Annotated in this window: 60 protein-coding genes and 1 tRNA gene (2 of these 61 cut by a window edge); 15 read left to right on the top strand and 46 right to left on the bottom strand. The window is 44.5% G+C overall.

Going from position 1 to position 57,671, the window contains the following annotated elements; genetic code table 11:
* The 7 genes from CLFS41_RS14140 to CLFS41_RS14110 form a co-directional block, all read right to left on the bottom strand.
* Positions 1-82, bottom strand: partial view of a histidine phosphatase family protein gene (locus tag CLFS41_RS14140; protein ID WP_007870782.1) — the beginning only. It extends 560 nt beyond the left edge of the window; 82 of the gene's 642 nt are visible here — the first part of the coding sequence; it begins with the start codon at positions 80-82; its stop codon lies off the left edge, out of view.
* A gap of 15 nt (positions 83-97) precedes the next feature.
* A complete protein-coding gene (locus tag CLFS41_RS14135; RefSeq protein WP_007870780.1) occupies positions 98-1,462 on the bottom strand; it encodes a PFL family protein in 1,365 nt (454 codons plus the stop codon).
* A gap of 78 nt (positions 1,463-1,540) precedes the next feature.
* The gene (locus tag CLFS41_RS14130) at positions 1,541-1,813 is read right to left on the bottom strand and encodes an ACT domain-containing protein (RefSeq protein WP_007870777.1); all 273 of its coding nucleotides are present in this window, start codon (positions 1,811-1,813) and stop codon (positions 1,541-1,543) included.
* 165 nt (positions 1,814-1,978) lie between these two features.
* Positions 1,979-2,776 carry an MBL fold metallo-hydrolase gene (locus tag CLFS41_RS14125; protein WP_007870776.1) on the bottom strand — a complete coding sequence of 266 codons (798 nt, stop codon included), beginning with the start codon at positions 2,774-2,776 and terminating at the stop codon, positions 1,979-1,981.
* A gap of 18 nt (positions 2,777-2,794) precedes the next feature.
* Positions 2,795-3,400, bottom strand: a complete 606-nt coding sequence (gene coaE, locus CLFS41_RS14120; RefSeq protein WP_330393545.1) for a dephospho-CoA kinase — start codon at positions 3,398-3,400, stop codon at positions 2,795-2,797.
* Positions 3,401-3,422: 22 nt separating this feature from the next.
* Positions 3,423-6,209 carry a DNA polymerase I gene (gene polA, locus CLFS41_RS14115; protein WP_045092611.1) on the bottom strand — a complete coding sequence of 929 codons (2,787 nt, stop codon included), beginning with the start codon at positions 6,207-6,209 and terminating at the stop codon, positions 3,423-3,425.
* A gap of 115 nt (positions 6,210-6,324) precedes the next feature.
* Positions 6,325-6,678: a zf-HC2 domain-containing protein gene (locus tag CLFS41_RS14110; protein WP_007870773.1), complete on the bottom strand. Its 354-nt coding sequence runs from the start codon at positions 6,676-6,678 to the stop codon at positions 6,325-6,327.
* Between the two features lie 131 nt (positions 6,679-6,809).
* Between CLFS41_RS14110 and CLFS41_RS14105 the strand changes: the two genes are divergently transcribed.
* From CLFS41_RS14105 to CLFS41_RS14095, 3 genes are all read left to right on the top strand, one after another.
* Positions 6,810-6,892 (top strand) — tRNA-Leu (locus tag CLFS41_RS14105).
* Between the two features lie 301 nt (positions 6,893-7,193).
* Positions 7,194-7,622: a J domain-containing protein gene (locus CLFS41_RS14100; protein ID WP_195416415.1), complete on the top strand. Its 429-nt coding sequence runs from the start codon at positions 7,194-7,196 to the stop codon at positions 7,620-7,622.
* A 69-nt stretch (positions 7,623-7,691) separates the two neighbouring features.
* A complete protein-coding gene (locus CLFS41_RS14095; protein ID WP_045092609.1) occupies positions 7,692-7,976 on the top strand; it encodes a hypothetical protein in 285 nt (94 codons plus the stop codon).
* 361 nt (positions 7,977-8,337) lie between these two features.
* Here the strand turns inward: CLFS41_RS14095 and CLFS41_RS30090 are convergent, their stop codons facing one another.
* From CLFS41_RS30090 to CLFS41_RS14050, 10 genes are all read right to left on the bottom strand, one after another.
* Positions 8,338-8,487 carry a hypothetical protein gene (locus tag CLFS41_RS30090; RefSeq protein WP_161797491.1) on the bottom strand — a complete coding sequence of 50 codons (150 nt, stop codon included), beginning with the start codon at positions 8,485-8,487 and terminating at the stop codon, positions 8,338-8,340.
* A 37-nt stretch (positions 8,488-8,524) separates the two neighbouring features.
* Entirely contained in the window at positions 8,525-9,535 is a 1,011-nt protein-coding gene (locus CLFS41_RS14090; RefSeq protein ID WP_045092608.1) for a Gfo/Idh/MocA family oxidoreductase, read from the bottom strand.
* A complete protein-coding gene (locus CLFS41_RS14085) occupies positions 9,519-12,119 on the bottom strand; it encodes an alpha-L-rhamnosidase (RefSeq protein WP_045092607.1) in 2,601 nt (866 codons plus the stop codon). The genes CLFS41_RS14090 and CLFS41_RS14085 overlap by 17 nt, the downstream gene beginning before the upstream one ends.
* A gap of 21 nt (positions 12,120-12,140) precedes the next feature.
* Positions 12,141-12,605 carry a heme-degrading domain-containing protein gene (locus tag CLFS41_RS14080; RefSeq protein ID WP_045092606.1) on the bottom strand — a complete coding sequence of 155 codons (465 nt, stop codon included), beginning with the start codon at positions 12,603-12,605 and terminating at the stop codon, positions 12,141-12,143.
* Positions 12,606-12,612: 7 nt separating this feature from the next.
* Positions 12,613-14,229: a glycoside hydrolase family 43 protein gene (locus CLFS41_RS14075; RefSeq protein ID WP_045092605.1), complete on the bottom strand. Its 1,617-nt coding sequence runs from the start codon at positions 14,227-14,229 to the stop codon at positions 12,613-12,615.
* A gap of 15 nt (positions 14,230-14,244) precedes the next feature.
* A complete protein-coding gene (locus CLFS41_RS14070; protein WP_330610899.1) occupies positions 14,245-15,099 on the bottom strand; it encodes a carbohydrate ABC transporter permease in 855 nt (284 codons plus the stop codon).
* A 12-nt stretch (positions 15,100-15,111) separates the two neighbouring features.
* The gene (locus CLFS41_RS14065; RefSeq protein ID WP_045092603.1) at positions 15,112-15,996 is read right to left on the bottom strand and encodes a sugar ABC transporter permease; all 885 of its coding nucleotides are present in this window, start codon (positions 15,994-15,996) and stop codon (positions 15,112-15,114) included.
* Between the two features lie 75 nt (positions 15,997-16,071).
* A complete protein-coding gene (locus CLFS41_RS14060) occupies positions 16,072-17,397 on the bottom strand; it encodes an extracellular solute-binding protein (protein ID WP_045092602.1) in 1,326 nt (441 codons plus the stop codon).
* Between the two features lie 40 nt (positions 17,398-17,437).
* Positions 17,438-17,851: a VOC family protein gene (locus tag CLFS41_RS14055; protein ID WP_045092601.1), complete on the bottom strand. Its 414-nt coding sequence runs from the start codon at positions 17,849-17,851 to the stop codon at positions 17,438-17,440.
* A 27-nt stretch (positions 17,852-17,878) separates the two neighbouring features.
* Positions 17,879-19,009 carry a Gfo/Idh/MocA family oxidoreductase gene (locus CLFS41_RS14050; RefSeq protein WP_045092600.1) on the bottom strand — a complete coding sequence of 377 codons (1,131 nt, stop codon included), beginning with the start codon at positions 19,007-19,009 and terminating at the stop codon, positions 17,879-17,881.
* 311 nt (positions 19,010-19,320) lie between these two features.
* On the opposite strand from CLFS41_RS14050, the gene CLFS41_RS14045 reads away from it, so the two are divergent.
* The 3 genes from CLFS41_RS14045 to CLFS41_RS31170 are packed head-to-tail and all read left to right on the top strand — an operon-like array spanning position 19,321 to position 23,014.
* Positions 19,321-21,072 (top strand): histidine kinase, encoded by a 1,752-nt coding sequence (locus tag CLFS41_RS14045; protein WP_045092599.1) that lies wholly within the window; start codon positions 19,321-19,323, stop codon positions 21,070-21,072.
* Positions 21,069-22,664, top strand: a complete 1,596-nt coding sequence (locus tag CLFS41_RS14040) for a response regulator (protein ID WP_045092598.1) — start codon at positions 21,069-21,071, stop codon at positions 22,662-22,664. The genes CLFS41_RS14045 and CLFS41_RS14040 overlap by 4 nt, the downstream gene beginning before the upstream one ends.
* A gap of 38 nt (positions 22,665-22,702) precedes the next feature.
* Positions 22,703-23,014: a hypothetical protein gene (locus CLFS41_RS31170; RefSeq protein ID WP_330610895.1), complete on the top strand. Its 312-nt coding sequence runs from the start codon at positions 22,703-22,705 to the stop codon at positions 23,012-23,014.
* A gap of 258 nt (positions 23,015-23,272) precedes the next feature.
* Here the strand turns inward: CLFS41_RS31170 and CLFS41_RS28995 are convergent, their stop codons facing one another.
* From CLFS41_RS28995 to CLFS41_RS13965, 13 genes are all read right to left on the bottom strand, one after another.
* On the bottom strand, positions 23,273-24,343 hold the full coding sequence (locus tag CLFS41_RS28995; RefSeq protein ID WP_152649043.1) for a hypothetical protein: 1,071 nt from the start codon (positions 24,341-24,343) through the stop codon (positions 23,273-23,275).
* Positions 24,344-24,982: 639 nt separating this feature from the next.
* A complete protein-coding gene (locus CLFS41_RS14025) occupies positions 24,983-25,282 on the bottom strand; it encodes an HU family DNA-binding protein (RefSeq protein WP_045092596.1) in 300 nt (99 codons plus the stop codon).
* Positions 25,282-25,608 (bottom strand): hypothetical protein, encoded by a 327-nt coding sequence (locus CLFS41_RS14020; protein ID WP_045092595.1) that lies wholly within the window; start codon positions 25,606-25,608, stop codon positions 25,282-25,284. The genes CLFS41_RS14025 and CLFS41_RS14020 overlap by 1 nt, the downstream gene beginning before the upstream one ends.
* Positions 25,609-25,627: 19 nt before the next feature.
* Positions 25,628-26,065 (bottom strand): hypothetical protein, encoded by a 438-nt coding sequence (locus tag CLFS41_RS14015; protein WP_045092594.1) that lies wholly within the window; start codon positions 26,063-26,065, stop codon positions 25,628-25,630.
* Complete coding sequence (locus CLFS41_RS14010) at positions 26,046-26,279, bottom strand: cold shock domain-containing protein (RefSeq protein ID WP_007868302.1); 234 nt, start codon at positions 26,277-26,279, stop codon at positions 26,046-26,048. Before CLFS41_RS14010 ends, CLFS41_RS14015 begins: the two co-directional genes overlap by 20 nt.
* 1,297 nt (positions 26,280-27,576) lie before the next feature.
* Entirely contained in the window at positions 27,577-28,263 is a 687-nt protein-coding gene (locus tag CLFS41_RS14005; RefSeq protein ID WP_045092593.1) for a response regulator transcription factor, read from the bottom strand.
* Positions 28,260-29,540 carry a sensor histidine kinase gene (locus CLFS41_RS14000; RefSeq protein ID WP_161797490.1) on the bottom strand — a complete coding sequence of 427 codons (1,281 nt, stop codon included), beginning with the start codon at positions 29,538-29,540 and terminating at the stop codon, positions 28,260-28,262. Before CLFS41_RS14000 ends, CLFS41_RS14005 begins: the two co-directional genes overlap by 4 nt.
* Before the next feature lie 619 nt (positions 29,541-30,159).
* On the bottom strand, positions 30,160-31,620 hold the full coding sequence (locus tag CLFS41_RS13995) for an FAD-dependent oxidoreductase (protein ID WP_147329418.1): 1,461 nt from the start codon (positions 31,618-31,620) through the stop codon (positions 30,160-30,162).
* Between the two features lie 26 nt (positions 31,621-31,646).
* Positions 31,647-32,495, bottom strand: a complete 849-nt coding sequence (locus tag CLFS41_RS13990) for a carbohydrate ABC transporter permease (protein WP_052665727.1) — start codon at positions 32,493-32,495, stop codon at positions 31,647-31,649.
* A gap of 68 nt (positions 32,496-32,563) precedes the next feature.
* On the bottom strand, positions 32,564-33,502 hold the full coding sequence (locus tag CLFS41_RS13985; protein WP_242856845.1) for a sugar ABC transporter permease: 939 nt from the start codon (positions 33,500-33,502) through the stop codon (positions 32,564-32,566).
* A gap of 118 nt (positions 33,503-33,620) precedes the next feature.
* Entirely contained in the window at positions 33,621-35,066 is a 1,446-nt protein-coding gene (locus CLFS41_RS13980; RefSeq protein WP_045092589.1) for an extracellular solute-binding protein, read from the bottom strand.
* A gap of 518 nt (positions 35,067-35,584) precedes the next feature.
* The gene (locus tag CLFS41_RS13975; protein WP_045092588.1) at positions 35,585-35,830 is read right to left on the bottom strand and encodes a hypothetical protein; all 246 of its coding nucleotides are present in this window, start codon (positions 35,828-35,830) and stop codon (positions 35,585-35,587) included.
* Positions 35,831-36,546: 716 nt separating this feature from the next.
* Positions 36,547-36,930 carry a hypothetical protein gene (locus CLFS41_RS13965; RefSeq protein ID WP_082082585.1) on the bottom strand — a complete coding sequence of 128 codons (384 nt, stop codon included), beginning with the start codon at positions 36,928-36,930 and terminating at the stop codon, positions 36,547-36,549.
* 651 nt (positions 36,931-37,581) lie between these two features.
* Here CLFS41_RS13965 and CLFS41_RS13960 point away from each other — a divergent pair.
* Positions 37,582-37,752 (top strand): ribbon-helix-helix protein, CopG family, encoded by a 171-nt coding sequence (locus CLFS41_RS13960; protein WP_045092586.1) that lies wholly within the window; start codon positions 37,582-37,584, stop codon positions 37,750-37,752.
* 144 nt (positions 37,753-37,896) lie between these two features.
* Here the strand turns inward: CLFS41_RS13960 and CLFS41_RS13955 are convergent, their stop codons facing one another.
* Positions 37,897-38,433: a chromate transporter gene (locus CLFS41_RS13955; RefSeq protein WP_007857856.1), complete on the bottom strand. Its 537-nt coding sequence runs from the start codon at positions 38,431-38,433 to the stop codon at positions 37,897-37,899.
* A complete protein-coding gene (locus CLFS41_RS13950; RefSeq protein WP_007857858.1) occupies positions 38,430-39,077 on the bottom strand; it encodes a chromate transporter in 648 nt (215 codons plus the stop codon). Before CLFS41_RS13950 ends, CLFS41_RS13955 begins: the two co-directional genes overlap by 4 nt.
* Positions 39,078-39,680: 603 nt before the next feature.
* On the opposite strand from CLFS41_RS13950, the gene CLFS41_RS30260 reads away from it, so the two are divergent.
* Positions 39,681-39,830, top strand: coding sequence for a DUF6019 family protein (locus CLFS41_RS30260; RefSeq protein WP_007857864.1), 150 nt, complete (start codon positions 39,681-39,683; stop codon positions 39,828-39,830).
* Positions 39,831-39,973: 143 nt separating this feature from the next.
* Here the strand turns inward: CLFS41_RS30260 and CLFS41_RS30085 are convergent, their stop codons facing one another.
* Positions 39,974-40,165 carry a hypothetical protein gene (locus CLFS41_RS30085; protein ID WP_045092585.1) on the bottom strand — a complete coding sequence of 64 codons (192 nt, stop codon included), beginning with the start codon at positions 40,163-40,165 and terminating at the stop codon, positions 39,974-39,976.
* Positions 40,166-40,356: 191 nt separating this feature from the next.
* On the opposite strand from CLFS41_RS30085, the gene CLFS41_RS13940 reads away from it, so the two are divergent.
* From CLFS41_RS13940 to CLFS41_RS13930, 3 genes are all read left to right on the top strand, one after another.
* Entirely contained in the window at positions 40,357-40,914 is a 558-nt protein-coding gene (locus CLFS41_RS13940) for a helix-turn-helix domain-containing protein (protein WP_045092584.1), read from the top strand.
* A 124-nt stretch (positions 40,915-41,038) separates the two neighbouring features.
* Positions 41,039-41,668 (top strand): CatA-like O-acetyltransferase, encoded by a 630-nt coding sequence (locus tag CLFS41_RS13935; protein WP_045092583.1) that lies wholly within the window; start codon positions 41,039-41,041, stop codon positions 41,666-41,668.
* A gap of 119 nt (positions 41,669-41,787) precedes the next feature.
* Entirely contained in the window at positions 41,788-41,979 is a 192-nt protein-coding gene (locus tag CLFS41_RS13930) for a hypothetical protein (protein ID WP_007857873.1), read from the top strand.
* Between the two features lie 432 nt (positions 41,980-42,411).
* On the opposite strand, the gene CLFS41_RS13925 is transcribed toward CLFS41_RS13930, so the two are convergent.
* From CLFS41_RS13925 to CLFS41_RS13905, 5 genes are all read right to left on the bottom strand, one after another.
* On the bottom strand, positions 42,412-43,041 hold the full coding sequence (locus tag CLFS41_RS13925; RefSeq protein ID WP_045092582.1) for a DUF3267 domain-containing protein: 630 nt from the start codon (positions 43,039-43,041) through the stop codon (positions 42,412-42,414).
* A 30-nt stretch (positions 43,042-43,071) separates the two neighbouring features.
* The gene (locus CLFS41_RS13920) at positions 43,072-43,590 is read right to left on the bottom strand and encodes a hypothetical protein (RefSeq protein ID WP_007857878.1); all 519 of its coding nucleotides are present in this window, start codon (positions 43,588-43,590) and stop codon (positions 43,072-43,074) included.
* A 131-nt stretch (positions 43,591-43,721) separates the two neighbouring features.
* A complete protein-coding gene (locus CLFS41_RS13915; protein WP_045092581.1) occupies positions 43,722-44,258 on the bottom strand; it encodes an O-acetyl-ADP-ribose deacetylase in 537 nt (178 codons plus the stop codon).
* 112 nt (positions 44,259-44,370) lie between these two features.
* A complete protein-coding gene (locus tag CLFS41_RS13910; RefSeq protein WP_330363632.1) occupies positions 44,371-45,003 on the bottom strand; it encodes a cell wall hydrolase in 633 nt (210 codons plus the stop codon).
* A 271-nt stretch (positions 45,004-45,274) separates the two neighbouring features.
* Complete coding sequence (locus tag CLFS41_RS13905; RefSeq protein ID WP_007857883.1) at positions 45,275-45,601, bottom strand: hypothetical protein; 327 nt, start codon at positions 45,599-45,601, stop codon at positions 45,275-45,277.
* A gap of 221 nt (positions 45,602-45,822) precedes the next feature.
* Between CLFS41_RS13905 and CLFS41_RS13900 the strand changes: the two genes are divergently transcribed.
* Positions 45,823-46,173, top strand: coding sequence for a hypothetical protein (locus tag CLFS41_RS13900; protein ID WP_045092580.1), 351 nt, complete (start codon positions 45,823-45,825; stop codon positions 46,171-46,173).
* A 151-nt stretch (positions 46,174-46,324) separates the two neighbouring features.
* On the opposite strand, the gene CLFS41_RS30435 is transcribed toward CLFS41_RS13900, so the two are convergent.
* Positions 46,325-46,495 (bottom strand): hypothetical protein, encoded by a 171-nt coding sequence (locus tag CLFS41_RS30435; protein WP_007857895.1) that lies wholly within the window; start codon positions 46,493-46,495, stop codon positions 46,325-46,327.
* Positions 46,496-46,774: 279 nt separating this feature from the next.
* Positions 46,775-47,017: a hypothetical protein gene (locus CLFS41_RS13895; protein WP_007857897.1), complete on the bottom strand. Its 243-nt coding sequence runs from the start codon at positions 47,015-47,017 to the stop codon at positions 46,775-46,777.
* A gap of 161 nt (positions 47,018-47,178) precedes the next feature.
* Between CLFS41_RS13895 and CLFS41_RS13890 the strand changes: the two genes are divergently transcribed.
* The 3 genes from CLFS41_RS13890 to upp all read left to right on the top strand — a co-directional run bounded on the left by CLFS41_RS13890 (position 47,179) and on the right by upp (position 49,676).
* Positions 47,179-47,817 (top strand): membrane protein, encoded by a 639-nt coding sequence (locus CLFS41_RS13890; RefSeq protein WP_045092579.1) that lies wholly within the window; start codon positions 47,179-47,181, stop codon positions 47,815-47,817.
* A gap of 151 nt (positions 47,818-47,968) precedes the next feature.
* Complete coding sequence (locus CLFS41_RS13885; protein ID WP_227883911.1) at positions 47,969-48,793, top strand: hypothetical protein; 825 nt, start codon at positions 47,969-47,971, stop codon at positions 48,791-48,793.
* A 253-nt stretch (positions 48,794-49,046) separates the two neighbouring features.
* Entirely contained in the window at positions 49,047-49,676 is a 630-nt protein-coding gene (upp, locus tag CLFS41_RS13880) for a uracil phosphoribosyltransferase (RefSeq protein WP_007857906.1), read from the top strand.
* 103 nt (positions 49,677-49,779) lie between these two features.
* Here the strand turns inward: upp and CLFS41_RS13875 are convergent, their stop codons facing one another.
* The 6 genes from CLFS41_RS13875 to CLFS41_RS13850 form a co-directional block, all read right to left on the bottom strand.
* Complete coding sequence (locus tag CLFS41_RS13875) at positions 49,780-50,517, bottom strand: UDP-N-acetylglucosamine pyrophosphorylase (protein WP_045092578.1); 738 nt, start codon at positions 50,515-50,517, stop codon at positions 49,780-49,782.
* Positions 50,514-52,631 carry a DNA topoisomerase gene (locus tag CLFS41_RS13870; RefSeq protein ID WP_045092577.1) on the bottom strand — a complete coding sequence of 706 codons (2,118 nt, stop codon included), beginning with the start codon at positions 52,629-52,631 and terminating at the stop codon, positions 50,514-50,516. The genes CLFS41_RS13875 and CLFS41_RS13870 overlap by 4 nt, the downstream gene beginning before the upstream one ends.
* Positions 52,632-52,799: 168 nt before the next feature.
* The gene (locus CLFS41_RS13865) at positions 52,800-53,858 is read right to left on the bottom strand and encodes an aldose epimerase family protein (RefSeq protein ID WP_045092576.1); all 1,059 of its coding nucleotides are present in this window, start codon (positions 53,856-53,858) and stop codon (positions 52,800-52,802) included.
* 125 nt (positions 53,859-53,983) lie between these two features.
* Complete coding sequence (asd, locus tag CLFS41_RS13860) at positions 53,984-55,069, bottom strand: aspartate-semialdehyde dehydrogenase (RefSeq protein WP_045092575.1); 1,086 nt, start codon at positions 55,067-55,069, stop codon at positions 53,984-53,986.
* Positions 55,070-55,288: 219 nt separating this feature from the next.
* On the bottom strand, positions 55,289-57,523 hold the full coding sequence (locus CLFS41_RS13855; RefSeq protein ID WP_045092574.1) for a DNA topoisomerase (ATP-hydrolyzing): 2,235 nt from the start codon (positions 57,521-57,523) through the stop codon (positions 55,289-55,291).
* Between the two features lie 26 nt (positions 57,524-57,549).
* Positions 57,550-57,671 carry the end of a DNA gyrase subunit B gene (locus CLFS41_RS13850; protein WP_045092573.1) on the bottom strand. It continues 1,798 nt past the right edge of the window, so the window shows 122 of its 1,920 coding nt (coding positions 1,799-1,920); the start codon falls outside the window, past its right edge — the gene reads right to left on this strand; its stop codon occupies positions 57,550-57,552.

The raw sequence follows: 57,671 nt of genomic DNA, 5'->3' as shown, positions 1-57,671 counted from the left end.
TGTAACCTTCTTCACTTAAATCAACATCCACATTGCACAGCTTGCTGCACTGCCGTCCATGCCGGATCAAATAAAGCTTCATATGGATTCCCCCTGATCAGTTCTTAAAGCTGTGGATGGGGGCCGGAATCCTTCCTCCCCTGGTAACGAACTTCTCACAGGAAAACGTGTTGACCGGGATAATCGGCGCATAGCCTAAAAGCCCGCCAAACTCAGCTGTATCTCCCACCTTCTTGCCGATCACCGGGATCAGGCGCACTGCGGTGGTCTTCTGGTTGATCATGCCGATGGCCGCCTCATCCGCTATGATACCTGCAATGGTGGTGGATGGAGTGTCACCCGGTATGGCGATCATATCCAGTCCCACAGAGCATACGCAGGTCATGGCTTCCAATTTTTCAAGGGTAAGGGCGCCCAGACTTACGGCATCGATCATTCCCTGGTCCTCGCTGACAGGAATGAATGCGCCGCTTAAGCCGCCCACGTAGGAGGAGGCCATTACGCCGCCCTTTTTTACCTGGTCATTGAGCATGGCAAGGGCTGCCGTGGTTCCCGGCGCCCCTACGCGCTCCAGACCGATCTCTTCCAGGATTTCAGCCACGCTGTCGCCCACAGATGGTGTGGGAGCCAGGGAAAGGTCAATAATGCCAAATGGGATCCCCATACGCCTGGAGGCTTCCTGGGCCACCAGCTGTCCCACACGCGTGATCTTAAATGCAGTCTTCTTGATCGTCTCGCACAGGACCTCGAAATTCTCTCCTCTGGCCTTTTCAAGAGCCACCTTCACAACTCCCGGGCCGCTGACCCCTACGTTAATGATGGCATCCGCCTCTGTGACGCCATGGAATGCCCCTGCCATAAAGGGGTTGTCATCCGGCGCATTACAGAATACCACCAGCTTTGCACAGCCCAGGGAATCATTGTCCCTGGTGGCCTCTGCCGTCTCCTTCACGATCCTGCCCATAAGCTCCACTGCATCCATGTTAAGCCCTGTCTTGGTGGAACCCACATTGATGGAGCTGCAGATGCGCTCGGTCTCGGCAAGCGCCTGTGGAATGGAAAGGATCAGGTTTCGCTCCGCTGTGGTCATGCCCTTGCTTACAAGGGCGGAATAACCGCCGATAAAGTTTACCCCCACTTCTTTGGCAGCCTTGTCCAGAGTTCTTGCAATGGTGACAAAATCCTCCGGGCATTTACAGGCCGCCCCTCCCACCAGTGAGATCGGAGTGACGGAAATACGTTTATTAACAATGGGGATACCAAAATCACGTTCAATATCCCGGCCCGTGGCCACCAGATCCTTTGCCAGGGTGGTGATCTTGCGGTAAATGTTCTCATTTACCCGATCCAGATTGCTGTCCACGCAGTCCAGAAGGCTGATGCCCAGAGTAATGGTACGCACGTCCAGTTTCTCGTGCTCGATCATATTGTTGGTTTCATTTACTTCATATATATTAATCATGTCCTGTTGACCCTTTCTTATGAATGACTCAGCGCTGTCCTGTGAGCGCCGGATTGCAGGCTTGCGTCTGAACCTGAATCAGATCCTGTGCATCTTTGTAAAAATGTCTTCCCTCTGGATCTTAACCTTAACGCCGATTTCCTCACCTGCGCGTTCCAGCTCCTCTGATACCAGTCCAAAGGACTTGGTCATGGCGCCCACATCCACGATCATCATCATGTTAAAGTAACCCTGCACGATGGTCTGGGAAATGTCAAGAATGTTAATCTGATTGTCTGCCAGATAGGTACATACTTTTGCGATGATCCCTACTGTGTCTTTTCCTACTACAGTGATAATTGCTTTGTTCATTTTCATTCTCCTCATACCATTTTTTCCCTGTAATCCATAGGGGATATATTTATCTTTTGACATTGTAGCATATGTTTTTAAAATTGTCTGCCTGGTTTTCAGATTTTTTTGTTCGCTGCCACGGCCCGTCAATTAAAAAGGGAAGGCAGGCGCCTTCCCTTTTACTTACAAGTACACGATCTCGCTCATATGATCCCTGCCCGCCACCGAGATGGAAAAATCGGAAGCACCATACGGGCAGTCTCCCTCGTCAATCTCCAGACGGACCGTCTCATATGCCAGTTCCTCATAGTTGTTCTCCTTGCTCAGATGTCCCAAAAAGACCTTTTTCAGCTTATCGTGGAGAACGCAGTTCAACAGCCTGCCCGCATTTTCGTTGGACAGATGGCCATGGTCCCCTAAGATCCTTCGTTTCAGGTAATAGGGATAGGGGCCTGTCTCCAACATGCGGACATCATGGTTGGATTCCAGTAAAAGGGCGTCCAGTCCCTGGAGGTTATCGATTATGTACTGGTCAAAATGCCCCATATCCGTGGCAACCGCCACCGATTTGTCACCGCAGTTCACTCTGTATGCAACGGGATTAGCCGCATCATGGTCGATTTTAAAGGGCCTCACATTCAGGTCCCCCAGTGTAAAATCCACATCAGGGCAGATGGGAGTAAGCAGATCCCTGTCAAACTCTCCCAGACTTCCGGATGAGGCGATCTCGTCCAATGTCTCCCTTGTACCGTATACCGGCACGTGGTATTTCCTGGATAGTACTCCCAGCCCTTTAATGTGGTCCGAATGCTCATGGGTAATCAGGATTCCATTCACATCATTCCCGCTAAGGCCAATCTCATTGAGCCCCTGCTGGATCCGCTTATTGCTGATCCCTGCATCCACCAGGATATGTGTGTCATCGGAACCTATATAGATGCAGTTCCCGCTGCTTCCGCTTGCAATGCTTACCATTCTCATGTTTTTACAATCCTTTGCCTAAAATATATGTTCTAAGAGCGCCTGAATCTGTGCTCTGGTCTCTTCCAGCGTTCCGTTATTGTCTATGACAGCATCGGAAAATGCGCGGAATGTTTCCTCCGACACCTGATTTTCCATAATAGCCAGGGTTTTCTCCACCGTATAACCCCGGTTCTCCCCAAGGCGCTTGATACGGTTCTCCCTTGATGTATAAACATACCACATTTCACTGCACTTGTCACGAAATTCTTTTGAGGGAATGGCGGCCTCTATGACCACCCGGTCCTCCTTTGCAGCCATGGCTTCCTCCATGGCTGCTTTCCACACCAGAGGGTGTGTCCGTTCGTCCACACCCCTTCGTTTCTCCGGATCATGGAAAATGATCTCCGCCATGGCGGCCCGGTCCAGGCTTTTGTCCTCCAAAAGCACAGAAGGTCCCAGATACCCCACCACTGCCAGGTAACTCTCCATTCCAGGCTGCATCAGGTCTTTGGCCACCTGATCCGCCTGGATCACATGGAATCCGTAATCTTCTTTTAGGATGGCAAGGATCCTGCTCTTGCCTGAACCCACTCCGCCGGTTATGCCCAGCATGAATTTGCCTGCCCTACATTGATCCGTCACCCTGCCCTCCGCATTCTTCTCACTATTTTGCATCAAACCAGGAATCCCCCACTTCCGCTTCCACTTCCAGTGAAACCTTCAGACTGGCGGCGTGTTTCATCTTATCCACCAGCAGTTCCCTGACAATCTCCACCTCATCCCTGGCAGTCTCGATCAGCAGTTCATCATGGATCTGGAGCACGATCCTGGACTTTAAGTTTCTGGAACGGAGTTCCCGGTCCACTGCGATCATGGCAATTTTCATAATGTCCGCCGCCGATCCCTGGATGGGGGAATTCATGGCCACGCGCTCACCGAACTGGCGCTGCATGAAGTTGGCGGACTTAAGCTCGGGAATAGGGCGTATTCTTCCATAGAGTGTGGTCACATATCCCTGTTCCTTTCCCTGGTTTACAAGGTTATCCAAAAACACCTTTACTCCCGGATAGGTCTCAAAATACTTGTCAATATACTCCACCGCTTCCTTCCTGGAAATGCTCAGGTCCTCACTGAGCCCAAATGCACTGATGCCATAAACAATACCGAAATTAACCGCCTTGGCATTGCGCCTCTGCAGCGGCGTCACCTCTGCCAGGGGCACATGGAACACCTCGGAGGCCGTGATGGCATGGATATCCTGTGCGGAACGGTATGCCTCAATGAGACGTTCATCCCCGGACATGTGGGCCAGGATACGCAGCTCAATCTGGGAATAATCCGCATCCACGAACACATATCCTTCCTTGGGAACAAATACCTTGCGTATCTCACGTCCCAGGGCCATACGGATAGGGATATTCTGGAGGTTAGGCTCCGTGCTGCTGATCCTTCCCGTGGCCGTGATGGTCTGGTTAAATTTCCCATGGATTCTGCCATCCTCACCTATATAGGCAGCCAGCCCTTGGGCATAGGTGGAATTCAGCTTTGTAAGCTGGCGGTAATCCAATATCTTCTGCACCACGGGATAATCCGGGGCCAGCTTATCCAGCACATCCGCCGCCGTGGAATAGCCTGTCTTGGTCTTTTTTCCGCCGGGAAGCTGCATATCCCCAAACAGGATCTCGCCCAGCTGTTTTGGTGAATTGATATTAAACTCCTTGCCCGTATCCTTGTAGATCTCCTGCTCCAGTTCATCGATCTGCACCTTCAGGCGGTTCCCATATTCCGTAAGGTTCTCCCGTTCTACCTTAACCCCTTCCTTTTCCATGTGGTAAAGACTGTAGATCAAGGGCATCTCAATATCCTTAAAAAGATCATACATGCCCGTTGCTTCCAGCTGCTGCTTTAAGGGACCGGCCGCCTTCCATGCCACATATCCCATGTAGCAGGCACAGGTTACCGCCTTGGCATCCTCATCCCAAAGCGCATCGCCTAAATCCGCCTTGGCCAGCAGATCCGCCCTGGAGGGCACGGTAAGCCCCAGATAATCTCTGGCCAGGTCATCATAGGCATAGGTGTCCTTTAGCGGATTCAGCAGATAACCTGCCACTCCGCTGTCATAAACAGGTTCCGTGTCCTCTATCTCCAGATAGGGAAGCATTTCCTTCAGGTTCAGGACCCATGTGCCCTCTGCTTTGTCCTCTGCTTTGTCCGCTCTTTTATCTGCTGCTTTGCCTGCTCTTTTAGTGCACAGCACCCGCGCCCGTCTGACCAGGAAGTCTCCTGACAGTTTTTCACCTGCAGCCATGCAGTAGATCTCATCTTCCCCAAAACACAGAGCCAGGCCGGTTACCGGATTAAGCCCGGATTTCGCTTTCTTTCCCGCCTTCACCTCGCCGTTCTCATCAAAACTAAAGGCCATCTGCTCTGCCGCCTCCGCTGCCGCGGTGTTCCTGCCGGTTATGAGCTGCAGACCTGCCACCTGGCATTTATCAGCCCTGGCAAATACCTTTTCCGCCTCCTTCTCATCCTTGATCAGGAAAAAATGTTTCTCCAGGCTGGATTCAGAGGAATCCTCCACAGCCGATGCGTCAAACCGCGTGAGCAGGGACTTGAACTCCAGCCGCTTCATATACTGGTATGCCTCCGGGGTATACAGGTTTCCGATCTTTGCATCCTCGTACCGGAACTCCACCGGACAGTCAAGGCAAATGGTGGCCAGTTTCTTACTCATCTGGGCCATATCGTAGTGCTCCCCCAGCGCTTTCTGTGCCCTGGGCGGTTTGATCTCATCCAGATGGGAATAACAATTCTCAATACTTCCGTAAGCAGCGATCAGGCTGGTGGCCGTCTTTTCACCGATGGATGGGACACCGGGTATATTATCAGAGGCATCCCCCATCAAAGCCTTTACATCAATAAACTCCACAGGGGTGACCTGGTATTCCCTCTTTACGTCTTCCGGATAATAATCCTTGATCTCGGTGCCCGCCCTGCTGGTCTTGGGAATGCGGATCTTAATATGCTCGTCCGCCAGCTGTAACAAGTCCCTGTCACCGGATACCACGGACACATTGATTCCCCGTGCCTGGCTTTTCTTTGCAACCGTTCCCAGGATATCATCCGCCTCAAAACCAGGCAGGGTCATGATCGGCACTCCCATGGCCGTAAGCACATCCTTCATGACCTGTACCTGCTGGCGGAGCTCCTCGGGCATGGGTTTTCTTGTGCCCTTGTAATCATCATACATCTCATGGCGGAAGGTGGGCTCCTTTAAATCAAAGGCCACCGCAAGATGATCCGCTTTTTCTTCCTCCAGGATCTTAAACATGATATTTAAAAAACCGTACACTGCGTTGGTATGAAGACCCTCAGAATTCGTCAGGTCCGGTACCCCGTAAAATGCCCGGTTTAGTATACTGTGTCCATCGATTAAAACTAGTTTGTCCATATTAAGATAGTCCTTTCTTTATCTGAAATACCGTTGCCGGTCAGTGTCTTTGTTTCTACAGGCTCAGATTCCGCAATACCCGGTTCTACAGGCCCGGATTCAACAATATCCGGTTCTACAGGCCCAGGAATCCGCTCTGTCCCCATAACCGAAACTGCAGTATCAGTGCCATGAGCAGCGCCCAGAAACAAAGGGTGTTCACCGCATACCTGGCTGTCTGAAGAAGCTTTAATGTGTGGATTCTTTGACGTGAAAGCTCCAGTGCTGTCTCCAGCGCCCCTTGGATATTATAGCTGCCGGTTCCCTCATCCAGCTGGCGGATACCCACATCCACCGTAAAATAAATCTCCAGTTCCTCGCGGCAGTTCTCACAGTGCTCAATATGGTTTAAAAATTCTTCCAACTCCTCATCTGTAATGCTGCCGTTAATATAAGGCATAACCAGACGTTCCGCTTCCCTGCAGGTCACAGCCGCACCTCCTAACTGTCATTGTAATCAAATCTTCTTACATCATACAATAAATCATCTGCTTTTTCAACGCAAAAAATACTTGCAAAACTCTCTTTACTGTGATAAAATAATCAACGTTGCAAAGATAGGCCGGCATGTCGGAATGGCAGACGAGGCGGACTCAAAATCCGTTGATGGCGACATCGTGTGGGTTCAAGTCCCACTGCCGGCACTGTTTTTTGTAAAGTGTAAAGTCTTGGAAGCACCGTATTTACGTTGTTTCTGAGGCTTTTTTCTTTTTATGTAACATTCAAAATCAAGTTAATCTAAGCTTATTTTTCGTTTAATTGATTAACTCGCATGTTGCTTGATATTTTGGGCTAACTTTGACACTAATTCAAGCTTTGCTGAGTCACTGCTTACATCATAGGTGTAATGGTTCTCGTTTACTTCCTCAGTATGCCCTAATAGTGCCGCAACGATAGGACGAGGTACACCATCACACTGCAATTTTGATGATACTGTCCTTCTTAATGCATAACCCAAATGGATCGGAAGACATTTGCAAGGCTATCAACGTTGAATATGAAATCTTATTTAAGGAATTAAAAGATCAACACAACGAGACAACAAAGGACACAACAAACCAGACTTATGACAATATGAAATGGGACTTTGCAGAGGATGAAGCGCTAAGGATCATGCTCAGTAAAATTATACAGCTTGTAGGGCTGAATATAACCATTGTAGGCAACTGGATATGGATTGATGGGAATACATACCCGCACAAGGCCACACTAAAGGAAATGGGCTTTAAATGGGCACACGAGAAAAAGAAATGGTACTGGCACAGCGAAACCTTTAGAAAGAAAAGCAATAAGAAGTTGAGTTTTGACGCTATATGTAATTACTATGGCAGTGCTGATGTAAAGACAGAACAAAGGACAATGATAGAAGCTTAGAAGGGTAAAAAATAGGGTGTAACCAATTGAACCGGATACACCCCGAAAGAAAAGAAAGGATACAAGACTATGTTAATTATAAAATATGAAAGAAGAGATTTTTTCAATAATCGAGTTTATACAGAGGACAAAAAGCAGAACTACAATAAAGAGGATTTAAAGAAAGCCTTTTTGTATTTGAGTAGAACGTATGATACCAGTATTCAGATTGATGATATCATTATCTATTGGAACAATATGACTGAATATGAAAACAGGATCGTTACAGTCAGATACTATGATAGTTTGAATTATACAGAGGTCAAAAAAAGTTATGACAAGGCCAAAAAGGAAGGTTATGCAATAGCATTATAGAATGGATAATGTGATAGGCTGTGAGCATTTCACCCACAGCCTTTTCATGTATTATTGTATGCCTATTTAACGCATTTAACGGCAAAATACGCCATGTTTATGGTGTTAACTGTGAAATGTAGGCGGGCAGAGGGACAAGAGAATACGTGGTTTTTGTGGGTTCGATTGACTAATTTTGGACGTAGGTAGGCAGAGGGTAGGTGGGGGTATGTTTACATTCTCTTAGGAGGTCTGCGGTCTGGGAAGCGGGGTATCTGTTCCATCCACACATCACAATCCAAAATCAACTCCGAAAATATCACTCGATTGCAGGGAGGGAAGAGAGGTTTTCATTAACACACTCAAAAAATGGCGTTGCCATTCAGTAACTGCATGCCACTGCCTGATTAAGCCCCTTTCCTCCACAGAATTTCTGTAGATTATCAGAGATCAGAGATTCTCCGGGTGTCACAAAATAATCCAGTTTATATACATTATCAATATTCATGGAGCCATACACCAGAATCTTCATCGTCTGCTCGCCTCTCATGCGTTAAATATATATATGATTATTCTGTGGGGTATTTCAATCCCCATTGTCTTCTCAGTTCATCACACTGTCTTATAACCTGCAGGCTGTTATCCCAGGATACCAGCGGTGATTCCTTGCAGCCACTGGTAAGGCATTCATTTACATACTGAATTTCAAACTGATAGCCTTCATCTTCAAATTCCTTGAACTTCTGAGGGATTTTTTCTTCCACTGTCTCTGTCTTGTTTCCTGTTACTGTCTGAAGTATCGTGGGCTTCCAGAACCGTGGAATAATCATATAACCTTTCGTTCCATACACATAAGCCGTATCCAGCATCTGTGTACGTATTCCGCTGGTCATGACGGCCAGCTCCCCGTGATCATACTGTCCTATATAGGCAGCCTGTTCGTCCACCTGAAGATGCAGCTCATCAGAATCCATGGTTGCCAATCCCTGCAGCTTGACCGGCGACTTTCCATAAACCATATGCGCAAAATGAAGGTTATATACTCCTGTATCCAGCAATCCTCCCCCTCCCAGAGAAATGTCAACCAGTCTTGAATGATTGTCATCTTTCACCCGGAAAGAAAATGCAGACTCTACGGATTTAACTTCTCCTATATCCCCGTTTTTGATTTTCTCTAATGCCAGCCTGATAATCGGGAAAAATCTTGTCCACACCGCTTCCATAAAAAACACATGATTCTCCTTTGCACAGGAGATCATCTCTTTCAATTCCTGCTCATTGATTGCTGCCGGTTTTTCCACAAGTACACTTTTACCGCCGTTCATTGCTTTTACAGCCAGTTCCTTGTGGGCTGTATGAGGAACCGGAATATAGACAATGTCAATATTATGATCCGCAATCATCTCATCGTAGGTCATAGTCACAGGTATATTCCATTTGTCAGCTCTCTTTCTGGCCGACTCTCTTGTTCTTGATGCGATTGCCACAATCTCCATGTTCTCCACCTGCATGGCACCTCTCATCCAGCGGTCCACAACTTCTCCCGCTCCCAGTATCCCCCATCTAATGATTCTGCTCATAATGAATATTACCCTCCTTCTCCACATGGAATGTATGCCATCCGGCTTTCACCGGAAATGCCTGATACCCTGCTCCTCCCGGAACTTCTATCCTGGCCGTACAACCAAAAGGTATATATGCCTCCAGATTAAGACACCCATTCTGTTTCTTCCATGCACTCTTAATCCGCCCACCCTTTATTTCCAGATAACCGGAGGCTTCATTTAATTGTCCCGGAATAATGGGGTGAATAATCACATGGTTAAATCCAGGAGATTCTTCATCCGGATTGATACCAAGAATGTATTTGTGAAAACATACACCAAACGCTCCACTCATGGGGTGGTTGTGGGAAGCCATTCTGCTGTACGGTCCTTCCTCCTCCACCAGTTCCCATCTTTCCCACATGGTCGTTGCGCCTTTCTCTACCATGTAGCCCCAGCTTGGATACGTTGTCTGGGTCAGCAGACTGTATGCCAGGTCTTCATAACCATTCTGGAACAAAACCTCCATTGTATATCTGGTACATATATTCCCCGTTGACAAATGGATATTTTTCTGTTCTATGTCCTTCACAAGATTCAGCAATACCCTGTTTTTATGTTCCGGTTTAACAAGTCCGACATAAATTGCAAATGCATTTGACGCCTGACTGTTATTACAATAATATCCGTTCTCCTCAGAAAAAAAATTCCGATTAAACGCTGTGGCAATTCGCTCTGCATTTGCTCTGTAATAATCTTTCTCTTCTAACCTGCCCATGACGTCTGCCATACAGGAAAGCAGCACACAATCATAATACACAAATCCGGTTCCAATCTGTATGGATGGCGTTACAAGGGACACCGAACCGGACCCGAGACTGTTCATACCGGTATTTTCCACCGGGGATGCCCAGTCTCCCATCTGAGAATATTTCACAATATCATTATCCATATTTCTTAGCAGATAATCAACCCACATTTTCATATTCCCATAATACCGTTTCATGAAAGAATCATCTCCATAAAACCGATACAGATTCCATGGAATCAAAAGAAAACTCGTTGCCACCGGATCAGCATTTCTCAATCCGTATCTCATATAGGGAACCGTATCTGTAATAGCTCCACTGATTTTTCCCTGGGCATCACAGATATCCTGCATCCATTTCCCATAAAGCTGAACAAGCCTGTAATTGTACAGGGCACATTCATTGCGGACTGTCATGTCATTAAGCCAGCCCAGCCTCTCATCTCTCTGAGGACAGTCTGTGGGAATTCCGTACAGGTTACTCTCCTCTGTCCAGAGAATATTTTTGTAAAGTCTATTAATCAGCTGGTCACTGCACTTAAAGTCCCCAACTCTCCCACAGTCAGAGCGAATCTGAATTCCTGTTACCGTTTTTCTATCCGGCCTCTTCTTTAATCCCTTCACCTGGACATAACGAAATCCATGGTATGTAAAATGGGGTTCAAAATGCTCCTCTCCCCTTCCCGATAATATGAAAACATCTGTTGCCCTCGCTCTGCGAAGACTGATGGGGTTAATGCTTCCGTCCGAATGGATGAGTTCCGCATACATCAGTGTAATTTCATCTCCCACATTTCCGGCTGTGTCAAGAGATGCCCATCCTGCAAAATTCTGTCCAAAATCAAATGTATATGTTCCATCACTGTTTTCCAAAATACGCTCTGCATAAAGTTTGCGAACAGGTCGTATAGGTTCAGGCATCTGTGCCCGCACAATACCGTGCATGGGTTCATGTTCAATGGTTTTCTTCCAGTCATCTCCCATGGTAAACCCCGCTTTGTCCCAGCCTTTTATCTCTCTTCGGGCGTCATAAGTTTCACCGTGATAGATACTGTTGCTTACAATAGGACCATCTACTGCATACATCCAGTGCTCCGGCTTACTGTTGATCCACTGCTTTTTCCCTGATTCTGCATAAAGCATCAGTTTCAGGGAAAACGGGTAATCTCCCCATCCGATTCCATATTCGCTCTTCCGGTCATTATGCCATCCATTTCCAAGGATCACGCCCATTCCATTTTTTCCGGTATGTACAAGTCCTGTTACATTATATATCCGATAAGGAATTGTCTGCTGCGGATCAGTCCATGCATTATTTAAAACACTGTCATCCGCTCTCTCTCCGTTCACTGAGAATACAGAATAACAGGGTGACATCACAAATGCCAAAACAAGGCCACACTTTTCCTGCAGTTCAAATTCACTGCGGTACCAGAATGCCGTCTTTTCCGGGGATGGACCCACTATCCAGTCAGCATCCCATTTTTCATTTTTTATAAAACCGGTAATAAACCAAGAAGTAATCTCCAGAACCTTTGTGCTACTCTTAAACATGCGGAGCCTGATATTATATTTTTCTCCGCTCTCCAACGGTTCCCCCTTGTACAGAAGACCAGTACAGTCATTTTTTCCTTCGATCTTCCAGAGAATTTTCTCTGTCTCCAATCCACGCTTCGGTGCAGTTACTGTAAGTTTCCAACAGTCTATGCTCTCCGGATGATCCGTATCGATGTACCATGAAATAAAAGGGTTCCCTCTCTCAATACCAACTGGATTCTCCATGTATTCAATGAGTATTTTGCTGTTTTCCACCTTAATCTGCCCCCTTATATTTTACTGTTCTTTCAAAAATTTGCGGATACAGTCTGCTGCCAGTATATGATCCTCCTCTGAGGTCATGCCCGAAACTGCTGCCACACCAACCAGCCCCACATTCTTTACCATAATGGGGAATGCTCCACCTGCTGCTGCATATTTTCGAGAGCTGATATGGGACATTTCTTCTATGGTCTTACCATTCTTCTGCGTTGCAATCTGAATCAACATACTGCTCTTTCCGTAATGGTATACAGTATTTTCTTTTCTTTTTAGCCATGCGTCATTATCATGTGATGTACCCGGCAGTGCAATATGAAACACCTGTTGTTTAAATCTGCTGATCTCAACAACAACAGGAAGCTTTTGAGCCTTAGCTGTTTCATACATCAATATTCCAAGCCGTATACCATCTTCATGGTCAAATTTTGTAAACTGCAGTTCGTCCTGCTGCTTTATGATTTCTTCTTTTATCAGTTCCATTCTGATCTTATTCTTCCATTCTGCTTTTATAGGTAAAATAATCAAAGTCTGCATGAATATGCTGCCCGGTGAAATCCTGACAGCAGATCCCCACAAATGAACCTGTAAATCTCTCCACGCCACGCTCTTTTAAATATTCGTCTGACAGCTTGCTGTAATCCAGCACAGGTCCGATTTGCTTATAAGAAACTCCATCACAGGAATAGGAGTACACCAGGTTTGCATAGTCAACATCTGCTCTTAAGTGTATCTTTCCCCGTTTCGGCAGAACCTCATCTTCCTTAAGTACATAGGAAAACTGATCCAGATCATTAATCATGACATTGATACAGCGACCGCCATTTTCTTTATACGTTATAAAAAGATAAATGTAGTTGGATGTATCATAATAGCACACTAGTCCTGCCATCTGTTGGATGGAATCAGGCTCAAACTCCACGCAGGTCTCTGCAGTATAACGGTAATGTTCCTGCCGTTTTGCAATAAAGCTCTGGTAAAATTTGGAGCTGAGGGACTCACAACCATAGAGCCGCAGCCATCCCGGACGTTCCTTTAATGTGCACATTTTTTCAGTCAGCGGAACTCGCAGGGACTGCCAACTGACATCCAGCTTTTCCCGGTTAAAATCATCTCTGACGCATATATTTTTTTCTTTTTCTTTTATGTCCCTGCAAAATCCAGGACCTTCTACCAACACATCAGCCGTGTGTTTTCCATTTGCCAGCCGCAGCCAGCCGTCTTGTGTCCAGCGGACTTTCTGTATTGCGGTTTCCCTTCCCATTGTAGATCTTCCTCTGGATGGCATGGGGCGACCGCATAAATGTACCATATACCATTCCCCATTCTGGGTTTCCACAATGTCTGCATGTCCGGTTCTCTGCAATGGTACGGTACAGTCATATTTTGACGTTATAACAGGATTTTTAGGATCTACCGTGTATGGTCCGTATATATTTTCTGAACGGGCCATAGTCACAGCATGGTTATAGAATGTTCCGCCCTCCGCTGTCATCAAATAATAATAACCCTCATGGTGGTATAAATGCGGACCCTCTGTTGTTCCAATAGGACTTCCTTTAAAAATAATCTGTGGTTTCCCAACCAGACACTTCATTTTTGCATCATATTCTGTCAATTGAATTCCTGCCCAGAAAGGAAATCCTGCTTTTCCTCCATCCCTGTGGCTTAAAACCACGTTAACCAGCCATTTTCTTCCATCCCAGTCATGAAAGAGGGATGGGTCAATTCCTGCGCTGTTTAAATAGACAGGATCTGACCATTCTCCGGTAATGCTTTCTGATGTTACCAGATAATTGTGACAATCCCAGAATCTGCCGGAATGGTTTCTGCAGTTTGTGTAGACGAGATAAAACAAACCATCATGATATGTGAGACACGGCGCATAGACTCCACCAGAATCCGGCACACCCGCCATATCTAATTTTTTAACATCATCTAACGGACGAGCCACCAGTTCCCAGTCCCGGAGATTTTTGGAATGAAAGATTCCAACTCCCGGAAACCATTCAAATGTTGACACCGCTATATAGTAATCATCCCTAACACGTACAATGGATGGATCGGCATTAAAGCCAGTAATGATGGGATTCTCAATTGTAAACATGACATGCTCCTCCTATTATCCTTTCACTGCTCCTGATGAGATTGCATCCGGAAGTCGCTTGCTTACCAGCGAATAACATATAATACTTGGTATTGTGGCAATAACCAGGCCTGCCCCAATAGGCCCCCAGCTTGTTGCATATTCCCCCACAAGAGACATGATTCCCACTGTCAGAGTTTTCAGCGCTGCCTTATTGATAAATGTATTTGCAAACATCAACTCATTCCAGGCATCAAGATATGTAAATATGGCTACTGTTACAATAGCCGGTTTTACCATTGGAAGCATAACAAAAAGAAATGTTTTTCCTATGCCGCACCCGTCAATCACAGCCGCCTCTTCCAGTTCATCCGGAATGGTCTTAAAAAACAGAGCCATAATATTGGTGGAAAGACCAAGCGCAAACCCTACATAGGGAAGAATCAATGCTATTCTTGTATTTAAAATTCCCACCCTGCTGAAAGAGATAAACAGCGGAAGCAATGCTGCATGGACGGGAATCATCATTCCTGTGGTAATAAACAGCAAAAATAAATTGCTATATTTCCATTTCAGCCTGGTAATCGCATAGGCTCCCATGGTTGTAAGTACAATCACAATCAAAATTGTGCATCCCGTTACAATCACACTGTTAACAAGATATGTTCCTATTTTTGCATTTTCAAAGGCAACAACATAGTTTTCAAATACTGCCGGATCAGGCAGACCAAGTGCATTTCCGCCAAAGATCTGCTTATTGTTTTTCAGTGAGAAGAAAATCAGCCACACCATGGGATACAGCTGAATTATTGTATAAATACACAAAAACAGAAAAACAATGCGCTGTCCCCAGGATACGGACTTTTTTACTTTTTTTGCTGATGTGTGCATAATCATTCCTTCCTAATATGTATACTGTTTCGGCTTCCAGAGATTCAATAGCACTGTAAAGAGAAGACATTCTATTACAATAAAGACAGCCATGGAACTCCCATAACCGTACAGATTCTTTTTAAAGATTGTTGTATACATCAGCGTACTGGTCACTTCTGTAGCATGATCAGGTCCACCATTTGTCAATACATAGATGGTATCAAATGCCTTCAGCGCACCGATTACAATCATTACAACTGTGGTTTTAATAGATGGCATGGAAAGCGGTATAATCACATGCCATGCTGCCTTGAATTTTGTTGCCCCGTCTATTTCTGCTGCCTCAAACAGTTCGGCCGGAATACGTTTTACTGCAGAGTACAACAGTAACATATAATAACCGATATACTTCCATATCATGGCAACAAACGTACAGATCAGGGCTGTGTTTTTATTGCCCAGCCAGGCAATTCCGGTTTTTATAATTCCCAGGTTTTCCAATATTGCATTTAAAAGCCCGTAGTTGGGATTGTAAATCATGCTCCAGAGCTGACCCATAACAACTGATGAGAACAAAACCGGAATAAAAAATGCAGTCCTGAAAAAATTCGATCCTTTAATTCCACGGGCCAGCACAATAGCCAGAAAAAGTGCCAGGGGCAGCTGAATCGCTACTGAAAGTACTGCCAGGATCAGCGGATTCATCATTGCTTTTAAAAAGCCATCTGTATTATTGACAAATAGTGAAATATAATTCTGAACCCCCACAAAAACCTTATCTGTAATACCATTCCATGAATGCAGGCTATAGTAGAATGAACAGCCAACGGAATAGATTACAACAAATAGAAATATCAGTAATTCGGGAAGGATAAAAAATACAATCGCCTTCTTATTACTTAGTATTTTGTTCATAGTAGCCTCCATTGATCATATAATTAAAAGGTGACAGCACTTTTGTCGTCACCCTTTTAGCGTACTGCACACTACTTACTGCATGATCTCCGTGTTCATCTTCACAAATTCTTCCGGTGTGATTCCGCCCAGGAACAATTTGCCGGCTGCATCCATATGGTTCGTTGCCGGCTCTGCCAATAAAGCATTATCCCACCACAGTGATACACCTGTACTTCCCTTGTATAAGTCATATACATCTGCCAGTAACTTGTTATCAATACTTGCTACATCTGCATCTGTCTTCCATGCCGGGAGTCCTGCTCCACCCATCAATACATTTTCAGACAACCTTTCGCACATATATGTATATACTTCAACAACCTTCTCAGGATTTTTAACATTACTGTTAATCATAAATGTCTGATCAGCTCCTCCAAGGAACTCTGTATTTGCACCTTTACCACCCTCTATAGTTGGGAATTTTGTAACTACAACTTTATCTGCAATCTCAGAATTCATAACATTAGAGCAATACCAGCTTCCACAGAAATACATTGGGTTAATCTCAGATGTAAATAATGTATAAGCTTCATCACGACTCATTGCTGATGCTCCCGAATCAAAAGCACCTGCTGCAATCAGGTCTGTAAATGCCTGTGCTGCTGCCAGTGTTTCTGGGCAATCATATGTTGCTGTTCCTGCCAAAATTTGATTTACATAGTCAGCACCGGCAGTTCTCTGTGTCAACTGGTCTGTCCACCATGCAATATCTGACAGATTCTTTGCTCCGATAGCAAAAGGAACTGTACCTTTTTCGTTAAATGCTTTACAGACTTCCAGTAGTTCATCAAATGTCGTAGGGATTGCAAGTCCTACTTCGTCAAACATTGCCTTGTTGCAGAAGAGAACTCCCACATTGGCACGAAGAGGATAACCATAAAGTTTATCATTGTATTTAAAGAAATCTGTAGTTCCTGAAATCATACGATCCAGGGTTTCCTGTGTGGTATAATCGTCCAGACACAGCACCTTTCCACCTTCTACAAACGCATCTGAGAAACCACCTCCCCATGTAAAGAAGATATCCGGAAGTTCTCCGCCTGCTGCTGCTGTCTTAATTTTCGTTTTATAGGAATCTCCTGAGTCAGCTACTGCATCCATCTCAAATGTAACCTCAGGATATTTTGCCTGTACATCTTCAATGGTTTTTGCAAATGCAGAAGCTGTTCCACCGTTTGCCTCCGGCCATGTATGCCACATACTAATCGTAATAGGTTCTGCTGCTGCCGCTGTGGTAGTTCCTGCGGTTGTAGCTGCTGCCTGTGTAGTCTGAGTTGTGGATGATGAAGATCCGCACCCGGTAAGCATTGCTGTGACCATAGCCGTTGCGAGTAACACTGACAATAATTTTTTCCTCATTTTTCGTTTCTCCTCTTCTTTTATTTTGCATTTATTGTGCTTACTTTTGTACCTGCAATGATTCTTTTGTGTATTCCATAATCTCTATTCTGTTTCCATCCGGATCTGTGACCCAAAGCTGCCAGCTTTTATCACTCTGCATTTTAATGGGACCGTCCGTTAAGATTCCATTTTCTTTTAATTGCCTCTCACAGTTTTTGATATCTGGGGTTTCTATACATGCATGAAGGTAACTCAGGCGATCCGGGTCCAGTTTTTGTGGTATCTGATTCTTATTATCATAGAACAATTCGATAAAACTCCCGGGCACAATCTCCAGATACTCGATCCATGGCTTTTCCTCTGCATCCTTTAATGAGAATTTTTGTTTCAATCCCATTCCACTACAATAAAATTTCAATGCTCTCTTCATATCAGACACGCGAATGGCTATATGTCCCAAACCATTATACATTTATTTTACCTCTTCTTTCATCACCATCTACACCAATGCACTTTCTTCCTTAGGCCCCCAGAACCCATGGTCAAGATATCCCGTTGGCAAAGCCTCTGTCTGTTGAAATTCGGATTGCAACCTATATGTTTTGCCTGTGCCTGAGCTGATAATCATTCCATGGAGTATCTCCAGCACATGGTATGCCATCTCTTTGCTGGCGCGATGTTCTCTTCCCTGTCTGATGGACCAGGCCATCTCCGCTGCCCCCACTCCTCTTGCATTCTTCAAATATCCGTGGGTAAATGGAAACTGAATTGTCTCCCCAAGCATCTTCTTTAAATACACAGGTGAGTCAAACTTATTGGGATCCCCCATAATCAGTATGCCTTCTGTTCCGAAGATCTTAATACACGGCTGTTCGTCAATAATATTGGCGGAATTAAAATGAACAGTTGCCAGTACCTGATTTGTAAATCGTATGGTTCCCACTAGAAGATTTTCTTCCTCAATCTGAATCGGACTTTCAAACCACGGCCGGTCCACTCTTTTAGAGACACGTTCCGGCTCGTAAATCCGCCCCATTCCGCTTACTTCCTCTGCTGTTCCCATAATGCTTGCAAGTGCAGTTATATAGTAGCAGCCGGTGTCAAAAGCAATGCTTCCCCCTTTTGCATTCATGTGGGGAAATATGTCTCCGAATACCCGGAAATCACGATTCAACGACACAATAGCAGATAACGGTGTGCCTATTAAGCCATGTTCTACCACATATCTGGCTGTCTGTACACTTCCACCAAGAAATGTATCAGGCGCAACTCCCAGTCGTACATGATTCTCTTCTGCAAGACTGCACAGTTCTTTTCCTTCCTCCAGCTTTACTGCCATCATTTTTTCAGAATACACATGTTTTTTGTGCTCCAATGCCTCTTTTGTAAGTGCAAAATGAGCAGAAGGATTTGTCAGATTTATAATCATATCAATATCGGAATTATGAATTATCTCATCATATGACATCGCTTTAATGCCATATTTTGCAGCCTGCTCATTCATTCTGTTCTCATTGATATCTGAACATGCCACAGCCTCCATAATTTCAAATCTGTCTGCTATATTCTGAAGATAAATATCACTGATCACACCACATCCCACTACTGCAGCCCTGATTTTTTCATTCACTTATAATCACCTCCCCGTTCTGACGTCTTATGAGTTGATTATAATGTGTTCCGATTATGAAACGAACCCAAAAAAATGACTATGGTATCTCTTTTTTTTACCTTTCTTTTATGTATTTTTCTAGAATGTTCCAGTACTAATTCCACTTTTTTTACTTTCTTCCACTTTTTTTACTTTTGTTCTCTTTCATTTATTGCTTCTTTTTTTTTTTGCTATTTTTTGCTAATATATAAGTAGCAGTTTTGATTACCTTTTTACATCATATGCCCTGAACAGTTCCATACATAGATAGAAAACAAGGAGACTCTGTGATGATCAAAATAAGAGATTATATGCGAAAACAAAGTATACGTACAAATATGCTGACATTTTTTATTCTTATTTTTGTGCTGATCATTTTGGCCGCCGGTATCACTCTCACACTTTATAACAGACACCTGGCAAGAACGCAGCTTGTGGAGTTCTCAGAAAATAACCTTGAATCAAACTGCTCCAGATTGGAACAGCTTCTTAACGTTCCCAGCAAGATATCTTTCTCCCTGTTAGCCAACCGCCAGATCCAGTCTGCACTCTCCAAGAACCAACCTGATTCAGAAAACATCGCAAAGATAGAAGATATATTATACAGTACATGCTTTACATCTGCCGCCCGGTTATCCTGCTATCTTTATGACTATTCCGGATACTGGTATTATTACGACTATGAAAATAAAAAAATCCCATTAGATACAAACGTCAAAAATATTCCTCTCTATGAGGATATTGCAGCTGCGGATGGTTCTCTATTATACGCTGACTCCGGTTCATTTTTTTCAAATGCTTCAGGACTTTCCCTGTTCCGCATCTATAAAAATATTGATACACTGGCCCCTCTGGGAATCCTAATTATCAATATAGATTCTTCTGAGTTAAATGATGCTCTGGGTGCAGAGAGTGACGGTCAGATAACTGATTTTCTTCTTTCTTCCCAGGGAACCAATCTTTTAAATACACAGTTGAATGATGAAGTGGCAACCCTGATAAAAGATGCTCCTCAGGACGTCAAAACCCATTCGGTACTTCAAAATGCCGGAAACACTTTGCTTTGCTATAAAATGTTGACCAATTATCCTTTACTGCTGGGAACAATAGAAAATTTCTCAACCCCCACTATCCCCTTATACAATACCGTACTGGCTCTTATTATTATTCTTAGTATTCTTCTTCTGTGGGTCGGGATATTCATTGTCTCACGTTCCATTACCACCCCAATCATCGAACTGTCCACCCAGATGAAGAACTTTTCTCCCCGTGATTTTTATCCCATCCCTTCAGACTGTTCCACATCCAGAGAGACCGGATTGCTTATTAATCAGTTTAATACTATGGGCAGTGAGATCTCCCAGCTGCTGCAAAAGGAAGTTGTGGCAGAAAAGCACAGGCGCCATCTGGAGTTAACACTGTTGCAAAGCCAGATGAAACCCCACTTTCTTTATAACACTCTGGATCATGCTCGCATATTGTGCCTGTCCGGTGACACCACAAATGCCAGCAATCTGCTAAAGTCTCTGGGATGTTATTATAAAACCATATTAAGCAAAGGAAAAAATACCATCACTATCACAGAGGAGATTTCCATTATTAAAGAATTCATAAACATCCTCTCAAGCGGAAATGAAATTTTCTTTCACATTTCCTATGAGATTGACAAATCTGTAAAGGATCTTCCGATCCTGAAATTTGTTCTTCAGCCTCTGGTTGAAAATTGCATCAAACATGGGTTGTTTGGTTTGGATGATGGTGTTATAACCATCCGATTCTCCTCAGATGATCAGGATACCTTATATGCATCTATAACTGACAATGGGCGCGGAATCCCTCCCCAAAAAATCCAGGACATTATCAGGGAATCCTATCACAGTAAAACAGGCAACGGGTTTGGATTGTCAGCAACTCTGGAGCGTCTGCGGCTGTACTATGGTGAGAACTGCAGCATAAAAATCACAGATCAGAACCCGGGTACGCAGATATCTTTTTCCATTAAACATTTTTCGTCCTATTCAGGTGAAAGGAGTTCACAATGAGTGCAAATCTGAAATTGCTGATTGTAGATGATGAGAGCTACATCCGAACACTTTTAAAATATATTATTGACTGGGAATCTCTTGGCATCACCGTATGCGGAGAAGCCTCATGCGCTGAAGAAGGACTGCAGCTGCTGGATGAACTGCAGCCCAATATTATTTTTTCAGATATCTGTATGGATTTTATGGATGGCATTGAATTCTGCCAGATTGCGAAAAAAAGATCTCCCTATATTCGTATGGTTCTTCTTTCAGGCCACAATGAATTTGAGTATGCCAAACGCGGAATAGAGGCGGGCGTCTCCGCTTATCTGCTGAAGCCTCTGGAAGAAGATAAAATTAAAGAGACTATTGAGAAATTAAAGAAAGAAATTTATGATGAGCAGAAAATGCAACAGGATTTTACATCAATTAAAGAATACCTGGATAAGAGCAGAAATTTTCTCATTGAAAACAACCTGAATTCCCTGCTTTTACCCGGATCAGATTATCCCAATGCATTGAAGCGTCTTTCCTATCTGAATGTTGATTTTTCCGCAGCATTTTTTCAGGTAGTACTTTTTACTTTAAATCCTGTAGAGCCGGACAGTTCACTCAATCCTTTTGTTATATCCATGGACTGTCAGTCTATCATAGAAAAGAAACTGGCCGATATTCCAAACCTGTACATCTTTTTTGATTTAAACCACCACAACACCCTGCTTTCCAACAATCCTGAATTCGATCTGCTGTCCCATCTGGAAACTTTGAAGATCTCTATTCTGGAGAAGATGGATGTGAATCTGACCATCGGTGTCGGACAGCCTGTAAAGACGATTCCTGCCATAAGTCACTCCTACAATTCTGCAGTGGATGCCACAAAATACAGAACAATCCTTGGCAACAATCAGATCATCCAGTACAACTATATGCCCGCGCAGACAGTGGACAGTAATTTTTCCCTTGAGGAATCTATTTCATTTCTGCTCAAGGAGATTAAATCAGAGAATCTGGAGACCAGTATCAATCTGATTGATGAATGCATAGATTCACAGATCACCGCCCAAAATCCGGATCTTGTCCCCGCGAGAATTTCCCTTGTAACCATAGTCAACCACCTCACGAACCTGCTGATTCAATGCAATATGCGACATTCAGACAGTTTTTCCTACTGTCTTCTGGCGCAGGAAAAGATATACCGACTGGAAACTGTTGATGGAATGAAAAATCTGACACATAATCTGACCGCATCCATCATTCGGGATATCTCTTCTTCAAACCAGCACAAAACCAATGATATTATGGAATCCATAAAAAGCTATCTGGAAACTGACTATAGCAACAAAGATCTCACACTAAGTATGACTGCACAAAAATTTTACCTCAACTCCAGTTACTTAAGCAGACTTTTTAAGCAAAGCACAGGCATGACATTTACAAAATATCTTACTTCTCTACGGCTTAACAAAGCCGGAGAGCTGTTGCTTTCTACCTCCCTGCGGGCCTATGAAATCGGGGAAAATGTAGGATTTAACGACTCCAAATATTTCAGTTCCTGTTTCCACAAATATTATGGAATGACGACAAATGAATACCGGCTGGCACATTCCTGACTACCACTCCAGGTATGCGCCCTTCATGGGACTGCTGCATGCTTGCTGAACAGCCGCAAAACTCCTCGTCTGTATTTAGCAGGACGTGCCTTCCAGGATTTTTTTCTCCTCCAGTATATGGGCAATCTCTTTCTCGTCCATTCTTTTTCCCTTGGGTCAGGACAACCGTTGAACGCTCCATCAACCACATCAAGGATTCTTTCTGTCTTGCAGGAAGGAAAACACAAAATGAAACGACACTCCACGCGGATCTGCTTCTGGCCGGAATTACGCAGCTGCTTGGCGTGCTTCTTGCTGATAAGATACATCAACATCAATACCTCCGCAGCCTGAAGCCTCTGATCGCTTAAAGAAGATCTTAATATAGGACTTACCACTCTTTATCAGGGAACATTTGATGCTCCCCTTTATTTGTGTGCCTGTTTTTCAGTTACCTCCTGAAATTCCCAATCTATCAGAACATTCATCCTTGATATTCTGTAAATATCGGAATTCTTTCTTGTCTGGAATCTGTATTCCTAACTTGTTTCGCAATCACCTACTATTAAGTTTAGTGCTCTGAATACAATATAAGAATCGAAATAATCACTATATGCTATGCCTATAAATCAATTCGCCATCTCAGTATTCCAATTCATCATTGCCTCATATACCTTATAAGGGACCTTGCTCCTATTCCTCTTTGCAAATCTATCAATAAGCTCCTTTCGATGTAAAAGCAGTGCTTTCTCCGCCTCATCCCGGCTGTCAAATGAACCTATCTCTTTTGTCTTACCAAGAATATATATTGAAGCATCATATTTCCCACTTGCATTATTTTGACTGATATTCGTTTCAATTCCCCTACGCTGGAATATTGTATTTGCATAGTGTGTTACCAATGAACACGTGTTAGGGCTATATACATTGTTCCCCTGTACCAGAATATCCTTATCTAAATCGAATTTCCTTCCTTCAATGATATTTTCCCGATACCACTCTCTGAAATTTGCAAAGTTCCACCATTCCTCACTTACTCTGCAATTCTTGTAATACGGCTTTATTTTATGGGTAACCTCACTATAACACCTCTGCATCATATTAGCCCATTTGCGATAGGCTTCTGACTGTCTATCACAATCACCGCACCCCAAGTAGCCAATGCCAAAGAAGGATTTTTTCATATGTGACGGCTCCCACCCATCTGGCCTGTAATCAATGCCGTTCATGGTATCAAGTATATATGCCTCTGAATCATCTCCTGTTTCCTCATAATGTCTGCTGACAGCATCATATTGATATTGGTTTAATGGATAAATGTGCCTGTAATATGTATCATTCTTATTATTTCCTTTATGCCAGCAGCAGATATTATTTGAAATATCATAATTTACGGTAAATTCCTTTACTACCAATTTCCATGCTTCTATTACCTGTTTCTTCCAAACCCAATTTCTTCCATCAAACACATTCCTGTTTAACTGGTAGCATATTTCACCATCTTTATTGATCTTCTTCCTTGTGAGGAAGTACTTACCATTATAGAATGACACAGCCCTACCATAATTAGAAATCCAGGAATCCTTGTGGTCTAACAATTGCACAAATACCTCATCTTCTGCAATCGGTTCAATCCCGGACTGTTCCACAACAAGTATGTAAGATGGATAGATTTCCTTATAATGGATCTGAATCTTCATTGAGTCATCTGCCATGAACTTCCTAATATTAGATTCTCTTCGTTTTTGTCTTATGTGGGCATTATAGCAATCCTTACATATATCGGATTGCCTCCACATCCCTTTATTAACTCTTCCCCTTATTCGGTTTAACGGTACTTGTTTCCCGCACTTTTTACATAGTTTTGTTTCGTTATTACTTTGATTCATTATATCTTTTCAATTTCCTTTCAATTTCTTCTAATAAATTGCCTGGGCAGTCTTTTGAGCATTAAAATAAGACAGCATGATTTCTCATACTGCCTTTCAATTAGGATTTATTAATATGAACCTGACAAATAGAATCACCCGGAACGAAATTTAGTTTACCATCTCACACCCAATTGGGTTTGAGTCTGATACACATTACCTATCTAAACTTATAGGATTTTTTCTGCGGAATTATGCGTAGAATTACGCGATAGATTTATTCTTGAACTTCTGATACTGGCTTTCTTTTACTTCCTATAGGTGGGAATTCCCACTTATCTTTTCGTTTTCACAATGTATTCTGCTGTTTCATCATAACTGCCCTTAAACACAGGCGCTCCAACATGGATGATTGAGTATCTTATCAGTTCCTTAATGTCTATTATATTTCATACGCTCCTTCATCATTTTTTAATCTGCCTGGGAATCCTCTACATTGTACAATGCTCTTTCTAATTCTGTCCCTATGACTGTCTTAACCTTTATATGCGGAGGAACCTCTACTTCCTCTCGCGTTTTTGGATCATATCTTATATATGCGCCCTTATATTTCGGTTCCATGGTGAACACTTTATGGATATGGAACCGTTCACCATCACACAATGTTTCTGTCAATACATCCCCAAATGCTTTCATGAATTTATAGGTTGCTTTTTTAGTCAGTCCGGACTTATGTGCAATCCTTGTTACGATATCTTCTTTTCCTGCCATTAATTTAATCTTCCTCTCTTTGGACACCATACTGGGCTTGTTACTGGTGGATGATCCACACCAACATATCCCATATCATTTTCCCTGTCCTCATGGTCACAGTAGTAATTCTTATACATATAATCCATACACTTTAAAAATTCACACTCATTGCAATGCGGCACTTTATTTGCCATAGTTATATCCTCCTCGATATCATCTAAGCAGATGCCTAAATGCTTGTTAACTACACGCCCCAATTCGTCAATATTCATTTCTCCATACAGGCATGATAATCTTGTCATGTTTTCATCATTAATAACCACTCCCCTGTCTTTTAATTCCATATGTATTTTCCTCCTGATATTATCCTTTTACGGTAAATCCTTTTGCCTTCAAATATTGAACCGCTCCTTTGAGCAATGATCCATTATCAATCGTCTGTTTGATGGTATTATCCCATACATGGGGCTTATGGCTTACTGACAGCTCTCCATGTAATCCTTCGTTCGCCCAAGTTACCACCTGGAACCCTGTAGCATTTACATAGTTGTCCATTGCATCATAATCAATATAGACATACGCAACGCACTTGTTCCCTTCCATCCTTGCTTTTGTTTTCACAGCCGAATATAGGAAATCATAGGTTCTTCGATAGCTTGATGGTGTCCACCCTGTATAGTAGTCCTGTAAATAGAAATTCAATGTTTCATATACTCTGTCTGCCATCTGATTAACCATGCCCTGTAATACTGGAACCAGGGCAGAGGCCAGTTGATTCATGTTACTTATGTTTCTTACCATTCCTTACCGTCCTTTCTGGTGCCTCAATGACTATTACAGATTTAGCATTGTAGTCGCTCCTGTCGTTAATGAACACTTTAAAGTGCACATAGTACCCACAATCAATATGTTCTCCGAAAAGATTTGACCTGTGGATGAAATATGTATTGCCATCCTCGCCACGTATGAATCCATATCCTTTGTCGCTGAAATATTTTGTTACTCTTCCATACATTTCTTTATTCCTCCCTCTGCTTGTGTAATGTTTAATGCACATGAAATTATCATTTCAAATCGTGCTCCTGCAATACCTCTGTGACGCACTACAATGGACGAGAACGGGTATTTATGGGTACTGTGCTCCGTTCTTCGTCTATAATCTAAGTGCTGTATATAAGCGTTACAGTTTGTTTTGGCGCACTAAAATAAGCCCGTGAATATGTGATGTAGCTACATACTCATGGACTTATTCAGATGTCCAAATATTTAGTTTTTGATATCGAGAAGTAATCAGCTATTTATTTGATAGCATTTCAATTTTGATTAACTTTTGCAAATAGTTAGTTAATCTAAGGGTTGGTGACATCCTTAAAACCTCCTATTTACGTTGTTTTTTGACTATCCGTGTGGGTTCAAGTCCCACTGCCGGCACTGTTTTTTGGAAAGTGTAAAGTCTTGGAAGCACCGTATTTACGTTGTTTCTGAGGCTTTATATTTTTTGTGTAACATTTAAATGGAATACCAAAATTGGTATTCCTTAAAAGGTGGTATTCCTTGAGTATCAAAATGTCATATTTTGTTTAATATCTTTATGACACTGTATGGGAGATCGACCGGGAATAAAAGACTGTTTTGATGCTGACTATTCTACCGTGATTGATTTCCATGGGTGGCTTTCCAATGAACTGAATGGAACCCACTGGAAAGGCGGCGGAGATCCACAAGGCGGTTATAGCTATTCAAAAGCTCTGGAATGGAATAACCTTTTGTACACATATGCAAAGACATCCCTTTATACTAAAGTCGTATCCATTTACAGTATTGTTGACACAAGATACATTTAAAACAAACTATGATGAAGTATCGGAACACAATGCAATTCCATCCCCTGGTACCCTCCAATAATACTCTGGAGATCTATACATAAACACAGGTGATAGAAAAACGCCAGTAGCAAAGAATCCTGAATACTATACTACAGATCAAGCTCTTACGGAAGCGATAGCCAATGAAGAGCAATACTATAACTTTGATACACTGAAAATCAGTAGACTAAAAGTATGGAAGGACAGAAAATATACCAGTATATCAGAAGCATTGGAATCAGCAGTAATTCCTGATGTAGATATTCAGATTGGAGATGATGGAAGTCCTTACAATGCCGGAACCAGTGGTTCACTCGTATAACTGATGATCCATTGCAGTTAAGGAATATACTGTAAAATTTGCTGAGATAAATGGAAAGAATAAATTCAATGGATTTGCACTTCGTAAACGGTACACGTATCGACACCATACGTTAATTAATATTATCACTCATCCTCTCCCTCATCAAAGATTTTTAAATCCTTTAGCATGGCTATGACATCTTTCATGCGTCTTTTTCCGAATTTTTTTAAAATATGGCTAACCTGCACCCTTATGGTAGTTTGTTCGACATAACGCAGCTTCGCTATGCTGCGGTATGTTTCTCCATTGTATAGCATCTGCAAAATTTCATATTCCGAGGTGCTGACTTTCATCATGACTTGAAGGGCCTTCCGCGTCTGCGACTGTGCCGACTGGATTTTCTTGTATTCACTTATAATCTTTTTTGCGGCTTCTGGCCTCACTGACAGCTGGTTTTGGGCCACCTCGCGTATGGAACGTACCACTTCGTCCGGCGGCACGTCCTTCACAATATAGTTGGATGCCCCTGCTAGGTATGCGCTGAACAAAAATTCGTCATTTTTATGGATAGTCAGCACCACGCATTTTATATCCGAAGCAAAAGCGTGAATTTTTTCTATAGCTTTTATGCCGGCAATGCGGCTCTTCATCTGGATATCCATCAAAATGACATCCGGCTTCTCAAAAGCGGCATTTTCAGCGCAGGCCTTCGCCACTGCCTCAGTCCCGGAAGCCGCAGTCCAAACGACAGAAATGTCCTGAATATCCAAAACATCCGTCAAATAATGGCGGATACCCTCAACATCATCCACTATGGCAACTTTTATCATTCTCTCTTACGCCCTTTCTGCGGCAGTATTATTAGCACGGTGGTGTATTCTCCATAACGGCTGTCTATGCGGACCTGACCATAATGTGCCTTTATTATCTTGCGTACGTAGGACAGGCCAAGGCCCCAATTTAAGTTTCCTTTTTTGTTGGAATAATGCGGCATGAATAGTTTTTTCAAATCTTTTTTTCTGATCCCTACCCCGTCATCATTTACCGCCACGACCACGGAACGGAAAAACATCTGCATTTCTACCTGGATGTGACCCTCAGGCTTTTCCAGACACTCTATGGCCTCCACAGCGTTATTCAAAATATTTATTAAAGCTTTTTCTACATGGTACTTGTCATAATAGCCAACTTGGCTAAATAGCTTGTCATCATCCAGAATCAAATGGATATTTGGAGGCAGATATACAGAGTTCACGGCGTTCTTTATTATTTGAAGTAGGTCATTTTGCACGAAGCGCAGCCTCACATTGGCAAGGTTGTTGAGCATATGGACCGTCATTTCCATGGATGTCTTAAGAAAAGCATCCATGTCCTTAAGTCCCTTTATGTCTGCCTCGGCACATTCTTCTTTTGCCTTGCGCATATAAATTTGCATTGCAAAAAGCATGTTTTTCTGGGAATGCAGCATATCACGCAAAATGTCGTTTATCATCTCTATGTTGCGCCTGATCCTGTATTCCATAAAAGGCATGAATGTCTGGTCAAAACGAAAATGAAGGAGCACCACGAGTATGAACACCATGATCCCCATCAACGCCAGGGCTATCGCCATGCAACTGAACTGCGTGTCTACGGACATAATCCCGAACTGCCAGAAACCCGTCTCAATAGCCTTGCTTGCGGAAATGGCAAAAGGCCCAAACAAGAACAACCTGGCATAGGCTATATTCAAAAGCCCCAGGCTGGCCGCGAGCACACCTATGTGCTTTTTGAAATAATGTACACGCATTCTCCTGCCATAAATCAACAGCATTATGACTGGCGAAATCAGAAGCAGCAGGGCTACTGCCTTGTAAATGAGCGTAGATCCCTCTGTCAGCATGTGAAAAACAGTGTTGCGGTGGCAAGCCAGGTAGATCCAGTTCGATACTTTGGGATCAGAATATATTAAGAACGTAAGCGGCTGCAGGCAAACCACCACAAGCAGCAGCCTCTCGCGCTTAATCCTTTCCATGTTCCAGGCAATTTCAGTTATGAACATCGTATTGGAAAACAGATAAATGAAACTGCCCAGGTTCATGATCCTAAGCATCTTTCCAAATGACATTCTTGCATGCCGGACCAGATATATGTAAATGCGGTAATCCAAATCATACAAGTTGTTGGTTGAATAACTGTAATAATTTCCAAATAAATTTATCTGCAGCACTGTTGAAAATAGCGATAATATGCAGCCTAAAGCCATGAAAATAAACAGCAAGCTGAAACGACTGTTATGGTCAAATATCAATAGCGTCAATGAAAATATTAGCAATATAATGATAGCATATGACATCGCTTAACCCTCATATAGGCCAAAATAGCCAAAAACTTAAAATCCACATAATGCAACGAAACGGCACGAAACCAAGGCACAAGAATCCTCGGACAAAAACCGCCCAGGAAAACATTGCCGCCCAAATTTCAATGCCGTCTGCGTCTATAGTTAGTGTGCTGTCCGTAAGTAACATGATTTTTTGTATGTTATCTTGTGGCAGTTCATTATGTTTTTTGCGCCAGCCCCTATAATATGCGAATTTCCGCGCCTTAAGTCAATCTTATCACAGGTTAAAATATTTTTAAAGAGGTGATTTACAATTTATGCAAATCAATCGCGGCAGGCATTTGTTGCACATCAGAGCCGTGCAGCCCGGTCGAAAAAGCACGGCCTGCATACATCCGGCACCTCACCCAATATTTTTCTCTAGTCTCTTTTTAAGCTGCTCCATGTCTATGTCTCTCACATTTTCCTTTCCTGCTTTTATAAGCTGAGCGGACGCTGCCCCTGCGGCTTCGCCCAATGCGCAGCAGTAAGCTATGTTCCTGGCAGCCGAGAGAGCCAGGTGCACCGCGCTGAAGCACCTTCCTGCCATGTACATATTATCGAAGTCACAGGATATGATTGCTCTGTACGGCACATCGTAAAAATCATACTCGCCCAATTCCCTTATTTCAATCCCATCTCGCGAGCCCTTATGTATCTCTACTCCGCCATGGTTGCTGCACACAGCGTCATCGAACCTCCTCAAGTTCTCTACATCCTCCTGGGTAAACACGTAATCCCCGCGGATCCTGCGGGATTCGCGCACTCCCATAAGGCTCGCGGTATCCATGATGTAGGAATTCTCAAAGCCCGGCACAAATGCTTTTACGAATCGGTAAATTACATGGCATTGCCTGCGCATGTCTGTCATGGCCGCACTTATCTCCTGCGAGCTGTCGCCTATGTACTTGGCAACCGTGGTGCAGTTCAAAAGCACATGACCAGGAGCCGGTTGGTTGAGCATCAGGATTCCCCTTCGCAGGAGCATATCCTGCTCCTCCGCGCTAAACATGTCCGGATTTTCCTCGCAGCGTAGTTTTATAAATCTTATAAAGTCCGCAATATGCGCATAAACGCCATTTTTTATGTTTTCGCGGCATTTCTCAGGGCTCATAATGTGGCGCTCATATGTAGTATAGGACTGCTTAAAAAGATCCGGGTTCTCCTCCATATAAGCAAAGGTTCTATCCAAATCGCAGCCACCTATGCGGAACATCAGCGTAGGGGATGATGAATAGCTTCCTCCGCCTTCCTTCATGCACTGCGCGCCTGCCAGATAACCAAGCTGCCCGTCACCAGTACAGTCTATGCAATAGCGGGCCCTCACAGCCTGCTCCCCCTCTATGCTGTTTATGATGACCGCCTCAATCCTGCGTCCGTCCTTCACCACGCCCGTGACTGTCGTACCAAAACGCACATCGACTCCGCACTCTCTGACAATGATCTCATCCAATACAAATTTGGCAGCTTCAGGATCTATCGGGACCTCAGGGCGGCTCTTTAAGAAACTTGTGCCCTGCAGCTCATCGAATCTTTTTATGAGCTCCGTTGCTAGCCCTAAATTCTGGGGCGCTATAGCTATCTTGCTCATAAGCCCCCCCGTCATCATACCGCCAAGATAAAACATGCGCTCTGCCAAAAACACGCTGGCTCCGTCTCTGGATGCTGCTATTGCCGCTCCTACACCGGCACAGCCTCCTCCCGCCACAAATACATCTACAGTAGCTACAACCGGAATCTTTCTCATCTCAACATTAATATAATCCATGTTTTTTACAGGCTTTACGTTTTTTGCCTGTCCTCCTCTCTCTAAATTGCTCTTCACAAGCCTGGGCTGCCACCCTGCTTAACTCACCCTTTAACCGCACCCTCCGTCAAGCCAGAGATAAAAAACTTGTTAAGCACCAGATATACAATCGTCATGGGTAGTATTGAGATTCCTATGCCCGCGAGCATTAAGTTCCAGGATGAAGCTGACTCGCCTGAAGATTTGAGACTCACAAGGCCGACTACCAAAGGCCATTTATCCCTCTTTGATATGGTGAATACGTAAGGCAGAAGATAATCACTCCAAGCGGTACGGAAGGATAAAAGTCCTATTGTGGCCACTAACGGCTTTAACAGCGGGAATATTATATATATAAATGTCTTGAAAAACCCGCAGCCATCAATCTTTGCCGCCTCGTCCAACTCCCTGGGGATCTGAGATACATTCCCCGTTGCGATAAATACCTGTGTGGTATTCATGCCAAACACGCGGATAATTATCGGTCCTAGCAAGCTCCCACTGAGCCCAAGATTTTTTGCCAATCCAAGCTGCGGATAAAGCGCCAACGTCCCTATCGATATGAACATCGAACACAGAACCATCTTGTAAACAAATTTCGTGAACTTCGACTTTCCCCTGGCAAATACATAGCCGCTGACTGACGCAGTCAGTACACATCCAACAATCACAAAGAAAGAATAAAAGATGCTGTTCATTGTCAACCTTCCAAAATTAGCCAGGTTCCAGGCCTCCACATAGTTTTCAAAGTGCCATTCTTTAGGAAAAATATTCGTACCCCCGACCAAAATCTCCGCATTGGTCTTAAATGATGACAATATGATGTATATTATCGGGAATACCGCAAATATGAACACAGCTAGAAGCACGGCATATGTAATTATTTTGGCAACTGCTTTACCCGTTTTATGCACTCCTGTTCCTCCTCTCCGCGCAAACAACGCTTTGTGTTGCCTAAGGAAACGCTTTAATTAGCGCTTCTCTAATCCTCAATTTCCTGCATTTTTTTTGAAACTCTCAGATATATAAGCGTAAAAATACCCAAAATGACAGCCGTAATCACGGCCAGGGATGATGCATAACCAAACTGCGTACGTGTCTGGCTGTCCCCGTATTGGAAGAAATACTTGAATATGTAAGTCATAACGACCTCCGTACTTCCTCCGGGAGCACCGTTTGTTAATACAAGTATCAAATCCGTCATTTTAAGCGTGCCCAGGAAACTAAGCATTATTATAAGCTGAAGCACAGGGGCTAATAGAGGCACTGTGATGAAAAAAAACTTTTGCAGTGCGTTCGCCCCATCAATTGACGCACATTCATAAAGTGTCTTCGGAATATTCTGGAAGCCCATGATAAAATAAATCATGTTCATGCCGAACGTTGTCCACAGAGATACGAGTATTATGACAACAAAAGCATTTTCCTTGCGTCCTAGGAAATTTATATTTTTCTTTATCAAGCCCAATGAACGCAGGACATCATTGACAATTCCGTTGTATGAGCTGAACATGATTGAGAAAATGAGACCGACAACGGCCACGCTCAAAACTGACGGTAAAAAATAGGCTACGCGGAATGCGGCTTTCCCCTTAATCTTGCTATCAACCAATGCTGCCAAAACTAATGCAAGCGGTATCTCAAGCAGAAGTTTTACTGCTGCTATGAAAACCGTATTTTTTAATGAATTCCAAAAAACGGGATCCCTAAAAAAGGCCCTGGTAAAATTCCCTATGCCTAGAAATACTGGTGTGGTATAGCCGTCATACTGAAACCATGCCCAGCGAACAACCCAGAAAACCGGATATACGACAAACAGTAAAAATCCAATAAACATGGGCAATATCATAATAATCTCTTGCACCCTATTTTGGCTGCCCAAAGTTTTAAGCTTACCCTTTCCTCTCTCGCACTTTGCCAAATCATACCACCTCATCTCATCAATTGCTCTCGCCGACAGCCGGCAAATCACGAATATTCAAGGATCTTGTCGGCACATCGGTCTCCCGTTTCTGAAGCATATTTTGCGACAGTCTTTATTATTTTATTAAGCTTTCAAAATTGTCAACAATGTAATCATCCATCTTTATAGTTCCGTCCGCTACCGCGGCATCTAAAGCCTCATTGTAGCGCTTATCAAGATCAGCCAGCCCTTCTTTTACGTCCACTAACCTTGTCAAGATCTTGTCAAATACATCCTTGTAACTGTCACCCTCGATTGATATAAGTCCATCGGGGAATCCATATCCTGTATATCTGTAAGAGCTATCGCCGAACTCCTTCCACTGCTCGGACACATTGACGGCTGTAGATTTTTCTCTTACATCGTCACGTGTTATCATGTCCTTTTCAGATTCAAAAAGAGTGAGCAAAGAATCCTCCGACAGGAACAATTCCATTACCTTCATGACCTTATCTTCCACACCGTCCTCTACGGCCGTTGAATTCACGACATAAAAGTTGCTGGGAGCCGTGTACATTTTGTACCTTTCACCGGCTTTGTCAACCGGGAACGGCCCTACGCCCCACTCGAATGAGGGCTTAAACTGTCTTTCAAACACTCCAACATCGCTGCTCATACAGGGAATCATGCCTATGTTGCCCTCGGCGAACTGAGCCCTCTTTGTGTCATCATCGATAGTCTCATAGCCGGGGAACATAAGGCCTTCGTCTATGAGTTCTGTCATCAAATTAAAATACGGTTCCATGGATGAAAAATCATACCTGCCTGTGCCATGATTGAAATGCATGCTACCTGTAGAGGCAGATGCCATGGGAAGCATATAATACAGGCCGTAGCTCGTATATCCCATGCCTACGCCATAGCCATAAACGCGCCCGTTGCCATTCTCCGTAATCACCCTGGCGCAATTAAGCAGATCTTCATATGTCTCGGGATATTCAAGTCCCAAGGAACTGAAAAGCTCTTTGTTGTAAACCAGGCCAATATTCGTTCCCTTATATGGCACAGCATATGTCTTGCCGTCAACTAGCCCCACGCCTTCTGAGTTGATCTGCTCGTAAGGGGCCACAAGCTCTTTTCCTCCTGGCAACTCGTCAAGACAAGCTAAAATGCCTGATTGCGCATATTGTGGAATTTTGTTGCATTTGAAAATATATGGGGCTTCCCCTGCCTGTATCGCTACATCCAAGGTGCTGTAATAATCAGACCCGTATACAGACAAGTCTATAGCGATTCCAAGTTCCTTGCCCTCGCCTTCGTTAAACTGCTTTACGAGTTGCTCAAACACATCCTTGCTGTGCGCATCGTTTGACCACACAGTTATTGTCGTGACATCTCCATTGTTTTTAGTGTCTTCTTTGCCGCTGCCTCCTGCCGGAACTTCGGTTTGGTCCGCATTCGCGCTCACAGACGTCTCCTGCGCTCCTGCGTTGGCACTTTCAGAGGATGCCTGCCCGCATCCGGAAAGAGCCATAACACTTCCCATTGTCGCAACCAATAATGCGCAAACCAGTTTCTTCATAAAATATGTTCCCCCTTTTACATAGTTAGTGTACTTTCGGAATCTCTCTTTGACCAGATTTGCAGTTGTACATAGACTGTATATTGAGTGTTTTTAGATGTAACTGGCCTAAAATCGGCCACAAGTATTGGTGCTATGGAGATTCCTAGTCATTTCGTCATCTGCAACAGACGCATCCGGATTGTCAGCACTTCATCGCAAGGCCCGCTAAACGCGCATGAACGTTTTACTATTTCATATACATCGAACGGCCTAGCCTATAGCCCAGAATGCAGCGCGAAAAGCATGCGTCTTTTATCAGAATCTGCTAACGCAGTTTTGATATGTTTATTATTGCATATTTATCAAAAATTGCATACTGCAAAAAAACATAAACATTAGACCTCTCATACCTTATTGTAATGAAAGCGGGGACCGCCTAAGTTGTGCCTAAAGATTACAAATTAATACTACAAACCACTTTAACTTATAACTTGGCAATCTTGCAAACCACACGGCAAACAAACTCCATCAAACATTTATTCCCTTTTTAGACCAGAACCAAATTTCGTATAAAGATATTCCGTATGCCGCAGATGATGATGGGATTTCAGCAGAAGGTAGTTATCATGAAGCATTCCAAGAAAAAGAGAATGAGATGGAGCGCCTTGTAGATACTGTAAAGGAGTTTGTAATGTAAACGAAACATTTACCGTTCCATTCTCTACCTTTATCTCATTATTTCCACTCCAAAAGCTTATATCAAATGCAACAGCTTCATCCATTTTGAATCCTTCAATTGAATTGCGTAAGGTTTTTTCTGATTTATCGTCCTGATTGACGTTAGAAATTCTTACTTCCGTATTTTGTGGAAGTATATGACTCTCGGCAGTTATGCGGATTACTACACCATTTATGGTTTCTTCATATTCAAATCCTTCGTATATATAAGTACAATGTTATCTTTTTAAACCCCTTGGTATCAAAAACTATCTTATCCGGTATTCTATCTTTTTCACAATTAATAAGAATAGGAATATCGATATACTTTTCTAAATCATCCAGTTCAGTGTTTGTCAATAATAAATCTATTGACACTTTTTGGTCTTATAGCAAACAAATTATTATACAGTTTTAACAGATCGGATATCTTTTTTGTTTCTGTAACGTTATTGTAACGAAAATAGATAAAGAAAATAGTAAAAACCCCCGTAGTTTAAACTAAAACCACGAGGATTAGAATATGATTATTGTAATTTTATATTAACCAGAACCTATAACTCTAGTCTAACGAGATACACGTCCAGAACCATTACACCGTGAACAGGTTCCCCATGTGCAATATGGGCAGTTATCCTTTGAGCTCTTTCCCAAAAACTCATGGTATGTATAGCCAGCACCGTGGCAAACAGGACAGTTACCAGAGCCACCACATCTTGGGCAAGGATCATCGGTATTTCTTTGGGATGAACTACTTCCTGATGAGGATCCTGTGTCATAATCAGAATAACCCTCTAGTTGAAGATGTATCGGATACTCCAAGCGTCCTTCCATCCCAAATTCCATTAGCATCTAGCCAGTATTTCCCATCAGGTGATGTGGTATTTCTCAACATTGCACCAGAACTGCTCATAAAGTACCATCTTCCATCGCCCCCTTGTACCCAACCTGTATACATATAGCCGTCTGTATTGAAGTAATACCACTCTCCGTTAATCTCGCAGAAACCATTGCTCAGGTAACCTCCGCCATCTGTTGAATAAAACCAGCCATTTCCATCCTGTACCCAGCTACCTCCGGCAAAAGAAACAAAAGACATTTTGATGCTTAACATCACAACCATTAAAAGTAAGTTTCTTAAAAAATGCTTTTTCATTTTTTTCATTCTCCTAAGTCCCCCAAAAATTCAGAGTTTGATCTGCTAACCTATAGCTACTTAAATATATATTATAGCTTCTATCCGTCACACTTTCAGCTCTTATTTGTTACACATTTTATACTCCTATATTGTAGCCCTAAGTGTCTGTTTAGCGTATCTACCGCAATTTTCGGCCGGAATTCCCAGGCAAACTAATTTGGCGGCATTCTGAGGCCGTTATGTGCGCTGTACGGACTTTCAAATATCTCAGAAGGAAAATATTATATGCACTCGGGATCAATGACAAAAAAATAGAACCCACAGTAGGATTCTATCTATTTTCAATTAAGGTTTTCAGTTCCTCAAATGTCACGTTTTTTTCATTCATTAGACTTACCAAGCCCTCTACTCGAGCCTTATCCATTTCTTCCATGATACTATCATGCTTTTTCTTTGACTCAGCCAACTCTTGCTCTTTTTTCTATCTTTTCAATAATCTTCTTTAACTCGTTTTCATACTTAGTCATATACCGTTTCTACCGGCCATTTTGAACCTCCTGATATTGTGTCATTTCTTCCATTCTTTTATCGGCTATTATTTTAAGTACTTCCATAAATTCATTATTCATGTAAGCCTCCTCGTTATATCGTATATTATACGCAAAGGGAGAACGCTATATGAAACCATTAAAAACACGCATAAGTATCACCCTTGATTCAGACATTCTGGAAATGATTAAAGAGTTAGCAGAGGACGATGATCGTTCCGTGAGCCAATATATCAATATCGTACTTAAAGATTGGATCACAAAGGAAACAGGTGAAAAATCAAATCTATCTTCCAAATAAGCTAGTCTATTGAATACACCCTTGGCAGAGGAAAGTCTTAAAAATGACGTTTTACGTTGTTTTTGGAGCTTTTTCTTTTGTCATTGAAACCAATATCTGCTACTACAATATGCATAATTATAAAAACCATGCAACAGCGCCCCATCATCCGAACAAAAGCCCCAATAGAGCTCCTAACAGAATCGTCTTTGGAATAGACAGCTTAAGTTTATTCATGAGGAAACCTACAACTGCTGCAATCGCAACCAGGTTCCAGCCGATTCCCAAAGGTCCCTCTCCAGTCAAAAATGTCCCTCTGCTCTGCGAAACCACAACAGCGGCCAACATGCCGATACAGACAGGGCGGATTCCGGTAAAAAGCCATTCCAAATATCGATTACCCTTGAATTTCGTGATGAAATGTGCGGCCAGCATGCAGAGTGTCAGCGAAGGCATCATGGTTCCCAGATTTGCGCAGAACGCCCCCAGCCACCCGGCCGTGCGAAAGCCCACAAAGGACGCGCTGTTGATTCCCAGTGAGCCTGGGGTCATCTCCGCTACCGCCACAATATCCAGTACCTCTTCCGATGTCATCCATCCGTACCGGAGTACGATATCGCTGATGACCGGAATCATAGTCATCCCGCCAAAGCTGCAGAACCCCACCTTCATAAAAGACCAGAACAAAAGAAGGTAGATCATGAATGACCGCCCCCTTCCCGTTTGTTATCCGCCAATCCGTCTTGAGCTGCTTGACGGTCATCCGTCAGTCCGCCTTGGGTTTTCCCGCCAGCCTGCTTCTGATCCCGGACAAAGCCCAGCGCCAGCCCGAACACGGCGCCAAGAATTACAATCATAGGCTTACTAAGGCTTGTAAAGGTGCACAAAAAAAAGGCCACAGCCATGATGACATAGCTAATCCTTGATACAAGCGCCTGTCCTTTTAATTTCCATGCCGCACCTATGATCACAGGAATGACCGCGCCTCTGACTCCATTCAGCACATGGCTGACCGCGCCAATCTGCTTCATCGCCGTATAAAAGTAAGTGACGATAGAAAACACCAGGAGCGCTGGTGTTGAAAGTCCCAGGGTAGCTGAAAGCGCTCCCACCGGACCGGCCACCGTATAGCCGAACATTACCGAAATATTCATGATCATCAGTCCCGGAAGAGATCTGCCTACGGACATAAAGTCAAGAATCTGCTGCTCCGTCACCCAATGACGCCGGTCTGCAAATTCTTCCTGCATCTGAGCCACAATCCCCCATCCGCCGCCGAAGGTAAAACATCCAATCTTAAACATGACACAGAAAATTGTGACATTCTTTTTCCACTTTTCCCACATATACATCCCCTCTTTCCCATTTATCATACCACTTTTCAGAAGGGACGTCCATCATGAAAAAGTCTTAACTCTTCAAAACAGGCAAAGCTAAAATCTTCATGGTTTCCCACGCGCAATACGGGCAGTTATCTTTTGAACTTTTTCCCAAAAACTCACATTTCCCATCCCAATAATTCACTGTAGAATTTCTGTATTTCTTTTTCATCCTGACAGTCGATCATAATATTTCCTATCACTTTTATGTTCTCCGTCTTGCTGGGATTACATATGTAATTCCCTTTAGTTTTAATCTCTTCCCAAACTGACCGGGGATGTATTGACCATCATTTCCACTGATCCTGATAAAACTTCAGCTCTATTATACCAGAACCCAGCCCACAACACCACTGCAGAATAAGCCTCTTATATCCCCTCATCCAAAATATAACCTCTGATTCTAACAGGTATGTATTACCTCCTGATGCTCTGGAAGATACCTCATCGCGGTGCGAACCTTTGCACGTTTTCCGTAAGGTAATTTTAATCATTTCCATACTATGACATTACGCTAATTTATTATATAATTTTAATAACATATATGAAACAATTTTAGGAGGATACCTTATGCATTCATCAATATTCTTTATGATCTTTAGCTTTATTTTGTATGTTGCCCTAATTATTGGATTCTTTGCTCTCGCATACTTCATTCTTAAGAAAGCAATTAAAAATGGTCTTATAGAAGCCTATAAAGAAATTCAAAAGCTTAAATGATCCTAATTCCATAACTACATCCTGGGGAGCCTTATTCGCTCCACAGGATTTTTCTTCTTTATTATGCAAAATAAAAGAACTACTAACTTCATGCCTGATAGTTAGCAGTTCCCTATTTATATATCATTCAAAACCGGAAGCTGTCAATCGAGAAATTTTTTTAAATCTGTTATAAATTGTGTCTGCGCCTTTTTCAAATACGTTTGTTCAGGCAGTGAAACAGAGATTGACTTTACAGCGAGTGTAACAGCGGAAAAGCTTTCTATAAGGCCAATTGGTAAAAGTGCTTTGTAACTATCGCACTGGATCATAGCCTTTATATTGGATGATGTCATATTCATTCCCTCCTATCTGAATTCCATTTCCTATTTACAGAATACACTAAGATCTATTAACTATCAATATAAAACTGTCTAGATAATAAATATCTTTCTTAACGTTTTGGAACGTTTATAATTGAAAATTTAATTTTTGTATGTTATAATATACAAAATAATACTATTCAATACAAACAAGAGGTATAAGAATGGAAAATATCAATTTGAATGTTGGCAAGCGGCTTAAATCAATTCGTCAGAACAAGGAGCTGTCTTTAGATGAGGTTTCAAACTTAACCAATGTAAGTAAACCTGCCTTAGCTCAAATTGAGCGTGGTGCTTCCTCTCCGACTATAAACACTCTATGGAAAATATCGAAAGGGCTTAAAGTTCCATTATCCTATTTCTTGCAGGAACAGGAGAACGATTTTCAGATTGTTGACTTTAAATCACATAAGCCAATTTTGGAATATGGTGAGTTGATGAAGACATATGCAATTTTCCCCTATTGTCCAACGCGGAACATGGAAATTTTTTATATAGAATTTGCTGCTGGCTGTGATTATCGTTCCCAACAACATTTAGATGGAGTGGACGAATATCTCTTTGTTATACAGGGAAAACTGCAGCTTGTTTTGAACGGCAGGGAAATTGTTGTTAAAGAAAAGCAATCTATCCGTTTTCGTGATGATATTCCTCATCAATACAATAATCCGTTTAATGAAATGTGCGCCGCCTATAACATAATATTTTACTTAAATGCATGAGCCGTTCATACAAACGGAACCACCTTTAACTTATATTGGAATAGGCACAAGGCAATTGCGTATGGTCAAGTATGTTTTAGGCAAATAGCGCAAATTTAGCAAATCCAACTTCAGGAGGGGCATGATGGCTAATATTTATAGAGTAGTGGATGAAAAATGTTGGGAAAGAGCAATGCATTGTATGATCTTTAGAAATAGTATTGAACCTGCCTTTTGCGTGACATTTGAAGTAGATATTACTAATTTCCTGCAAAAAATTAAGAAACAAAATTTTTCCTTTACAATTGCAATGGTATATGCTGTATGTAAATGTGCAAATGAAATAGAAGCATTTAGATACCGCTTTTTGGATGGAACTATTGTTTTGTATGATAAAATCGATACCGCTTTTACATATCTGAATCAAGATACCCAGTTGTTTAAGGTGGTTAATGTCCCTATGCAAAATAAGATTGAGGAATACGTGGAGTTGGCAGCAAAAACCGCAAGGGAACAAAAAGAATACTTTACCGGGCCTCTTGGAAATGATGTTTTCCAATGCTCCCCTATGCCGTGGATAACATATACTCATATTTCTCATACGAATTCAGGAAAGAAAGACAACGCAACGCCCCTGTTTGACTGGGGGAAATATTATAAAAAGAACGGAACATTCTTCATGCCAATATCGGTTCAAGCACATCACTCATTTGTTGATGGTATTCATATTGGAAAATTTGCAGATGGATTACAGAAATATATGGACGAATATTAATATATCTTAAACTAAAAAGCTTTTATAATAATCATTTGACACTTATTAATCAGTGTATATCTAGCGTTACTTTTTATGCAGCCCCTCTATACAAATTCACATATAAGGAGATGAATACCATGACAAATAAAAAATGGCGGATGTTAGCATGTATCTGCATCTTTGCCCCCATTTCCATTGAAATAGCCTTATTTATCATCACCTATCTGACTGATATGAACTTTGGGTACCTTGGGTTTTTTAGCATACTGGTTCCAGTGTTCCTATTGACCGCCCATCTTATTTCCAAATATAAAATAAAAGAGGACTAAGAGGTATCAACCATGAAGAAAAAACACGGATCCCATGAACCAGCCCGCCAGATCAACCCAAAAGGAGGCGCCGGATGAACCTAAAAACCATTAGCTGTATATTCCTTCTGGTAATGTCCGCAGTCCTCACCTTCTGCGGATGCACTCAACCAACGCCCGTCCTGTCAGACGGGACCTATGTTACAAGCGGTAATGAGACGGATTTTTTCCAGCCAGCCATTACCTTTGATCTGACAGAACACCGTTTTTCCTTTGGTCTCAATCCCTCATCATCCTACTTAACCGCGGGAACAATCTCTGTTGACAACGGCTATGTCACCGCAGCTACGGACGATGGGGCGTATACTTACATTTTTGAGATCAAGGACAAGAACACGGTATGTTTTGCCTGTGACAGATGGAACCGAATTCAAATTAACCGGTCAATAGCTGCTACCGCTCAAATGCAACCACACCGCATTCATAGGGGTGATCATAATAGACCACTGTCTTTCCTTTGGTCCTGTGCAGCAGCAGCTTCAGGATGATCAGACCATCTCCTCCTCCGCTGAAGATCATCATCACGGACAGCGCCGTCAGCCCCGGGTTTCCAAAACAGACCGCGGCCGCTGACAGCGCAAATCCCAGAATCAAAGTGGGCATGGCGGCACCTATGATGTACTGCCATTTGCTCAGAGGTTCCGAACAGGTGCAGTAGGGAGTCAGGGCCTGCCAGATCACACCAAATTCAATGGAGTGGAAATGTTTCTTTGCAAACATGCTCCATGTCAATCCATGGATTCCCTCATGTACCACGATCAAGAACAGGAACAGGGCAAACAGCCATATAAAACCGGCCCCAAAGTAAAAGTCTCCGCTGGGATTCTTCATACGATACAGAAAGATTACGATTCCGGCAAATGGCATCATTAATATGATCGCAAATATATTGGCCTGTATAATGCCAACTGTGAGATCAGTCTTCGTATACCCTTCTTTTTCCATGGTTTTACAGACAACGTCAAACTGCGCTTTCCGCTCTGATTCTTTGGGGCTTAAGTTTCGTTTGGATTCTTTTGTCATTTCGTATCACCTTCTGTTTGTTGATTTGTCTCATCCATTCTGCCGTTCTTCATTGCTCTGCGCCAACAGACTGTTGATGTTTTTAATATCATGCCTGTCAACCTCCCTCAATTCATACCCGGTATGAAAGACGCTTTGGCCCATAGCTGAAATACAGGGGATCTCCCGCCCTTCCAACATGGTTTTACTGAAATAATCCGGCTCAAACTCATACCATCCTCCCTGCATATCGGCCTGCTTTGCCTTACCGTCACCAGAGATTACAAATGGATGGATGTCTATGTAACTCATTTCCGGATGATACAGTTCAATCCTCACAGGTCTCCAGTCTGTTGTAACCGAATAACCATGGGATACCAGGGTATCGATCAATTGGTCTGTGTATTGGGCGTCAAAATCAATGTCGATATCTCTGTGTTCCCGCGTTTGTTTTCCCACAAGCGCGTCTACTCCCCATCCTCCGTCTAACCAGTAACGAATTTCCAAACGGTCCAGCAAGTCCAGTACATCCATCAGGTCTTCTTTTGTTGCGGTTTCCTTTTTCGGCATCTCATTTCCCCTTTGTCTTTTTTATTTTCCAACATGATATGAATATTTTATCACAATATACTGTTTTTGTATAACCTACAGTTCAACAGGCGGTTCCCCTTGTATGGAACCGCCTGTTTTCGCCGCAATATTTAATTTCGCAACCCAAACACCTTTCGCACCACCATGTCATAGATCAGCTTTGTTCTCTCATCAAACAACACCCATACTATACGGTCCAGCTCCCCGTCATGTTCCTTCAGGAACCGGTCCATCTCATTGGCCGCAGTCTCCGCCGCAAGCTCCACGGGAAAATGATAGATGCCCGTTGAGATGGATGGAAATGCGATCTGCCTCACATGATGCTCCACTGCCAGCTGAAGGGAATTCCTGTAGCAGGAAGCCAGCAGTTCCTCCTCGCTGTGCGTTCCTCCGTTCCACACCGGTCCCACGGTATGTATGATGTACGTGCAGGGCAGCTGATATCCCTTTGTGATCTTGGCCTGCCCTGTCTTACAGCCGCCTAACAGCCTGCATTCCGCCAAAAGTTCCTTGCCTGCACCGCGGTGGATGGCGCCATCCACACCGCCTCCTCCTAACAGTGAGGAATTGGCGGCATTGACAATTGCATCCATGCCGCTTACCTTTGTAATATCTCCCAAAACCGTCTCCACAATTGTTTTATACATCCTGTCTCCTCTCCCTTCGCCACATAGTGTTTTCCTGTTTTTACCTATTATATCACATAATCCCAAGGCTGTCCCCCCTCTCTGTTCAAATCTTCAGACAGGGAATGATCACTCAGTAACAATAGCAATGGTATCTGGTTCGTATATAAACGCCATTTCCCTGCCGCCCTCCTGACTGCCATACCACATTGCCCGGAAGGACGCTTCCATTTTCCAACAGATACTTCGCATTGGCCCAGTTCTGAGGCGTAGGCTCACGGTTGTAATTTCCGTCCCTGGTACATGCATACTGCCCGCGCTGGAACACCACATCCTGGATCGTGTTGGGAAAGGACGGATGGCCCACCCGGTTGAGGACCACGGATCCCACGTACAGCTGCTCGTCATCCGGATAGGACTGTGCTTCCCCACAGATCACATGGGCCAGGATATATAGGTCTTCCTGGGTATAAGATGAAAACCTCAGGCCCGCAGGATTCGCAGCCTGAGCGCTGTCAACGGCCAGTTCCATGAGTGCCATTGAGTTTGCATCCAGTTTTTCAAAGACCGCCCTGCCCTCCTGGCTCCCCCCAAATGTCCCTCTTTTCATCACATCCGCTGTGGATATAAGATCATTTATGACCGCATCTGCCTGGGCACAAAGGGTTGCCGCGGCGGCGCCATCCCCGTCCGCATATACCACTGCCGGGAAGGCCAGTGATAAAAGCAGTGCTGTTATACCGGTTTGTATTAGTTTCTTCATCATTGCTCCTATTCTCATAACTGCTTATTTCCATAATCTGCTTTTCTTTATATTTTATCCCAAAAAGCAGACATCTAATCACAGCCAAGGGGCACAGGGGAATGATGGGTACAAAACAAGGGGAAGAAAAAGAGAAGAAAAAGGACTAACAACGGAATAAAACGAAATAAAAAGGGATCCCTCGGCCGCGCCTGGGGATTCCCTCAATCAAGCTACTTCATGATCCATATTTACCCTCAGTGGACAAGGGGGCCTTTGAATGATATAGAGACTTCTATCTTATGCCAAGAACCTGGTCCGGATCCGGTTTAATCATGTTCCAGGCAGCCATTAATGCCTCCCTTAACTTTTCCTCCCCCACAAACTCAATCTGCTTATTCAGCACATAGGCGGTCCGCTCCTCGGGCCCCATCTGGAAATAATCATCCTCATCCCTGTATGTATCGCTTAAAAAGTTGTATTTGTTCACAAGCAGCTTTTTGTAAGCAATCTCCGCTATGGTCCACCGCTTTGTATGTTCCTCACTCATCACGTTAAAATCCACAAATATGATAATATCCAGATTCTGTTCACTTCGGTATTTTAAGGCTTCTACTCTCATAAGCGTCCTCCCAATCAGTTCCTATCCGCTTTCTCCATTATAGCAAAATTACGGCAATAACACCACTGTATTTTCAATTGTTTACACGATTTTCCATTTACAGGGAATTAAAGAACATGGCAGGGGATCATGTCCAATGATTTGGATTTCATTGAAAAAACAGGTGAATTTTTTGTAGAACTGTGTTAGAATTAGAACATACATTCGGCGGGAGGGCAATAATGGAACTACATGTAATATGGTTTATCATTCCATTTATATTATTGTGCGGCATTGTTTATTCGGTGCTGCGCGGCTATATTTACGGCGCAGTTTTGGCAGCTCTTTCTCTGCTTGCAGCACTGATCAACCTTGTTTATTATATTGCCGGTTTTTTCTTACATATCAAGATACGGAACACACTTGCCCTCTGTTTGTTCCTGGGGGTTATGTCTGCTGTCTGGCTGATGGCGGTACTTCCCTTTGCATACAGGCATTGGGCCAAACGGCCCTCCGTTTCCGTGTGCCTGATCGTAAACGTATTCCTGATCCTCACCTGGAACATCCTTGTTTATATTTCTTATTTCCTGTGATGCCTGTCCCAGATGCCGGCGTACAGCAGCGCCCCCACTATAGCCACTATGAGCACAATTCCCTTTATGTCTTCCATAATGTCCCTTCCTGTCTTCAGACAGCCTTCTCTTTTCCGTCTTGTTTTTCCGTTCCATTATAGCATATGAATCCCTAAATTACACATTCTTTCATGTATTCATTCACATATCTATGGATCAGTCCTGCCCTTTTTTCTCCCAGTATATTTTCCAGTTCTCTCAAAGTGAGCTGTCCCTCCAGATACATCCACGCAATCCGGATCGCCTCACTACCAATCTCTGCTACAAGCTCCAGCTGTGTCATATTTCCCCCTCTTTCAGCACGTTTTTCAGGCAAATATAATTGCCAGCCTAATATTATATTCCTCACCATGCCGAAAGATTCCTGTATTCATGATAAAAAATAAAATGACCAGTCGGGGAACTGGTCATTTTAGGAGAAGGTATTTCGTTTCTTATGGGGTGTAGCAAAAACTATATAATGTATTGGGGGGGTTACGTCTATTATAATAGCATATACCGCAAAAAAAGTGTGCACAAACTTTATGGGATATGAAAATTTATTTTATGCACTTTGCAGATATTAGGCAAACAATGGCTCCACATGGCCCCTGTTGGAGAAATCCAGAAGCGAAACCGGCCTGTCCTCCTCATCCTCTGCGTCCATGGCTTTATACCAGATATCCAGGGCTTTACGGACCGTGATCTCTGTGTCATGATAATAGTAAAGGCTTGCGCCGGTATGGGTCACAACGTCTTCGATCAACAGCCGGGCGTCCTGATTCTCAAATAACACTTCATTCAAATTATACTTTGTAATTTTCATACAGGCACCTCCTCGCACGCGAACATGTGTTTGTTTTTATATCATAATCATATCACGAACATACGTTTGTGTCAAGAGTCAGTATCATGAACTTGCTTTTATGTGCTCCGTATACTATAATATTGTGGATATTCCAAAACAATCACAGGAAGGCAGCCCATATGCTCATCAATTATTTCAGGAAAATAGGAATGCGGCGTTTTGTCATTATGACCACAGGAAACATATTCCTCGGTCTGGGAATCAGTATATTTAAGCTGTCCGGATTGGGCAACGATCCCTTCAGCGGTATGGTGATGGCCCTGTCCGATCTGACCCATATCACATATGCCACCTTTCTTCTCATGGTCAATGCCGCCCTTTTTATTTATGAGGCCGCTGCCGGCCGGAAGCTCATCGGTGTGGGAACCCTTGTCAATGCTTTTCTTCTGGGGTACATCGTAACCTTTTTTTATAACACACTGCTGCGGGTCATGGGAGCGCCCCAGCAGATGATCCAGCGCGTCATCACCGTGCTTTTCGGCGTTGTCATTACCAGCCTGGGCGTATCCCTGTACCAGTATCCCAATGTAGGCGTGGCTCCCTATGACAGTATTTCGCTGATCCTGGTCCGCAAAAAACCCCATGTGCCGTACTTCCGTTACCGCATCAGCACGGATGCCTTCTGCGCCCTCATATGCTATCTGGCGGGCGGGATCATTGGTCTGGGCACGCTACTATCGGCATTTGGTCTGGGGCCTATTGTGCAGTTTTTTAATGTGCATGTATCCGCCCGGCTTTTAGACAGGGAACGGCTTTAATAATTTGTAAGCTTTTCTTCAAACTGCGTCCATGAATATCATTTATAATTAACACAATCCTGGCACAAGCCAGGAGTGTACTCTCGGAATCATCCCGCAAATCAGAATATCAGGGGACTACGAGAGTCCACAGGAATACAAAGGAGGAATTATGATGGATACAAATAAGAAAATTCTAATAGGCGCGATCAGTGCAGCGGTGGTGATAGGCGGTGTGGCCATTGGCCTGATCCTAAGCCAGGCGCCGGAAAAGGCAGACCTTTCCACCATACACACGGAAGCTGCCACTGAAAGTCCAAAGGAGACTCTTCCCCCCACCACAGAAGCTGAAACAGAGACTGCCGCTCCCACGGAAAACGGCAATACATCCAGTGTCACAGCAGAGATAGAGACATACACATCCGGTAAGGTTTCCATCCAATATCCGGCCGTGAACAAGATGGATGACGCGGACAAGCAGGCCAAGGTCAATGAGCTGCTAAAGTCAAATGCCCTCTCTGTGATCAAGGCCAATGAAATTGATGAGTCCAAGGATACCCTTTCCATTAAGTGCAAAATCATATCCGTGGACCGCAAGAGGATCACCGCCACCTACACGGGAAGCCTTATGGGAGACGGCGCCGCCCACCCGGTCAATCTGTTCTATTCCAATACCGTTAACCTTCCCCAGGTCCAGGATCTGGGATTTGAGGATTTTACAGATGCCTATACCATGGCCGGCTATGTACTCAGTGATGATGTGAAATTCTCCGGTATTTCCGCTGATGTAGAGGCAGCTGTCCTGGAATACAGAAGCTCTCTGGATATCGACACCCTGACCGCAGTGTTTGACGGCGCGGATTTCCCCCTTTCATCAGGCACCGCCTGGCCGGAGTCCTTCAGCTACGAAAAACAGGGAACCATCTTCTTTTCCATGCCTGTTCCCCATGCATTAGGCGACTATGTCATTGTATCATTTGACCCATCTACCAAATAATGACGGGCGGAATGTCATATAACGGTTGATATCATAAGCTATTTGATATATAATTATCGTGACGTTTCAGGACGGCCCATCTTATTGACCGGAAAAGCCGGTCAATAAGCATCGGATATCCATCCAATGTGAAAATGGGTGCAAAAACGGACTTATAAGCAAGCTTAACGCCCGCTTTTGCACCCATTTTCCTGCCGTCCTGAACTGTTACTAATTATCATTAATTCTAATAGATAAAGGAGCAGCAACAACTATGGATAACATAATGATTTTTGACCACCCTTTGATCCAGCACAAGATTTCCATATTGCGCAACAAATCCACAGGGACCAACGAATTCCGCGCCCTGATTGAAGAGATCGCAATGCTTATGGGCTATGAGGCGCTCCGCGATCTTCCTGTGGAGGACGTGGAGGTTGAGACTCCCATTGAGACATGCATGACACCTATGATAGCCGGACGCAAGCTGGCTGTGGTTCCGATCCTCCGTGCAGGGCTGGGCATGGTGAACGGCATCCTTGCACTGGTTCCCAGCGCAAAGGTAGGCCATATTGGACTGTACCGCGATGAAGTCACCCATGAGCCTCATGAGTATTACTGCAAGCTTCCCAACCCCATTGAGGAGCGCACCATCATTGTCACTGATCCCATGCTGGCTACCGGAGGTTCCGGCGTGGCTGCCGTTGATTTCATCAAGGAGCACGGCGGGAAAAAGATCAAGTTTATGGCCATCATTGCTGCGCCTGAAGGCCTGGAGCGTCTCCGTGCAGCCCATCCCGATATCCAGATCTATGTGGGCCATCTGGACCGCTGCCTGAATGAGAATGCCTATATCTGTCCAGGTCTGGGTGATGCAGGGGACCGCATCTTTGGAACAAAGTAAAATTGCCCTGATAAATTGCCTTATAGAAAAAGCGGGAAAACGGATTTGTGCAGACACTGTGTACACTCCGTTTTCCCGCTTTTATTTTCATTCGTTTCCCGGCTTACTTAACTACCTTAAGTCCGCCTTTTCCCGGCTCTGCTGCCTCCGGCTCCGCTTCCTGCTCTCTTACTTCCTTGATAACAATATTATCCTGATTCTTGTAAATGGAATCAGCCGGTACACAGCCCCTTACGCTGGATAAGGGATATACATTGCTGTTTCTTCCGATCACGGTTCCCGGATTAAGGACACTGTTGCATCCGATTTCCACATGATCACCCAGAATAGCGCCGAACTTCTTAAATCCGGTGGTCACATCCCCGTCCTCAGCATGAACCTTAACCAGGGATCTGTCTGATTTTACATTGGAGGTCACCGCGCCTGCGCCCATGTGTGCCTTAAAGCCCATGATAGTATCGCCCACATAGTTAAAGTGCGGAACCTGGGCGCCGTCAAAGATAATGGAGTTCTTCAGTTCACAGGAGTTTCCGATCACAGCGCCCTCGCCGATGATCACACGTCCCCTTAAGAACGCGCTCTGACGGATCTCTGCCTTAGCGCAAACGATCATAGGTCCGCCCATTGCAATGGTTGGCGCAATCTTGGCAGTCTTATGGATCCAGATATTCTTGCCTACCTTTCTGTATTCATTTTCAGGAAGGATGGGGCCTAATTCCTCAATAAATGCTCCGATGTTAGGAAGCACCTCCCACGGATAAACCTGTCCGTCAAACAGCTTCTCTGCAATTGTATGGCTTGTGTCTAAAAGTTCCTTGATCGTCATCTGTTCCAGTTTCATAGTTTAGTCTCCTTTTTATTAGATTCTGTCTTTTTATAGAACGCGGCAGCCGAATCAAATACCCTGCGAAGATCATGCTGGTTATTCATCCGGATCACATTAACTGTCCTGCCTGCTACAAAACGCTCCAGCTTCTCCATATATTCCTCTGAGGTTATGGAGCCCTCTGATACATAGGTAAGCCCTTTTTCCCAGCTGGCGGTCAGATCCGGGTTTAAGAGCTGTCTTATGGAATTGTCCACCACATCATATACCATCTCCCCCAGAAGGTCCGGGGTAATGACCTGTGTCTTCTTATTCAGGCTGAGGTACTTGATATGGAACAACTTTTTCAGTATCTCTGCCCTGGTCGCACTGGTACCTATACCGCTTCCCTTGATCTGGGCACGCAGCTCCTCATCCTCTATGAGCTGGCCCGCATTTTCCATGGCCAGGATCATGGAACCGGAGGTATACCGCTTTGGCGGGGATGTCTCCCCTTCTTTTATGTTCAGATCCACCAAAGTAAGTATATCATTTTTTTTCAATTCTGCAAGCATTTGAAGCAATACTGTCCTGTCAACTTTTGGAGAAAGGGCATTCTGGGCCTCATCACCCTCCCCATTCTGGGTTTCATCCTTAGTCTTTCCGCCCTGGCCCTGATGATCCTCAAAGGTTTCCTCAACGCCGTTCTTACGGGCCAGATTCACATCCGCCACCTTCAGATATCCCGGGTCGGACATGACTTTAAAATTGGCAAAAAAGTGTTCCTTCATCCGCTCCAGCTCCAGGCTGTACTTCTGATAAACGGCCGCCGGATAGAAAATACTTAAAAACCTTCTGCATATCACCTGGTACACCTTTTCTGAAAGAGGCGAAAGCCCCCTGGTGTTCCCGGCTCCCTGTCCTGTGGGCACAATGGCATAATGGTCTGTTATCTGCTTGTCATTGACATACCGCGTCTTTGCAATGCCCTTATAAGCTCCCTTTTCCAGTATCTCGCCGGCAAACTCTGACATGGGCGCATAATTTTTTAGTCCCCCGATATTCTTATAGATCTCCTTGGCAACTGCGGTGGACAGTACCCTGGCATCCGTTCTGGGATATGTGACCATCTTTTTCTCATAGAGTTCCTGGACCACCTTCAAGGTCTCATCCGGGCTGATCTTAAACATCTTGGAGCAGTCATTCTGCAGCTCCGCCAGGTTGTAGAGAAGAGGCGGGTTCTTTGTCTCTTTCTTTTTCTCCTTTGACACCACCACCGCTTCCATGGGCGGCTGTTCCCGCAGCATGGCGATCAATTCCTCGGCATGGTCCCTGTCTTTAAAACCATTTTCCTTATAAAGATGGGGAGTTCCAAAATACCTGGAGCCCTCCACAGCCTTCCACTCCGCCTCAAAAGGCACAGGCTCCCCGTCCTTTCCAGGGGACTCAAAACTGCCGATCACCCTGTAAAAAGGTGTCTTTATAAAACTTCGTATCTCCCTCTCCCTGCGCACCACCATTCCCAGCACACAGGTCATGACACGGCCCACGGACAGCACTGTAAATTTGGTACCCAGGTAGTTGGACAGGGACGGCCCGTACTTCAGGGTCAGGGCCCTGGAAAAATTGATCCCCATAAGGTAATCTTCCTTTGCCCTCAGGTAGGCGGAGGCTGACAGGTTATCATACTCTGATTCGTCCTTTGCCTCTCTGATCCCCCTTAAGATCTCCTCCTCTGTCTGTGAATCGATCCAGACGCGCTTTTGCTTCTTCCCTGTCACACCGGCCATCTGGGCCACCAAACGGTATATATACTCACCTTCACGCCCCGAGTCCGTGCACACATAGATGGTATCCACATCCGCCCGGTTCAAAAGGCCTTTGACAATCTCAAACTGTTTTTTTACATTCTCAATGACTTCATACTTAAATTCCTTTGGAAGGAACGGCAGTGTCTGAAAACTCCAGCGTTTATACTTCATGTCATAAGCTTCCGGATAACTCATGGTCACCAGATGGCCCACACACCATGTGACCACCGCATCCTCCGACTCAATGTACCCGTCCCCGCGTCTGCCCTTAATCTTTAGGGCCTCCGCAAACTGTACTGCCACGCTGGGCTTTTCCGCTATGTATAATGACTTTGACATCCAATCCCTCTTTTACTTTTCTCTCCTGTACGCGGCCTGGCAGGCCATGGTTTTGAGCCGTTTTCCAGGCGCGTATTTTTATAGTATACCATTAAATCCGTTTTGTGGCAATGAATGACGTACAAAAAGGCGCTGAACCAGTTTATTCAGCGCCTTTTACCGATCATGTTACTCAACCAGGAACTTATAGACCGTGGTTGTCTTATACTCCTGCCCCGCCTTTATTATGGGGGAAGGAAAATTCCCTTTGTGTACCGCATCCGGATAGTATTGTGTCTCAAAACAGAATGCATGGCGGCGGTCATAATGGGCACCGCCCTTTCCAGTCAGCTCATCCGTCAGGAAATTGGCAGTGTAGAACTGCATGCCCGGAAGATCTGTGTAACATTCCATCACACGGCCGCTTAACGGGTCCATTGCCCTGGCTGCCAGGGCCAGTTCTCCGGCCTTGTGATCCAGTACCCAGTTGTGGTCATATCCTTTGCCAAATATCAACGCTTCAAACGGCGCTTCGATGTCACGGCCAATGGGCTTCATTTCCGTAAAGTCCATGGGTGTTCCGGCTACCGGAACAATCTCCCCGGTGGGAATGGATACCTGGTCGGCAGGCGTATAACAGGACGCATCGATCCGGACCTCCTGCTTCAGCACATCCCCGCTGTCATGGCCCGCCAGGTTAAAATAGCTGTGATTGGTAAAGTTAGCCACCGTATCCGCATCACACACCATGTGATAATCCAGAATCAGGCTATTGTCATCTGTAAGGGTATAGCTTACCGTTATCTTTGCATTGCCAGGATATCCCTGGTCCCCATCCGGGCTTTCCAGGTAAAAATCCAGTCTGCTTCCCTGCTCTGTGTCAGATGCCTGACAGGACCAGACCCTGTCATGATACAGGTTTGGACCGCTGTGAAGGTTATTAGGGCCGTCATTAGCGGCCAGGGGGTATTCCTTTCCCGCAATGGTGAGCACAGCCCCTCCGATCCGGTTGGCGTTGCGTCCCACCGGTGCTCCGAAATGGGGCGGATTCTTTCTGTAGCTGTCCAGATCGTCATATCCAAGCACCACATCCCCCATCTGTCCCTTTCTGTCAGGCACCATCATGGATACCCATACGCCGCCCAGGGTGATAAAGGAAGCTGACACCTTGTTTCTGTTGACCAGTGTATACTTATAGACCTCTGTGCCGTCCGGCATTGTCCCGAATAATTCCTTTGCGATTGCCATATGCCTCTCCTTCTCCTGTTTCCTGATGTAAATGAACCTGCATCGGATCCTGTATCGGATCCTGTATTGGATCCTGTATTGGATCCTGTATTGGATCCTGATTGGTGCTCTGCAAAAAACCGCCTCTATTTAGCCTGAATGTATCCCTTTGCCGTAAGCAGCTCCGCACACAGGACAGCTCCGCCTGCCGCCCCGCGGACCGTATTGTGTGACAGGCCCACGAACTTATAATCATACACTTTATCTTCCCTTAAGCGGCCAATGGAAATGCCCATGCCATTCTCGAAATCCACGTCAGCCGTAACCTGGGGGCGGTTATCCTCCTCCAAATATTGGATGAACTGTTTGGGTGCGCTGGGAAGCTCCAGTTCCTGGGGAAGGCCTTTAAAATTCACCAGCTTTTCAATGAGCTGTTCCTTTGTCACTTTCTTCCTGAACTTTACAAATGCCGCGGCCGTATGTCCGTTGAGTACGGGAACACGGATACACTGGCAGGTGATCACAGGGTCCTCCGCCTTCACGATCACGCCGTCTTCAATCCTGCCCCACAGGCGCAGCGGCTCCTGTTCGCTCTTTTCTTCCTCGCCGCCGATATAAGGAATAATGTTGCCCTCCATCTCCGGCCAGTCCTTAAATGTCTTGCCCGCACCGGAAATGGCCTGATATGTGGTGGCCACCACCTCATAGGGCTCAAATTCCTTCCACGCAGTCAATGCAGGGGCATAGCTTTGAATGGAGCAGTTGGGTTTTACTGCAATAAAGCCGCGCTCTGTGCCAAGGCGCTTTTTCTGGAAAGGCATGACCTCAAAATGCTCCGGGTTGATCTCCGGCACCACCATGGGCACATCCGGCGTCCAGCGGTGGGCGCTGTTATTGGACACGACCGGCGTCTCGGTTTTTGCATATGCTTCCTCTATGGCCTTGATCTCATCCTTTGTCATGTCCACTGCACTGAACACAAAGTCCACGCCTGCCGCTACCTTCTCAACCTCGTTTACGTTCATGACAATTAAGCCCTTAACGGCGTCCGGCATGGGGGTATTCATCTTCCAGCGCCCTCCCACCGCCTCCTCATAGGTCCTGCCTGCTGAACGCGGGCTGGCTGCTACTGTCACCACTTCATACCAGGGATGATGTTCCAGCAGGGAGATAAACCGCTGTCCAACCATTCCAGTTGCACCTAATATGCCGACTCTTAATTTCTTTTCCATAGTCCCTTCATTCTCCTCATTGTCCTTTTTTCTTCCGCCAGTGATGGAACTTCCGTGTGTGGGGGAATTTCCTTGATCGGGGAATCTTTCCCTATCCTATACCAAATCATAGAAAAATGCAACAGGAAATTCGTCTTTTGCGCACATTTGTATTTCGCATGCGGACACGCCTTGGATTTTGTGTGCGATATCCCGGCGCCAAACCCCGGCACCGCTTTTTTACAGGCGGACCTTGCTGCCCTTGCCGTCCCTCTTGGCAATCTTCAGACGGTTCATATGGACTTCCTTGCCCTTATACTCGATCACCGGGTCTTCTCCGATCAGATATAAGTTCTCCAGCTCCTCATTCTTGGCCAGTTTGATTCCCCGGACGCCTCTGGACGCCTTTTTCAGCACGGATATTTCCTCCAGTGGGAACCGCAGGAACACGCCGCCGGTGGTCTGCAGCACCACCTCGCTCTGCCCCTCTACAGGAACAATCGTCACCACCCCGTCACCTTCCTGGAGCTTCGTGGCCGCCACCATACGGTTGTTGGTCTCAAATTCTTCCGCAGGCACCTGTTTTACCATGGCCATCTTTGTGGCAAACACAAGGGTGCGGCCCTTCAGGTCCTGGGCGCTGGTCAGGTATATGATGGAATCCTTTGTTCCATCGTATTTGCTTAAGTTCTCAATGGGCGTTCCTTTGTCACGCAGTTTTCCTGCCGGCACATCCGCGGCCTTGATCTGGTACAGGTTGCCGCTGGAGGCAAACAGACAGATCTTATCCGTGTTCAGGCACCTTACCACATGCACCTGTTCCGTATCCACAGTCTCCTGGTTCCTCTCATAGGTGGACTTGTCAAGAAGCTTGCAGTATCCGAACCGGTCCAGGACAAAGACCACCTCCTGGACCGCAACCGCGGTCTCGTCATAAAAGGCCTCCGGCCCGTCCTCAATCAGAGTGCGCCTTGGAACGGAAAACTCCTTCCTGATAGCCGCCAGGTCATCCTTGATCACGCGGTTCATCTCATCCCTGCTTCCCAGGATCTTTTTATACTCGGCAATCTTCCGCAGGGTTTCCTTATGCTCCTTTTCCAGAGCCAGGATCTCCAGTCCGATCAGCTTATACAGGCGCATTTCCAGAATAGCCGAGGCCTGACGCTCTGTAAAATGCAGCTGCTTTGCATCCTCCTCAAATCCCGGCACCTTAAACTGGATCTTTGACACATCTCCGGACATCAGACAAGCCTTGGCATCCTTCAGGTTCTTGGACCCCCTGAGAACCGCGATGATCAGGTCGATACAGTCACAGGCCGTGATCAGGCCTTCCTGCACCTCTTTTTTATCCAGTTCCTTCTGAAGCAGCACATTGTATTTGCGCTCTGTATTTTCATACTGGAAATTCAGGAAATTGCGCAAAATTCCCTTCAGGTTCAACGTCTCCGGGCGTCCGCCCGCAATTGCCAGCATATTGACCCCAAAGGTGTCTTCCAGCTTGGTCTTCTTATACAGAATGTTCTTTATCTTGTCAATGTCAGCGTCCTTGCGCAGTTCCAGCACAATGCGGATCCCGTCTTTATTGGACTGGTTGGAAATGTCCACCACATCGGTCAGTTTCTTGCTCTCCACCAGGTCCGCAATATCCACCAGCATCTTGTTGATGCCGGCTCCGATCATGGTATAGGGGATCTCTGTGATCACAAGCTTATCCTTATCCGCCTTGCGTTTGCCCAGTTCCACCTCAAATCTGCCCCGCAGCTTGATCTTGCCCACTCCGTTTTCATAGATGCCCGGAAGTTCACTTTTGTTGGCAATGATCCCACCGGTAGGGAAATCCGGTCCAGGCATATATTCCATCAGCTGTTCTGTGGAGATCTCAGGATCATCAATATAAGCCCTGACCGCATCCACCACCTCGCCCAGGTTGTGGGGCGGGATGCTGGTACTCATGCCGACTGCAATGCCTTCCGCCCCGTTGATCAGAAGGTTGGGCACACGGACCGGAAGAACCTCGGGTTCTTTTTCCGTCTCATCATAGTTAGGCACAAAGTTGACGGTCTTGTCCAGATCCTTCAGATACACTTCCTGGGCAAATTTCTCCAAACGCGCCTCGGTATACCTCATGGCGGCCGCCCCGTCTCCCTCAATGGAGCCAAAGTTTCCGTGTCCGTCCACCAGTGCCATGCCTTTTTTGAAATCCTGGCTCATGACAACCAGTGTCTCATAAATGGAGCTGTCTCCATGGGGATGGTATTTACCCATGGTATCGCCCACGATACGCGCCGATTTCCTGTGGGGCTTATCGTGATCCAGACGCAGCTCACTCATATCATAGAGGACCCGGCGCTGCACCGGCTTTAATCCATCCCTGGCATCGGGAATGGCTCTTGCAGTGATGACGCTCATGGAGTAATTCATGTAGCTTCTCTGCATTTCCTCGCTGTATTCTGTCCTTAATATCTTTTCAGCCATGTTATTATCTTCTCCTCGTTATACACCTATGCGTCAATCTCCGCTTCATCCGCATGTTCATAGATAAACTCGCGGCGCGGCGCCACTTCGCTTCCCATAAGCATCTCTGTTATCTCGGAAGCCATTCTGGCATCCTCGATCTCCACCC

Origin of the sequence: Clostridium sp. FS41, from assembly GCF_000954015.1 — a bacterium.
Lineage (GTDB): Bacteria > Bacillota > Clostridia > Lachnospirales > Lachnospiraceae > Enterocloster > Enterocloster citroniae.
The sequence above is the reverse complement of the archived record's forward strand: the minus strand, read 5'-3'. Positions and strand labels throughout refer to the sequence as shown.

Bases quoted from the DNA above. Each gene is read 5' to 3' on its own strand.
- CLFS41_RS14135 (WP_007870780.1), bottom strand. From the start codon at position 1,462: ATGATTAATATATATGAAGTAAATGAAACCAACAATATGATCGAGCAC.
- CLFS41_RS14130 (WP_007870777.1), bottom strand. From the start codon at position 1,813: ATGAACAAAGCAATTATCACTGTAGTAGGAAAAGACACAGTAGGGATC.
- CLFS41_RS14125 (WP_007870776.1), bottom strand. From the start codon at position 2,776: ATGAGAATGGTAAGCATTGCAAGCGGAAGCAGCGGGAACTGCATCTAT.
- polA (WP_045092611.1), bottom strand. From the start codon at position 6,209: ATGGACAAACTAGTTTTAATCGATGGACACAGTATACTAAACCGGGCA.
- CLFS41_RS14100 (WP_195416415.1), top strand. From the start codon at position 7,194: ATGCATAACCCAAATGGATCGGAAGACATTTGCAAGGCTATCAACGTT.
- CLFS41_RS14095 (WP_045092609.1), top strand. From the start codon at position 7,692: ATGTTAATTATAAAATATGAAAGAAGAGATTTTTTCAATAATCGAGTT.
- CLFS41_RS30090 (WP_161797491.1), bottom strand. From the start codon at position 8,487: ATGAAGATTCTGGTGTATGGCTCCATGAATATTGATAATGTATATAAA.
- CLFS41_RS14090 (WP_045092608.1), bottom strand. From the start codon at position 9,535: ATGAGCAGAATCATTAGATGGGGGATACTGGGAGCGGGAGAAGTTGTG.
- CLFS41_RS14080 (WP_045092606.1), bottom strand. From the start codon at position 12,605: ATGGAACTGATAAAAGAAGAAATCATAAAGCAGCAGGACGAACTGCAG.
- CLFS41_RS14075 (WP_045092605.1), bottom strand. From the start codon at position 14,229: ATGTTTACAATTGAGAATCCCATCATTACTGGCTTTAATGCCGATCCA.
- CLFS41_RS14070 (WP_330610899.1), bottom strand. From the start codon at position 15,099: ATGCACACATCAGCAAAAAAAGTAAAAAAGTCCGTATCCTGGGGACAG.
- CLFS41_RS14065 (WP_045092603.1), bottom strand. From the start codon at position 15,996: ATGAACAAAATACTAAGTAATAAGAAGGCGATTGTATTTTTTATCCTT.
- CLFS41_RS14060 (WP_045092602.1), bottom strand. From the start codon at position 17,397: ATGAGGAAAAAATTATTGTCAGTGTTACTCGCAACGGCTATGGTCACA.
- CLFS41_RS14055 (WP_045092601.1), bottom strand. From the start codon at position 17,851: ATGTATAATGGTTTGGGACATATAGCCATTCGCGTGTCTGATATGAAG.
- CLFS41_RS14045 (WP_045092599.1), top strand. From the start codon at position 19,321: ATGATCAAAATAAGAGATTATATGCGAAAACAAAGTATACGTACAAAT.
- CLFS41_RS14040 (WP_045092598.1), top strand. From the start codon at position 21,069: ATGAGTGCAAATCTGAAATTGCTGATTGTAGATGATGAGAGCTACATC.
- CLFS41_RS31170 (WP_330610895.1), top strand. From the start codon at position 22,703: ATGCTTGCTGAACAGCCGCAAAACTCCTCGTCTGTATTTAGCAGGACG.
- CLFS41_RS28995 (WP_152649043.1), bottom strand. From the start codon at position 24,343: ATGAAGATTCAGATCCATTATAAGGAAATCTATCCATCTTACATACTT.
- CLFS41_RS14025 (WP_045092596.1), bottom strand. From the start codon at position 25,282: ATGGCAGGAAAAGAAGATATCGTAACAAGGATTGCACATAAGTCCGGA.
- CLFS41_RS14020 (WP_045092595.1), bottom strand. From the start codon at position 25,608: ATGGAATTAAAAGACAGGGGAGTGGTTATTAATGATGAAAACATGACA.
- CLFS41_RS14015 (WP_045092594.1), bottom strand. From the start codon at position 26,065: ATGGTAAGAAACATAAGTAACATGAATCAACTGGCCTCTGCCCTGGTT.
- CLFS41_RS14010 (WP_007868302.1), bottom strand. From the start codon at position 26,279: ATGTATGGAAGAGTAACAAAATATTTCAGCGACAAAGGATATGGATTC.
- CLFS41_RS14005 (WP_045092593.1), bottom strand. From the start codon at position 28,263: ATGATAAAAGTTGCCATAGTGGATGATGTTGAGGGTATCCGCCATTAT.
- CLFS41_RS14000 (WP_161797490.1), bottom strand. From the start codon at position 29,540: ATGTCATTTGGAAAGATGCTTAGGATCATGAACCTGGGCAGTTTCATT.
- CLFS41_RS13980 (WP_045092589.1), bottom strand. From the start codon at position 35,066: ATGAAGAAACTGGTTTGCGCATTATTGGTTGCGACAATGGGAAGTGTT.
- CLFS41_RS13975 (WP_045092588.1), bottom strand. From the start codon at position 35,830: ATGGATGAAGCTGTTGCATTTGATATAAGCTTTTGGAGTGGAAATAAT.
- CLFS41_RS13965 (WP_082082585.1), bottom strand. From the start codon at position 36,930: ATGAAAAAAATGAAAAAGCATTTTTTAAGAAACTTACTTTTAATGGTT.
- CLFS41_RS13960 (WP_045092586.1), top strand. From the start codon at position 37,582: ATGAAACCATTAAAAACACGCATAAGTATCACCCTTGATTCAGACATT.
- CLFS41_RS13955 (WP_007857856.1), bottom strand. From the start codon at position 38,433: ATGATCTACCTTCTTTTGTTCTGGTCTTTTATGAAGGTGGGGTTCTGC.
- CLFS41_RS13950 (WP_007857858.1), bottom strand. From the start codon at position 39,077: ATGTGGGAAAAGTGGAAAAAGAATGTCACAATTTTCTGTGTCATGTTT.
- CLFS41_RS30260 (WP_007857864.1), top strand. From the start codon at position 39,681: ATGCATTCATCAATATTCTTTATGATCTTTAGCTTTATTTTGTATGTT.
- CLFS41_RS30085 (WP_045092585.1), bottom strand. From the start codon at position 40,165: ATGACATCATCCAATATAAAGGCTATGATCCAGTGCGATAGTTACAAA.
- CLFS41_RS13940 (WP_045092584.1), top strand. From the start codon at position 40,357: ATGGAAAATATCAATTTGAATGTTGGCAAGCGGCTTAAATCAATTCGT.
- CLFS41_RS13935 (WP_045092583.1), top strand. From the start codon at position 41,039: ATGGCTAATATTTATAGAGTAGTGGATGAAAAATGTTGGGAAAGAGCA.
- CLFS41_RS13930 (WP_007857873.1), top strand. From the start codon at position 41,788: ATGACAAATAAAAAATGGCGGATGTTAGCATGTATCTGCATCTTTGCC.
- CLFS41_RS13925 (WP_045092582.1), bottom strand. From the start codon at position 43,041: ATGACAAAAGAATCCAAACGAAACTTAAGCCCCAAAGAATCAGAGCGG.
- CLFS41_RS13920 (WP_007857878.1), bottom strand. From the start codon at position 43,590: ATGCCGAAAAAGGAAACCGCAACAAAAGAAGACCTGATGGATGTACTG.
- CLFS41_RS13915 (WP_045092581.1), bottom strand. From the start codon at position 44,258: ATGTATAAAACAATTGTGGAGACGGTTTTGGGAGATATTACAAAGGTA.
- CLFS41_RS13910 (WP_330363632.1), bottom strand. From the start codon at position 45,003: ATGATGAAGAAACTAATACAAACCGGTATAACAGCACTGCTTTTATCA.
- CLFS41_RS13905 (WP_007857883.1), bottom strand. From the start codon at position 45,601: ATGAGAGTAGAAGCCTTAAAATACCGAAGTGAACAGAATCTGGATATT.
- CLFS41_RS13900 (WP_045092580.1), top strand. From the start codon at position 45,823: ATGGAACTACATGTAATATGGTTTATCATTCCATTTATATTATTGTGC.
- CLFS41_RS30435 (WP_007857895.1), bottom strand. From the start codon at position 46,495: ATGACACAGCTGGAGCTTGTAGCAGAGATTGGTAGTGAGGCGATCCGG.
- CLFS41_RS13895 (WP_007857897.1), bottom strand. From the start codon at position 47,017: ATGAAAATTACAAAGTATAATTTGAATGAAGTGTTATTTGAGAATCAG.
- CLFS41_RS13890 (WP_045092579.1), top strand. From the start codon at position 47,179: ATGCTCATCAATTATTTCAGGAAAATAGGAATGCGGCGTTTTGTCATT.
- CLFS41_RS13885 (WP_227883911.1), top strand. From the start codon at position 47,969: ATGATGGATACAAATAAGAAAATTCTAATAGGCGCGATCAGTGCAGCG.
- upp (WP_007857906.1), top strand. From the start codon at position 49,047: ATGGATAACATAATGATTTTTGACCACCCTTTGATCCAGCACAAGATT.
- CLFS41_RS13875 (WP_045092578.1), bottom strand. From the start codon at position 50,517: ATGAAACTGGAACAGATGACGATCAAGGAACTTTTAGACACAAGCCAT.
- CLFS41_RS13870 (WP_045092577.1), bottom strand. From the start codon at position 52,631: ATGTCAAAGTCATTATACATAGCGGAAAAGCCCAGCGTGGCAGTACAG.
- CLFS41_RS13865 (WP_045092576.1), bottom strand. From the start codon at position 53,858: ATGGCAATCGCAAAGGAATTATTCGGGACAATGCCGGACGGCACAGAG.
- asd (WP_045092575.1), bottom strand. From the start codon at position 55,069: ATGGAAAAGAAATTAAGAGTCGGCATATTAGGTGCAACTGGAATGGTT.
- CLFS41_RS13855 (WP_045092574.1), bottom strand. From the start codon at position 57,523: ATGGCTGAAAAGATATTAAGGACAGAATACAGCGAGGAAATGCAGAGA.